Here is a 55,744-nt window from a genome sequence, read left to right as displayed (position 1 = left end):
CGGCCAGGCGAACGCCCGGTCCGTGCCGGGCTGCTCGGCCGCGTAGCGGGCCGCGCCGGTGACCTTCTCCCGCCCTTCCCGGCGCTCGGCGGGAGCACCCACGACGGTACGGATGCCGGACATACGGTCCTCCTTCGGGCGCCGGTTCAGGTCCTCGCGGACGCGGTGAGCCGGGTCAGGACGTCCAGGGCCAGAGCGCGCGCCAGGGGCACCTTGTAGGCGTTGTCGCGCAGCGGTTCGGCGGCGGCCAGTTCCAGGTCGACGGCGTGCTCGAAGGCGTCGTCGGTCGGTGCGGCGCCCACCAGGGCCCCCTCGGCCCGCCGGGCCCGCCAGGGCCGGTGGGCCAGCGCGCCGAAGGCGATCCCGGCCTGGGCGACCACCCCGGACTCCACCCGCACCACGGCCGCCACCGAGGCGAGGGCGAAGGCGTACGAGGCCCGGTCCCGGGCCTTGCGGTAGGCGGACGGCCGTCCCGCCGTGGACGCCGGGAGCACCACGCCGGTGACGATCTCACCGGGACGGATCTCGGTGTCCAGGTCCGGACGGTCGCCGGGCAGCCGGTGGAAGTCTGCCGCCGCGACCTCGCGGGTGCCCTCGACGCCGTACAGCTCCACGCGCGCGTCGAGGGCGGCCAGCGCGACCGCCATGTCCGAGGGGTGGGTGGCGACGCACTGCGCGGAGTGCCCGAGGACCGCGTGGTCGCGGTGCACGCCCTCCCGCGCGCCGCAACCGCTGCCCGGCTCGCGTTTGTTGCACGGCTTGGTGACGTCCTGGAAGTAGGGGCAGCGGGTGCGCTGCAGGAGGTTGCCGCCGGTGGTGGCGGCATTGCGCAGCTGCCCCGACGCGCCGGCCAGCACCGCCTGGGACAGCGCCGGCCAGCGGTCCCGGACGGCGGGCAGGGCCGCGAGGTCGCTGTTGCGGACCATGGCCCCGACCCGCAGCGAGCCGTCGGGCAGCTCCTCCACCGCGTCCAGGGGCAGCCGGGTGAGGTCGACCAGGGCGGCGGGCCGCTCCACACCGAGCTTCATCAGGTCGACGAGGTTGGTGCCGCCACCGAGATAGCGGGCGCCGGGCCGGGCTGCGTACGCCTCGGCGGCCTCCTCGACGCTCGCGGCGCGTACGTAGTCGAAGGTCTTCACCGGACCACGTCCTCGACCGCCTCGGCGATGCGGGGATAGGCCCCGCAGCGGCAGAGGTTGCCGCTCAGGCGCTCGCGGATCTCGTCCCGGCTCAGGGGCACGGGCCGGCCGGAGGGCACGGAGGGGTCCGTGACGTGGGAGGGGTGCCCCTCGGCGGCCTCGGAGATCGCGCCGAGCGCGGAACAGATCTGGCCGGGGGTGCAGTAGCCGCACTGGAAGGCGTCCCGGTCGAGGAAGGCCCGCTGCAGGGGATGCAGCTCCTCCCCGTCCGCGGTGAGGCCCTCGACGGTGGTGACCTCGCAGCCGTCCAGCGACACCGCGAGCAGCAGGCAGCTGTTGACGCGCCGCCCGTCCACCAGGACGGTGCAGGCGCCGCACTGACCGTGGTCGCAGCCCTTCTTGGCGCCGCACAGGTCGAGGTCCTCACGCAGGACGTCGAGCAGGACGCGGCGGTGGTCGAGGGTCAGGGTGTGCGGTTTGCCGTTGACCTGCAGGGTCGTCTCGGAGTGGTGGCGCCGCGACAGGCCGCCGTCCGCGTGGATGTCTGTGCCCATGTCGTGGATGCCCTTCCGGAGCGGGCTGGTGCCGTAGGGACCGCGTATCCACACCGGCCCACCTGACACACGAGTCACGACGACCGTGCGCCGTTGATCGGCCGCGTGAGCGTCCCTAAGCTGCCGCCATGACCGAGGCAACCGGAGATCCCACGACGCCGGTCCAGGCCCTGCGCGCCTCCTACGACGCCCTCGCGGCCGTGGTCCGCGCCCTCGGGGACGACGACTCCTGGCTGCCCACCGGGTGCACCGGGTGGGTGGTGCGTGACCTGGTCTTCCACCTCCTCGCGGACGCCCAGCGGGCCCTGGTCGCCCTCCACACGCCCGCCGCCGGGCCGGCCGACGTGGACGCCGTGACGTACTGGCGGGACTGGCGGCCCGACACCGCCGACGCGGCGGACGGACGGCGCCGGGTCCGGGTCTGCTCGAGCATGTTCCTCGACTGGCGCCACTTGCGCGGGCTGTACCTGGAGACCGCCGCGGCCACGGTGACGGCCGCCGCAGCGGCCCGGCCGACGGCTCTCGTCGGCACGCAGGGCCACCTCCTGACCGTCGACGACCTCGTCGGCACCCTCACCGTCGAGGCGAGCGTCCACCACCTCGACCTCGTCCACGGGCTCCCCTCCGCACCCGGGCCGTCGGCGGCGGGCCTGGCCTCGGTGCGCTCCGCGCTCGACGGCCTGCTCGGCCACCCCGTGCCGGTGAGCTGGAGCGACGAGCACTACGCGCGGGCGGCGACCGGGCGGCTGCCGCTCACCGAGGCCGAACGAGGTCTCCTCGGCCCGGACGCGGACCGCTTCCCGCTCTTCGGCTGACGTCGACGCCCCCCCGCGGGCGTCAGCGGCCGGCGTCGTCGTCCCGCGCAGGACCGCCGTCTGCGGCGGGCTGCGTGCCGGGACGCGGCCCCTTGGCCGAGCCCCTGAGACGCTCCAGGGTCCGGGTCAGCTGCTGGAGCGGGGAGCCGGCGGGCGCGCTCGGCGACGACGGGGGCACCGCCATGCCTTCCGCTGACTCGCGGTACGCGGTCAGCGCCTCGTTGGCGCGCTCGGCGGCCTCCCGGTACAGGTCCCGGGACTTCGTCATGGCGTCGAGCGCCTCGGCGTACATGGCGACGAGCCTGCGTTCGCGGGCGAGTTCCTCCTCCAGCGTCAGCAGCTGCCACCGCTCGCGCAGAGCGGTGACGGCCTCCTCGGCCCCGTCCGGCAGCGGGCGCGGCGACGCGACGAAACGGGTCAGGGTGTCGACGAGTTCGGCCGGCTCCGAGCCGTCCAGGAAGACGCTGCGCACCGAGAAGTCGTCCGACGCGGCGTCGGACGGGGCCGGCGGCAGCACCACGGCACCGCCCCGAGGCACCTGCACGTCGAACTCCCGCAGCGCCCAGTTCACGGCGCGCAGCTGGTGCGGGGCGGCGCGGTGCTCCACCACGCGGTGGCGCAGACCGGCCGGCAGCAAGCGCGACAGCGGCCGGCGGCCGCTGTCGTCCGGGGTCATCGCCTCGTGCACGACCACGTTGACCGCCCAGCTGCCGCGCACGGCGTCCCGGAGCAGGCGTCGCATCTCCTTGTCGTCCGCGGGCAGGCGGTTGACGTCCCTCAAGCGCAGGCCGGTGGCGGCGTCGACGTCCCAGGAAACGTCCGCAGCCTCGGGCCAGAACACGGTGGCGGGGGACGGCCACCGCTGCTGCCACGGGCCCTCCGCCTCGGCCGCCAGTACCCATTCCTGCCCGCCGTCCACGGAGACCGGAAGCGACAGACGAGCCCGCACCGTCACGTTCCCGTCGACCCGCCATCGAGCCTCGAACGCCGACTCCGCGGAGTCCTCGACGGTGAGCGGCCCGTCGTGGTCGTCGATGGTCCCGGCGTCCTTCAGCTGCTGCAGGCGCCGCAGGACGACGTCCTGGGCGTCGGGCCCGGGGTGGCGGCCGCGGGCCAGCCATACGGTCGGAGGAGTCGGGCGGGCGGTGCGGGAGATCGGCATGAGTCCATCTGGAGGTGGGGGCACGTGCGTGGCCAGTATCGCCGTTCGCCCCCGCCTGCGATCAAGTGGGGGGCGCGCGAGTCCGCCCGGCCTGCGCCGGCGTGCATCCTCCGCGATCGTGGGCAGGAGCACTGAGCGTGCCGACCCGACCGCACGACACGGAGTGACCCATGCACCTCGACCTCACCGGGCGCACCGCCCTGGTCACCGGCTCCTCCCAGGGCATCGGCGCGGCGATCGCCGCGGGTCTCGCCCGCGCCGGGGCCCGCGTCGGCGTCAACGGACGTGACGCCGACCGCCTGGAGAAGAGCGTCGACGAGCTGCGGTCGCAGGTGCCCGACGGCCGATTCGTGCCGGTCGCGGCGGACGTCGGCACCGAGGAGGGCGCGGCCCGCCGTCGAGGTGCTCCCAGAGGTGGACGTCCTGGTCAACAACCTCGGCGTCTTCGGGCCCAGGCCCGCGCTGGAGATCAGCGACGACGAATGGCGCCGCTACTTCGAGATCAACGTCCTGGCGGGTGTCCGCCTGACCCGCGCGTATCTCCCCCGGATGAGGGACCGCGGCTGGGGACGGATCCTCTACATCGCCAGTGACTCCGCCGTCGTCGTCCCGGCCGAGATGATCCACTACGGCATGTCGAAGACCGCGCTGCTCGCGGTGAGCCGCGGTTTCGCCAAGGAGGCCGCCGGCAGCGGCGTCACGGTCAACTCCGTGATCGCCGGGCCCACCCACACGGGGGGCGTCGAGGACTTCGTGTACGAGCTCGTCGACCGTGACCTGCCCTGGGACGAGGCCCAGCGGGTGTTCATGCGCGATCACCGCCCCCAGTCGTTGATCCAGCGACTCATCGAGCCCGAGGAGATCGCCAACCTCGTCGTCTACCTGAGCTCCGAGCAGGCCTCCGCCACGACCGGCGGGGCCGTGCGCGTGGACGGCGGGTACGTCGACTCGATCCTGCCGTAGGCGCGGCGGCGTTGCGGACACGGCAGGTGCGTGCCGCGCGCGGGGTGTGCGGGAACCACTCAGGATGACTACCCTTCACCCGTGCCCCCGGCGCGACCTGCCCGCGAGAATGACCCGTCGAGCAGGGCCCGCCCACCATCCGCATCGGGGCGAGCCCTGCTCGCCGTCCGTCGGCGGCCGTGCCTGCTCGTGGAGTGATGCCGAGATGCCTGAGGGATGGCAGTGGGACAGCACCCTGTTCCGGGGAAGCGCGGCCTACTACGAGCGTGGCCGACTGCCGTACGCTCCCGGTTTCGCCGAAACCCTGGCGAGGGCCCTCGGTCTTGACGGACGGGGCAGGCTCCTGGACGTCGGCTGCGGTCCGGGGATCGTGACGCTCGCGATGGCGCGGTTCTTCACCGAGGCGGTCGGCGTCGACCCGGACGAGGACATGCTGGCGGAGGCCGCGCGGCGGGCCGGGCGCGGTGGGGTGCCCCACGCACGGTGGGTGGCCGCCCGGGCCGAGGAACTACCGGCGGGGCTGGGTGAGTTCCGCGTCGTGGTGTTCGCCCAGTCCTTCCACTGGACCGACCGCGACCGTGTCGCGGCCACCGTGCTGGAGATGCTGGAGCCGGGCGGCGCCCTCGTCCACATGAGCGATCTCCAGGACCCGCCCCCTGAGACGACGCCGCTGCCGTCGCCCGCGCCCCCGTACGACCGGATCGGCGATCTGGTGCGCCGGTACCTGGGCCCGGTGCGCCGGGCGGGACAGGGGACGCTCGTCAACGGCACGCCGAACCGCGAGGACCTCGTCATCGCCCGGGCCGGGTTCGAGAGCTTCGAACGGCATGTGGTGCCGGCCGGGGGTGCCGTCGACCGCACCCCGGACGACATCGTCGCGTGGGTGTTCTCCCACTCCGGCTCCGCGCCCCATCTGTTCGGCGACAGACTGCACGACTTCGAGCGGGACCTGCGTGAGGTGTTGCGGCTCGCGTCACCCGAAGGCCGCTTCGCGGAGCGCCTTCCGGCGACCGAGATCATGACGTGGCGCAAGCCGGTGCGGTGACGCTCAGCCGCGGGTGAAGGTATCGAGGCCTTCCTGGTCGAAGGCCTCCACCGGCACTCTCGTCGCCTTCCCGTCCTCGACGTCTCGGAAGGTGACACCGGAGCGGCCGGTCCCGTTCTCGCCGACCGTCTCGAAGCGGAACGTGTCGCCGTCGTGGTGGGGGAGGCGGAACGTCCTGGGAACGGATCGCCGAAGGCCGCCGCGCATCCGGCACCGCCGCGGGACCGGGACTCGCGGGAGGCCTCGCATGACCACACTGCTCGAGACGCGCTACCGCGGCGTCCTGCGGCTGCTCCCCGCGTACTACCGCCGGGAGCGGGAGGAGGAGATGGTCGAGATCTACCTGTGGGACGTCGACCGCGACACCCAGGACCGGAGCCGTCCCACCCTCGGCGAGGTGGGCCTGCTGGTCGCGGCGCCGGCCGTGGTGGGCGGCCGCGACCTCGCCACCCGCTGAGAGGCGGCCGCGGACACCGCGCCCGGTGCGGCACGCGGGGGCGGCCCGAGCCTCTGAGGCTGCTCAAGTCGCTTGGCAGGCGCGGAACATGACGGCCACGATGATCCACATGACAGGAATCGCGGGACTGAACAAGAAGCACAACTTCGTGCTGCTCGTCCGGGAGACGGACGTGGTCGCGGAGGCCCTGCGGGAGGCGCTGGCCGACGCCTCGGCCGAGGAACGCCCGGGCCTGGAACGGGCCGTCGCGCTCGTCGAGTCCAGCGCCGCCACCAGCGAAACCCGGGTGCGTGCCCGCTGGGTCCGCTCCCGGCTGGCCGCCGTCGGCTTCACGGGAGACGTCGCCTCGGTCTCCGCGGTGAAGGCGCTGCGCGAGGCGGAGCCGAAGCTGAGCCTCCTGGCGGCGGTCCAACTCCAGAGGGAGGCCGTGGCCCACCCGGAGTGATGCCGAGGCGAGTGCACCGCGTCGAACTCGTACGGCTGACGACAAGGCAACGGCCTCGGCGGTCCCGGAGTGATCCGGGAACCGCCGAGGCCGTGGTCGTCGGACTACGCGCCGCTCGCCTTGAGCATGTCCTCACGCTCGACCAGCTTCACGCGCGCGCGGCCCTGCGGCTCGCCCAGCGCCTTCTCCGCGGCGTCCAGCTTGTACCAGCCCTCCCAGGTGGTGAAGCGGACGTCCCGCTCGGCGAGGAACGCGTCCACGGCCTCGGGCTCGGGCGAAGCGGGCGTCTGCAGACGGCCGCCCGCGAAGTCGTCGAGCAGGTTGGACACCGTCTCGTTCGCGTCGCCCTTGGTGTGGCCGATCAGGCCGACCGGGCCGCGCCGGATCCAGCCGGTGACGTACGTGGACTGCAGGGGCTCGCCGCTCTCCTGGAGGACCCGGCCGCCCGCGTCCGGCACCGTGCCCGAGTCGATGTCCCAGGGCAGCTTCGGCAGCTTGTCGGACAGGTAGCCGACCGCGCGGTAGACCGCGGTGACGTCCCAGTCCTTGAACTCGCCGGTGCCCTTGACGTTGCCGGTGCCGTCCAGCGCGGTGCGCTCGGTGCGCAGACCGACGACCTTGCCGTCCTCGCCGAGGATCTCCGTCGGCGACTCGAAGAAGTGCAGGAAGAGCTTGTGCGGACGGTCGCCGACGTCGCGGATCGCCCAGTTCTCCAGGGTCTTGGCGACCATGTCGGCCTGCTTGTTGCCGCGCCGGGTCTCGATCGAGCCCTTGTCGTAGTCGATGTCCTCGGGGTCGACGATGACCTCGATGTTGGGGGAGTGGTCCAGCTCCCGCAGCTCCATCGGGCTGAACTTCGCCTGCGCCGGGCCGCGGCGGCCGAACACGTGGACCTCCAGCGCCTTGTTGGCCTTCAGGCCGTCGTAGACGTTCGGCGGGATCTCCGTCGGCAGCAGCTCGTCCGCGGTCTTGGCGAGGATGCGCGCCACGTCCAGAGCGACGTTGCCGACGCCCAGGACGGCGACCTTCTCGGCCTCCAGCGGCCAGGTGCGCGGCACGTCCGGGTGGCCGTCGTACCAGGACACGAAGTCCGCCGCGCCGTAGGAGCCGTCGAGCTCGATGCCGGGGACGGACAGCTCGCGGTCGGCCGTCGCGCCGGTGGAGAAGATCACGGCGTCGTAGAACGCCCGCAGGTCGTCCAGGCTGATGTCGGACGGGTAGTCGACGTTGCCGAACAGCCGGATCTGCGGCTTGTCGAGCACCTGGTGGAGGGCCGTGATGATGCCCTTGATGCGGGGGTGGTCGGGGGCGACGCCGTAACGGATCAGGCCGAACGGGGCCGGCATCCGCTCGAAGAGGTCGATGGACACACCGGGCTCGGCGGCCACGTCGGACTTGAGCAGGGCGTCGGCGGCGTAGATCCCGGCGGGGCCGGCGCCGACGATTGCTACCCGCAGGGGGCGGGGCATGATCAGTTCCCTTCGAGCGATGACAGGCGTCTCGTCGGGAAGCCTAAACTGAGGCAAGCCTAAGTTGGTACGCGGGTCCACTCTATGAGCTCATAAGCGCACTTTATGAGCGGGCGTTCGCCCCGGCCGAGATGTCACGGCAGGGGCTGCTCGGCCCAGATCACCTTGCCCTCGGGCGTGTAGCGGGTGCCCCAGCGTTCGGAGAGCTGGGCGACCAGGAACAGGCCGCGCCCGCCCTCGTCGGTCATGGCCGCGTACCGCAGATGGGGTGAGGTGCTGCTGCTGTCGAAGACCTCGCAGATCAGGGTGCGGTCGTGCAGCACCCGGACATGGATGGGGTCGCCGCCGTAGCGGATCGCGTTGGTGACGAGCTCACTCAGGATCAGCTCGGTCGTGAACGTCAGCTCCTCCAGGTCCCATCGGGCGAGCTGACGGGTGACCGAGGCGCGCACCTCGCCGACGGCCGCCGGATCGCACGGCACCTGCCACTCGGCGACCCGGTGGCCGTCCAGGGCCCGGGTGCCCGCCACGATCAGGGCGATGTCGTCGCTGGCGCGGGTGGGCAGCCGGGAGTCGAGCACGATCCGGCAGGTGTCCTCGGGGGAAGGGCCGGCCTGCTCCAGGGTGCTGCGCAGCAGCTCCAGACCCACGTCGATGTCCCGGCTCCGGTCCTCCACGAGCCCGTCCGTGTAGAGCACGAGGCGGCTGCCCTCGGCCAGTTCGAGGTCGGCCGTCTCGAAGGGCAGGCCCCCCAGGCCGAGCGGGGGCCCGGCCGGCACCTCCGGGAACTCCACGGTGCCGTCGGGGTGGATCAGGGCGGGCGGCGGGTGGCCGGCCCGGGCGATCGTGCACAGCCGGGAGACGGGATCGTAGATGGCGTACAGACAGGTCGCGCCCGTCACCGGGGCGGTCTCGCCCTCCGCGGTCTCGTCCTGGTCGATACGCCCCACCAACTCGTCGAGCAGTGCGAGGAGTTCGTCGGGCGGGAGGTCGAGGGCGGAGAAGTTGTGCACCGCCGTCCGCAGGCGTCCCATGGTGGCCGCGGCGTGCAGTCCGTGTCCGACGACGTCACCCACCACCAGCGCGACCCGGGCGCCGGACAGCGGCAGTACGTCGAACCAGTCGCCGCCGACGCCCTCCTGGGCGGGCAGATACCGGTAGGCGATCTCCAGGGCGTCCTGCTCGGGCAGGGTGCGCGGCAGCAGACTGCGCTGCAGCGTCACCGCCATGTTGTGCTCCCGCGTGTAACGGCGCGCGTTGTCGATGGAGACCGCGGCCCGGGCGACCAGCTCCTCGGCGAGAGCCACCTCGTCCGAGTCGAACGGCTCGGGCTTCTCGGACCGCCAGAAGTTGACCACCCCGAGCAGCAGATTGCCCGCGCGCAGCGGCACCGCGATCAGCGAGTGGATGCCGTACGCCACCACCTGTGCCGAGCGCTCCAGGTCCTGCGCCTGCCAGCCGGCGGCCTCGCCCAGCCGTGGCTCCACGACGGCCTGCCCCGCGGCCAGACCGCGCGCCTGCGGGGCGGAGTCGACCAGCCGGATCCGCTGGCCGACCGGATACAGCGGGGCGTCCTTGCGGATCCCGGTCAGGGCCGTACGGCGCAGCGAGGCCGTCGTCTCCGGCTGGCCGCCGCTCAGTACGGCGTCGAACAGGTCCACGGTCACGAAGTCCGCGAACCGGGGCACGGCCAGCTCCGCCAGTTCCTCGGCGGTACGGGTCACGTCCAGACTCGTGCCGATGGCCACGCCGGCGTCGTACAGCATGTTCAGGCGCTCCCGCGCCGCCTCGGCCCGGCCGGACAGCGCGCGCAGCTCCGTGGAGTCGCGCAGTGTGGCGACCGCACCGGGCGGGCCGCCCTGGCTGTCGGTGGGCCGCTGGTTGATCACCAGCAGCCGGTCCTTCACCAGGTGCACCTCGTCGGTGGCGACCCGACCGGTGGCCAGCAGACCGGCGGTGTCGGGGGCGAGACCGAGGTCGAGCACGTGCCGTCCCTCGGCGTCGGCCGGCAGGTCCAGCAGCCGGCGCGCCTCGTCGTTGGCGAGTACCAGCGTGCCCTCGCCGCCGGCGATGAGCACGCCCTCCCGTACGGAGTGCAGAACGGCGTCGTGGTGTTCGTACATCCGGGTCATCTCGTGCGGGCCCAGGCCGTGCGTCTGGCGCAGCAGCCGACGGCTCACCAGTGCCGTGCCCCCGGTGGCCAGGGCGAGTGCGGCCGCGGCGGTGCCCAGCAGCAGCGGCAGCTGCTGGTCGGCGGCGCCGCCCACGCTCTCGGTCGTGATGCCGGCCGACACCAGACCGACGACCGAGCCGTCGTCGGCCTTGATGGGCACCACGGCCTGCACCAGCGGGCCGATCGTCCCGGTGATCTCCTCGATCACGGTCTTCCCGGCCAGCGCGGGGGCGATCGTCCCGACGAACTTCTTGCCGATGCGGTCCTCTTTGGGATGGCTGTAGCGCACGCCGTCGGTGTTCATGACGACGATGAAGTCCACCTTCGTCGCCTTGCGGGCCGCCTCCGCGCGCGGCTGGAGCACCGCCGACGGGTCGGGGGCGCCCAGTGCCTCCCGGGTGCCCGGCGCGTTGGCGAAGGCCTCGGCGACGGCGACCGAACGGTTGCGGGCCTCCTTCGTGCTGTCGTGCCGCACCTGGAGCACGAGGGCCACCACGGCGGCGACGACCAGCAGCAGCACGATCACCACCTGCAGGACGAACACCTGTCCCGCGACGCTGCGCCCGCCGAGCGCCGCCCGCGACCCCGACCGGCCCGCGCCGCGCGGCCGCTGAGCGAGCGACCGCCCCGGCCGCGGCCGGGGCGTCGGCTGTCCGTCGGGCGCCCCCGGAGCGCGGTCGGGCGCATACGAAGGGCGCGGACCGCTGGGACGACGGGTCGACCGGGCCCCGGATCGACCCAAGAGCCGGACCATGTGCCCATGTCTACACTGCCGGGCCGCAGGAGGCGAGAGGCGTCACGGGGTGTGACGATCCGGGCTTCGGCTGCCAAGGGGCGCGCGGGCGGTGGATGGTGGCCGCCGGGCGGTCGGTGTGCGGGGCCGTGCCGTTGGGGCGGGCGGGGGTGGGGGACGGGCGCGGTGGGGGCGCCGGTGAACCGTCCTGGCGTTCACGTCAGGGGCGGGAGGCGGGTGGCCAGGAGGAGCGCGATGTCGTCGGGGCGGTCCACCTCGTGGCGTGCTGTCGCGGTGAGCCGGTCGGCGATGACGGTCAGCGCGCGGGAGCCCGGGCGGGCGGCGGGAGAGCCCGCCCGGGCCAGGGCCACGCGCAGGGCGCTGATGCCGTCGTCGATGTCGCCGCCGGGCCGCTCGACCAGTCCGTCCGTGTAGAGCGCGAGGACGGCGCCCGGTTCGATCCGCAGCTCGGTCACCGGATAGCGGACGCGCGGGGCCACGCCGAGCACCACGCCGCCGGGCAGGTCCAGGACCTGGGTACGGCCGTCCGGGCTGCGCAGCAGCGGCGGCGGGTGCCCGGCGCGGGCCGCACGTGCCACCCCGGTGGCGGGGTCGAGCCGGATATAGCAGCAGCTCGCGAACAGCCCGGGGTCGAGGTCGATGAGGAGGTGGTTGATGCCGCTCATGACCTCCTCGGGCGGCCGGTCGCCCAGCGCGAACGCCCGTACGGCGCTGCGCAGTTGTCCCATGGTCGCCGCCGCCTGCACCCCGTGCCCCTGCACGTCCCCGATCACCAGGGCGAGGCCGTCGCCGGACTCCACGACGTCGTACCAGTCACCGCCCACGTCCATGCCCTGGGTGCCGGGCAGATAGCGCCCGGCGGTCTCCACCCGCGGATGCGCCGCCAGCCGCTGGGGGAGGAGGGCCTGCTGCAGCCCGCGGGCGAGCGCGGCCTCGGTCTCGTAGCGCTGGGCCTTCTCCATGGCGTGGGCGATGAGCCCGGCCAGCGCGGTGAGTACCGCGCGCTCCTCGCTGCTGAAGCTGCGCGGCCGGTCGAAGCCGAGGATGCAGGAGCCGACCGGGCGGCCGGAGGCGATCAGCGGCAGGAAGGCGCGGGCGCCCTCCTCGGCGTCCAGCTGGATGCCGGGGTAGGCGGTGGCCAGTTGCTGCATGGAGTCGAAGAAGAGCGGCCGGCCGGTGGTGAGCGTCTCCACGCCCGGCAGCCGCGTGTCCAGCCCGACCCCGTCGAACGGGGTGAGGAACCCGGTGGGAAAGCCGTTCTCCCAGGCCAGGTACAGATGCCGTTCCTGGAGCAGGTAGATGGCGAGCCGGCGGCCGCCGAACGCCGGCAGCAGCTCCCGCATCACCACGGCGGACACCTGGCGGGCGGTGACCGCCTCCGTGAGCGCGATCGCGAGGACGATCGGGCGGTACTCGGGTGCCGGCGGGGTGAGGCCGTCGGCGGTCGTGTGGTCGGCGGGGGCGGCGTCCGTCACCCGGCTCGCCGGGCGGACCGTGCAGGTCAGCCTGTCCGGTCCCGGATACGCGGAGAGGGCGATCCAGCCGCCCTCGGAGGGCTGGGACGCGGGCCCGGAACCGTCCGTGTCGGGCCGCTCGACGTGGAAGTGCACCGGGTCCGGTGACAGCAGCGCCCCGCGCAGATGGTCCTCGACGTCGGGCCGGCCCAGCCACGGCACGGCGTCCCACAGCGACCGGCCGAGCAGTTCGGCCCGCGGCCGGCGCAGGAGCTGGGCGGCGCGCGGGTTGGCGTAGACGATCAGGCCCTCCCGGTCGAGGCAGAACACCCCGTCCGGGAGAAGGTCGGCCGCCGCGTCGGCGGTCGCGCCGAGCCCCGGATCGAGGACGATGCCCCGCACGGGGCCCGCGTCGGCCGGTACGCCGGTCGTGGCGGGGCCGCCGGGGCTGTTCCAGCCGGCGTCCTCGGACGGACTCCACAGGTCCATCAGCCGTAGCTCGCCGTCCACCGCCCGGAGGTACACGGGCAGCGGCGGCGGTCTGCCGGTGGCGGTCTCCCGCAGCGCGACCAGGATGCGGTTCGCCTCGTACGGGGCCACGGCGTCCGCGAACGCCTCCACGCTCCCGTCGAACTCCGTCGGTGGCACGCCCATCAGGGCGTGCAGACCCTCGTCCCCGGTCACCAGGCCCGTCTTCGGAGTCCACACGAAGCGTCCGAGGCGCGCGAGCGGCGGACGGGCGGCCGGCGGGCGGACGCACAGGGGCTCGTGGTCCCACAGCGGCGGGCCGCCCCCCTCGTCGTCCAGGTCCCGCAGGGCCGCGCCCAGCTCCTGGGCCAGCCGGGCCAGCCGGTCGCGCTCGGAGACCACCTCGGCGGCGTCCGGGACGGCCGGGCGGAGCACGGTGAGGACGCCGTACGTGTCGGAACCGGCCACGACCGGCGCGTACAGGGAGCCGAACTGGAACGGCAGACCGGCGGCGAACTGGGGGTAGCGGCGCATCGTCTCCGTGGCGTTCGGCAGGACGACCTGGACGCCGAGCCGACAGGCGTCCGCGACGGGAAAGGGACTGTCCACGTGCAGGCGCCACCAGGGGCGGAACAGCGGGCCGGGCAGACCGGCGAGTACGGCCAGGCGGAGCAGTCCGGGCGTGCGGGATCGCAGATAGACCCCGGCCGCGTAGCCACCGGCTCTGCTGACGGCCTCCGTCGAGGCGTCGGTCAGCAGCGCCGACAGCCGCCCGGGCCTCGGGTGTGCGTCCTGGGCGCTCCCAGTCATCGGCCCTACCTCGTCCGTGCGCCGTCACGCGGGCGACACAGCAAGAATGCGCCACGACTGGCCCGGACCGCACCTGGGCGGAGGGAGAAACCCTGTGCTTCCTGTTCGGGCGAGCGGTGTCAGCGGGCGCCGGTCCAGTTGTGCGCGACGTCCACCACCACCCGGTCGGTGAGCGTGAGGACCCGGAACGGCAGCCGGGCACGGACACCCAGTCCGACCTGCGTCTCACCTTCGAAGCTGCCCGCGAACCGGGTGTCCCTGAAGGTGCGGTAGCCGGAGATGTCCACGCCTGGCAGGGGGCGGGCCACCTTCCCCGGGTACGTCGCCTTGCCGGTCTCCGGGTCGTAGGCGGGTGCGGCCACCCGAATCTCGAGGACGGCGCCGCCGGCGACGGGGACGAGACGGCCGGATCCGTCCTGATGGAGGCGGTCGACGTACCGCACCCAGTAGCCGAGGCCGGTGCCACCGCCGGGGACCTCGATGACCATCCGGTCGTAACAGGCGTGGCTTCCGGTCCGGATGTTCTTGAGGGACGCCGTCGTGCTGGTGGTCCGGGTCTCCGGGGCGCTGCCCCAGCCGGTGGGACAGGCCGTGGCCGCCACCGGGGCGGCGTCGGCAGGGATCGCGGTGACGGTCAGCGCGGCGCCCATGAGGACCGCCGCCGCCCATGCTGTTCTGCTTCGTCTCATGATGTCCCCCAGCGGTGGATGTGGCTGATATCTGGTGAGACATCTGCCTGGCTGAAATGGTTGCACCTTTTCCCGCGGGAATGTGGTAACGGTTCCGCTTCTCAAAACATTCGAAATACTCCACGAATGTTTTGCTCTCCTGCGGTCACTTTGCGTCCTCGGTGGGCTTTCCCGGTCAACTGCAGCTCCCTTTGCCGGGTCCGTTGAAGCCGTCAATTGCCGCTCGTATGGTCTGCGACGCCATTCCGGAATCAAACCGAAACTTCAGGAAGATCACGAACGGCAACACCGCGGGCCCGGGACTGGGAGGCTGCACGGCGTCCTGACCGCCGACCACCCCGAACCGACTCAGCCCGGACCTCCCGGCCGGTGTGGCCGAAGCCACGTCGGCGGGGAGGCCCGGGCCATGTCGTGCGGCACGAGCCGCGGGCTACCGTTTCGAACAGTCCCCTGACACCTCACAGCAACGGGCGGCCCGGCAGTGCAAGCAGATCTCTCACCGCTCATCGCGGCGACCGCCCAGTGGCTGACCTGCGCCTACCCGTCGGGCGGCGGCGCGCTGGCCTCCGCCCTGTGTGAGGTGCAGGCCCGCCAGGCCGTGACGGTCGCCGCCTGGCTCAGGTATCCGACCCGGATGGACGCCGCGCTGGTCGGCATGGCCGGGCCCGGCGGTTCGGGGCGGCTCGACTGGATCACGGGCGCGGACGGCGCCGACGCCCGGGACGCGGACGAGCACGCCTGGCGCTCCTGGGTCGACGAGGTCGTGGCGAGCTGGGCGGCCTGTCTGCTCACCGACGCCGAACTGGCCGGCCGGGCGGTGGCCGCGCTCGCCGGGAACAGTCACACCGGCGGTACACCGGCCGGGTTCCGTCGTCTGCTGACCCCCGACGAGGCGGACCGCCGTGCGGCGGCCCTGCTCCGGCACCCCGACCTGACGGCCCCCGTGGCCGAACTCCACCACTCCCAGCTCATGGACCGTCTGCAGCCGGGACAGGCGCTCATCGCCTGAGGCGCCGTCCGCCAACCGCCCCCGGCTGGGAGGGCGGGTCAGTCCTGCTTGCCCCGGCCGGTCAGGGCGTCCCGCAGCCGGTCGATCAGCCCGGCGCCCGGCGCCAGCAGCTTGTTCATGGGAGGCGTGTCCGGCGCGGACGGGTGCGGCCTGGTCGGCGCCGTCTTCTTGGCCGTACGGACCTTGTCACCGAGTTCGTCGAGCGTCTTTGCCGAACACGCCACGCGCAGCTGCGGGAAGAGGGTCTCCTCCTCGTCGGCGATGTGGGCGCGGACCTCGCGCATCAGCAGCTCGACGAGCCGGTCGAACTCGGGGTCGTCCGCCTCGCAGCTCTCCAGGACCTTCATGATCCGCTCGGCCTCGGCGTGGTCCTCGATCTCCCGGTCCGCCATGGTGTTCCCGTTGACCAGGTGCTCCCGTACGGCCGGGTAGAGGTACTCCTCCTCGGCCACCGAGTGCCGTATCAGCTCCATGACGGCCTGGTCGGCGTGCACCTTGCGGTCCTTGTGACCCGACGGCAGGGCCTCGATCCTGCCGAAGAACTCCTCGACCTCCCGGTGGTCGGCCACCAGTTCGTCGACGACGTCTCCTCCGTGTCCCATGATCTCCACCTCCAGCCAGGGGCGACGGCTCCAGGGTGGACCCGCCAGCGCCACGAGTGCCCCGGGAGAGGCGCCCTACGCGCGGTCACCGTCCTGTCGCGGCAGCGTGGCGCGAGTCCTCGGCACCCCGCGATCAGGAGGGTTCGACGGGCACGATCGTTGGAACCCGCCCCTGGACACAGGCGTACGACGCCCCGGGAGGCCGACGTGACCGACGCTCTGGACGAGGTGCTCACCCGAGTGCGCGGGGCGGTGGCCGCCAGGGCGGAGCGGCTGTGGGACGTCGCCCTGACCCTGCACACCGAGCCCGAGTACGCCTTCGAGGAGCACCGGGCGGCGGCCCTGCTCTGCGGCGAACTCGCCTGGGAGGGCTTCACCGTCGAGCGGGGCGTCGCAGGGCTCCCCACCGCCTTCGTGGCCCGCTCCGGCGCGCGCCGACGGCCCGCGGTGGCTCTGCTCCTGGAGTACGACGCCCTCCCCGGCCTCGGACACGCCTGCGGCCACAACCTCATCGCCGCCGCCGGACTGGGCGCCGCCCTCGCCGTCCGGTCCGTCCTGCCCGCGGACGCGGGAAGCGTGTGGGCCGTGGGCACGCCCGCCGAGGAGGGCGGCGGCGGCAAGGTCACCGAGGTCGAGGCCGGGCTGTTCGACGACGTCGACGCCGCGCTGATGTTCCATCCCGGCGTGTACAGCTGGCGGTGGGCGCCGCTGACCGCGCAGGCCCAGTACCGGGTCGGCTTCCACGGACGCGCCGCGCACCCGACCGGCAACCCCACCGAGGGCGTCGACGCCCTCGCGGCCCTGATCCAGCTGTTCAACACCCTCGCCGTGGTCGGCCGACGACTGCCCGAGGGCTCGCACGTCCAGGGCATCGTCACCGACGGCGGCCGGGCGACGAACATCGTCCCCGAGTACGCGGAGGGCCTCTTCGGCCTGCGCGCCGCGACCACCTCCGCACTGGAGGACCTGGCGGGCGAACTGCTGACCTGCGCACAGGGCGTGGCCCGGGCGACCGGAACGACGGTCACCGTCGAACGCGCCACACCGCGCTACGAGCACTCCCGGGACAGCGCGGTGCTGTCCGAACGGTTCGCGGGCCACCTGGCCCGCACGGGCATCGGGATCACGCCCCCGCAACCGGGTGTCTACCTGGGCTCCTCCGACATCGGCAACGTCAGCGGTCGGGTCCCCGCCATCCATCCCTTCGTGGCGATCATGGATCCGGAGGGCTCCGACCACACCGCCGAGTTCGCCGAGGCGGCGGCGTCCGAGCGGGGCCGACGGGCGATGGTGGCGGCGGCGGAGGCGCTGGCGTGCACGGCGGCCGAGGTGTTGCTGCGCCCGGACGTACGGGACCGGGCGTGGCAGGATCACACGTCGGCCACGCTGTGACCGTCCGCCGGTGGGCGGACGCCGCCCGGGTGCCGGTCGGCGTCCGGCCGGCACCCGTGGCCGGAGCCGGCCGCCTCAGCCGGCGTGCAGCTGGTACACGTTGAAGGCCCGCCGGATGACCGGCTGGGCCACGTTCCGCACCCGCACGCCGCCCGCCGTCATCCCGTGCTCGGTGCCCATGTGGGCGTGGCCGTGCACGGAGAGATCGGCGCCGGCGGTGTCGATCGCCTCCGCCAGCAGGTAGCTGCCGAGGAACGGGAAGATCTCCGGTGGCTCACCCGCGAGCGTGTCGGCGACGGGGGAGAAGTGGGTGAGGGCGACCCGCACCTCACAGCCCTCCTCGTCCAGTTCCCGCAGCGCGCTGTGCAGGGAGTCCGCGCTGCGCCGCGTGTAGCGCACGAACTCCTTCATCAGCGGCTCGCCGAACTCGCCCGCGCTGCGTCCGACGAACCCGCCGCCGAAGCCTTTCGTGCCGGCGATGCCGACGCGGGTGTCGCCGCACCGCACGACGGTCTGCTCGCCCTCCAGGACCGTCACGCCCGCCTCCTGGAGGATGGCGGTGACCTTCTCGGGCTGCTCGTCGTGGTGGTCGTGGTTGCCGAGGACCGCGACGACCGGGACCGGCAGCCCCCGTACCTCCTGGGCCACCACCCGGGCCTCCTCCGGGGTGCCGTGCCGGGTCAGGTCGCCGGCCAGCAGCAGCAGGTCGGCGCACTCGGGCAGGGTGTCGAAGGCGGGCCGCAGCAGGCCCTGGCTGTCCAGGCCCATGTGGATGTCACCCACGGCGGCGACACGGATCATGGCAGGTCCTCCGCATGGTCGGGGGAGGCGGTCTCGGCCACCACGACGTCGGTGTGCACGGCGAGCCCGTCCAGTTCCTCGCGCACCGTCCGCAGCAGGGTCTCCCGGCACTGGGCGGAGGGCACCGTGCCCGTCACCACGACGGATCCGGCCCGCATCTCGGCCCGTACGCCCAGCTCACCGAGTTCCTCCGCGGCGAGCCGGTCGCGCAGGTGGGCCACGCGGTACTCGACGTTCTCCGTGCTCCGGCCGGTTTCGCGCTCGGGTCCCGTGCCCGGTCCGCTCATGACCGTCCCTCCTTCGGCCTCGGGGGAATGACCTCGAGCCGTTCCAGGAAGTAGAAGAACGCGTCCGGCATCGGATCGTCGCCGCAGGCGCGACGCACCGACTCCCAGTCGACCCGCTCCCGCAGTGTGCGGGCGATCGGCAGGACCGCCCCGAAGTCGCAGTGGTGCTCGGAGAAGGCGGCCAGCAGACTGTGCACCAGGTCGGTCGGCGACAGCACCGGCATGAACACCGAGTCGACCGACAGTTCCTGCGCCCGCTCCAGCAGCTCCGAGGTGACGGGCTGGTGCGCGAGCTCGAAGATCAGGTCGACCTGCTGGCCCAGACAGCTGGCCTTCAGCAGCCAGTCCTCCGGTGGCGCGTGTACCGGCAGCCCGGCCTCGCGCAGGGTCTCGGCCACGGCCTTCGCGTCTTCAGGACGGAAGCAGAAGTCCACGTCGTGCTGGAGGTTCTGGGTGCCTCCGTGCGCGTACACGGCGACGCTGCCCGCGAGGGCGAACGCGTGCCCCTTCCGCTTCAGGATCGAGCCGACCTGCTTGGCGGCCTGCAGGATCGCCTGATTGCGGTCCAGGGGCAGGTCCTCCCCGAGCACACCCTTCGGCTGGAGGAGTTCGGAATCTCCCGTCGCCAGACGCAGCTCCGCCACGCCGGCGGGCTGATCGAAGGTGTTGTCGTCCGCGTGCGGCGTCATCGCTGCCCCCTTGTGTGCGGTTCGCCGGGGCACCCGGGTACCCGGCGCGTCGTCATCGACACGAACGCCGTCAGGGACCGCCGCGGCATCGTTCACCGGCCCGTTTCCGGGCACTCGGCTCGTATGACCGGCAAGGACGAGCAGCGTCACGCCTCGTACGAGGACCGCCGCGTCGTCGAGCGGCTCGTACCGGCGTGGCTGGAGGAGACCGAGCGGCACGACGGTGCCGCGGCCCGCGAGGCCCGTAGCGGCTGGGGACGGGTTTCCCTGTCGGACCGGTCCGCCCAGGACCTGGCCCACTGGGTCACGGCAAGGGTCACCGACACAGCCTTCAACGAGGACGAGGGGCCGTATGTCGAGGGCTCCGTCCGCATCACCCCGGCGGACAAGGAAGCCGTCCACCGCTGGCTGACGGCGCAGGGCCACCGGATCTGAGGCACGGCTTCCGTTCCGTGCGGCATGCGTCGAAGGCTGCGAACCTGTGACCATGGGCAAGACCGCACTGATCGTCATCGACATGATCAACACCTATGACCACGACGACGCCGAACTGCTGTTGCCGTCGGTGCGAACCGTCGTACCGAACATCGCGGGGCTACTCGACCGTGCGAGGAAGAACGACGTGCCCGTCGTGTACGTCAACGACAACTTCGGCGAGTGGCGTTCGCACCACGGAGAGGTCCTCGACCGAGCCCTCGCGGGGCCCCATGCCGACCTCGTGGAGCCGCTCAAGCCGGACGACACGTCCCTGTTCGTCCTCAAGGCACGCCACTCGGTCTTCTTCGAGACCCCGCTGAGCTATCTGCTCGGACAGCTGGACATCGACCGTCTGGTGCTGTGCGGCCAGGTCACGGAGCAGTGCGTCCTCTACTCGGCCCTGGACGCCCACATCCGTCACCTCGAGGTGACCGTCCCCCGGGACGCGGTCGCCCCCATCCACGAGGACCTCGCGGACGCGGCGCTGCGCATGATGGAGCGCAACATGAACGCACACCTGTGCGACAGCCGCGAACTGTGGCAGGCAGCCCGGTAGTGGGAGCTCGGTAGTGGGAGACCGGTAGTGGGAGACCGGTAGTGGGAGACCGGTAGTGGGAGACCGGTAGCGGGAGACCGGTAGCGGGCACGCCGCCTGGACCCCGGACCAGGTGCCCGAGTGCCGGCAATCGCGAACCAAAGCTCGCACGTGACCCGGTAGTCGTCGAGGAGGTCCAGCAGCCCGAAGGCCAACCACACATGGTCGGCTGCATCCAGGTCTTCGGCGAACACATCACCAGCCCAGGAGTGCGCCACCTGGTTGGCGGTGAGCAACGCATCCGGCTTCTGGTGCCTCACCCACCCGTCGCGCACCTGGCTGACGCCCTGACCAGCCAGCCAACGCCGCGCTGCCTCCTCGGCTCGCATCTCCACTCCGGATAGTCGAGCACCGCAGTTTGCGCGGCAGCCGCCAGGACTTGAGGGTGGCGACGGCCCGTTCGGCGAGGGCGCGGATCTTCGCGTGGGACCGGTTCACCGCCTTCTGGCCGGTGGAGAGGGTCTCCCACCGGCCTCGGTACGGGGTGCGGATCGTGCCGCTGGCGCCCCGGTAGGCCTTGTCCGCCCAGCACGGGATGCCGACGCCGGCGAGGGTGTCGAGGATGCCGTGTTCGCGGGCCGCGCGGATGTCGTGGACGGCGCCGGACAGGGCAGGTGAGGCCGACAGCAGTCGGCCCCGTCAGCTCAACCGATGACCGGGGTGCAGCGTTCGACGGAACCCGGTCCTTCGCCGGACGAGTCGGCCGGGATTGCGTCCAACAGAGACGTCGCCGTTCCACTACTCGGTGATACCGTATAGCGGTACCTGGTACCACATAGTACTGGCAGGGGGTTGAGGAGCACCCGCGATGGACGACCTGACGGAGATGTTGAAGGGCACGCTCGAAGGGTGCGTGCTCGAAATCATCGGCAGCGAGGAAACCTACGGGTACGCCATCACTCGCCGGCTGAACGAGCTCGGCTTCGCCGACGTCATCGAGGGGACGGTGTACACGATTTTGCTGCGGCTGGAGAGGAACGGGCTCGTCCAGGTGACGAAACGTCCATCCGGGGTCGGTCCGCCGCGCAAGTTCTACGCGCTGAACGACGCCGGCCGCGAGGAACTCGCAAAGTTCTGGGCGAAATGGCAGTACCTCTCATCACGCATCGACATGCTCAAGGAGGGCGGGAGATGAACTTCTGGGAGAAGGCCACGGGCAGCGATCTCACCAGGGATTGGAAGGCGTTCGGAGCCCGGGCCGAGGCCCTTCCGGACGACTACCGGGACGCGTGGTGCCAGATCGTCGCCCACCTCTTCCCTTACGGGGACTTCACCGGCCGCAACCTGACACCGATCCTCGACTCCGCCCTGGGGCTGCTCGAAATGTCGGCAGCGGACGGGCAGATCGTCCACGAGGTGCTCGGTGACGACATCCGGGGCTTCTGCACGGCGCTGGCCGGCGGAGCAGGGGCCCGGACTCATCGCGACCGGTGGCGCGAGCAGTTGAACAGGAACGTCGCAAGGAAATTGAGCCGACTGGGAGGCTGACGTGAGCATCCAAGACATCATCGAAGGCAAGAAACAGTGGCGGGCCCACGTTGCCCGGGTCAAGGCACTCCCGCCGGACTACCAGATCGTCTACAAGGAGATGCAGAAGTACCTGTTCAAGGTCGGACCGGTCAGCCTGTCCGACGGGCCCCTCCTGCCTGGAATCGTCGACTTCTTCGAGGAGGGCGTCGCCGCGGGCAAGGGAGTTTTGGAACTCATCGGCACCGACGTCGCCGCGTTCTGCGACGACCTGATCAAGGACTGTCCCACCTACGCCGATGCCTACCAGGCATCCATCAGCGGGGAACCCGGCGGGGCCAGGAAGTGACAGCCGCCGGGCCGTTTCGCGACGTTAGCCGGTGACCACCTCGGGCACCGCAGGCGGAAAGACCGTCTACACATACGACAACCGCGACCGCGTGATCGACCTCACCTACAGCTACAAGAACACCGCGGGCAAGGACACCACCAAAGCGGCGTCGACACCCAACTGCGGACCGCGGTCTTAGTCACCTCCTAGCCTTCCTCGGCCTCGCCGCCGCCCTGACCTGCTACGAGAAACGTGCCGAACTCACCACCTGAGATATCGCCTCATTCCTGATGGACCCGTTTCAGGCAGAGGTGCCCGTGACCGCGGTGCCGGACCTGGTCAGCGTGTACGTCAAGATCGCCCCGCTCCAGAAGTGGAAGGTGAGGGTCACGGTGGTGTTGTCGGTGACACTGTCGAAGAACGCGGTCGGCAAGGTGATCGTGCCTGCGGTGTAGTCCGGCGTGAAGGCCACATTGAACTGCTTGTACGTCGTCCAGGACTGCGGACCGGCGGCGGTGCCGTCGGCATAGACGGCTTCCATGGTCGCCAACTTGTCGCCGTTGAACGCGGTGGGTATCACCAGCGAGGCTGTCGTACCCATCGCACCTGTCAGCACCGGCTTGTCATAGGTGATGACGTTGACGGCCCAAGGAATTCCTTCCGTGAACCGGAGGGACAGGACGGCATTCGTGCCGTACTCCTGCGACGCGGTCAGCCGGCTGAGCGTCGCCGCTGCGACCGTCAGCGTGTTGCCGCTGACGGTGTAGTCCACGCCCCGGATCAGGGGGCGGGTGCCGACATCGATCCTCAGCAGCCTGGTGCCGTTGAGGTTCAGCGTGATCGTCGCGTCCGTCGGGGTCCTGCCCTTGGGCACGAAGAGCTGATCGGTGGACGCGGTGCCGGAGCGCCCGGTCCAGCTGGAACGTATCTGCGCATAGAGGCTCGGGTCGTTCCATTGCAGGGTGCGGCGGTTGAAGCGACTGCCGTTGTCCCACAGCATCGTGGTCAAGCCCCGGTAGCGCGCGTAGTAGCCGAGATACTCGAGGTACTTGAGCGTCTCGCCCTGTTCGACCGTGCCGGGGCCGGAGTCCCAGCCGAGCAGCCCGTACTCACCGACGACGACCGGGATCCCCTTGGCCACGAAGGCCCTGTGCAGCAGGTCGAAGGTGTCGGTCAGGTCCTGCTGGGTGGCCGCGTTGAAGGTCGTGTAGCCGGCGAGGTTCACGCTGAAGGGCCAGAAGCTGTAGTAGTGGATCGAGGCCACGAGGTTGGGGTCGTCGAGCGCGGAGAAGGTGGCGAGCAGGGTGTCGATCTTGGGCTGATCCGGGGTGTCCCCGAGGGTCGGCATGACGAGCAGGCGGTCGGCATTGCCTCCGCCGGTCGCGCGCACGACGGAGTGGAATGTCGTGTTGAGCTCGTTCATCAGAACGGCGTTCTGCTGATCGCCGGAGCTGCCGGTGAAGAAGGGCTCGTTGATGCTCTCGAAAAGCAGTCGGCGCGGCTCGTCCCGGAAGGTGGCCGCGATCTGCTGCCAGGTGGCCGTGTACTGGGCCAGGACCGCGTCATGCTGGGTCGGCATGTTCGGTACCCACTGCCACGCGTCGCCGTGCATGTTGATCAGAACGTAAAAACCATCGGCCAAGGCCCAGTCGACCACCTGCTTGATCCTGGCCAGGAACACCGGGTCGAGGGTATAGGTCGGCGCCGGGCCCTCGTGCTGGCCCCAGGTCACCGGGATCCGGATGCTTTTGAAGCCCTGCGCCTTCAGCCTGCGGAAAAACGCCTGGGTCACCCGCGGGTTGCCCCACGCGGTCTCGTCGGCGCCGATCGCCTCGAAGCTGTTGCCCAGATTCCAGCCGGGCTGCATGTTTGCGACTACGTCCAGCGCGGACGCCGATGCGGCGGAACCAGTGGACCGGGCGGCGGCCTGAGCGGCCGTCGGGATGGACAACGCCGTGACGGCGAGGGCCGCGGAGGTTGTCATGACCTGGCGGCGAGTGAATCCGGTTGAACTCGGCATAGAACTCTCCATTGAGTCGAAGTCCGTCCCCCATGCCGAAGGCGTCATCGTCGAAGCGCTTCGACACGTTGCGGGAGCCTAGCGCAACCTGACGACGGAGAGAATGGGCTAATCCGCATGGAACCTCAATCGAGTTCGAAAGGCTGTGCGTCGAAGCGCTTCTCCTAATCGCTCGAGGACGGTGCGGGTCGGCGTGGCGGCGGTGTCCGTCAGGCGTCACCGCCGTTCACGCGCTCGTGGAGCTCGATCAGCGTGCTGATGGGCTCGGGCTCACAGGGCCCCCGGTCGGTGTGACTGACGCGCCGGGCCGGGTACTCGGGCGGTCGCACGGCCGTGACCGACCCGTGCCGACTGCCACGCGGCCGGATCTCGCGTCACGGCAGCCACGAGTCGAAGGAGCCCACGAACATGACGGACGTGTCGAGCATGGGGCCCGCTCCGGACGACGACCGGAAGGTGCTCACCAACCGACAGGGCCACCCGGTCTACGACAACCAGAACCAGCGCACGGTCGGCGCCCGCGGACCCGCGACCCTGGAGAACTACCAGTTCCTGGAGAAGATCAGCCACTTCGATCGGGAGCGGATCCCGGAGCGGGTCGTCCACGCCCGGGGTGTGACCGCGTACGGCCACTTCGAGGCGTACGGAACCTGGGGTGACGAGCCGATCAGTCGCTTCACCCGGGCGAAGCTCTTCCAGGAGCGGGGCAAACGCACCGACCTGGCCGTCCGCTTCTCCACCGTGATCGGCGGCCGTGACTCCTCCGAGGCGGCCCGTGACCCGCGCGGCTTCGCGGTGAAGTTCTACACGGAGGACGGAAACTGGGACCTGGTCGGCAACAACCTGGGCGTGTTCTTCATCCGGGACGCGATCAAGTTCCCGGACGTCATCCACGCCCTCAAGCCCGACCCGGTGACCTTCGAGCAGCAGCCCCGGCGCATCTTCGACTTCATGTCGCAGACGCCCGAGTCCATGCACATGCTGGTCAACCTGTTCAGCCCGCGCGGCATCCCGGCGGACTACCGCCACATGCAGGGCTTCGGCGTCAACACCTACAAGTGGGTCAACGAGGAGGGCCGGACCGTACTGGTCAAGTACCACTGGATGCCCAAGCTGGGCGTGCGCAGCATGACCGAGGAGGACGCCGCGAACGTGCAGGCGCAGGGCCTCGGCCACGCCACCAAGGACCTGTACGAGGCGGTGGCGCGCGGCGACCACCCGGAGTGGGAACTCCTCGTCCAGATGATGGACGACCACGACCATCCGGAGCTCGACTTCGATCCGCTGGACGACACCAAGACCTGGCCCGAGCAGGACTTCCCGCCCAGGCCGGTCGGGAAGATGGTGCTCGACCGGATGCCGGAGAACTTCTTCGCGGAGAACGAGCAGATCTCCTTCGGTACCGGCGTCCTCGTCGACGGCCTGGACTTCTCCGACGACAAGATGCTCATCGGGCGCACGTTCTCCTACAGCGACACTCAGCGCTACCGCGTCGGCCCCAACTACCTCCAAGTGCCCGTGAACCAGGCGAAGCAGGCGGAGGTGCGCACCAACCAGCGCGACGGCCTGATGACGTATCACGTCGACGGCGGGGGCGAGGCGGCCGACGTGAACTACGAGCCCTCGATCAGGGGCGGGCTGCGCGAGGGCCGGTACCCCGCGCACGACGAGCAGGGCCCGGAGATCCGGGGGCGGCTCACCCGCAAGCGCATCCCGCGCACCAACGACTACCAGCAGGCGGGCCAGCGCTACCTGCTGCTGGAGGAGTGGGAACGCGACGACCTGGTCAAGAACTTCAGCGACCTGCTCGCCGAGTGCGACCGGGCGGTGCAGGAGCGCATGGTCTGGCACTTCCTGCTGGTCGAGAACGACCTCGGTCTGCGGGTCGGTGACGCCTTGGGCATCAGCCCCGACGACGTCTCGCACCTGGAGCCGCTGGCCTCCCAGGACCTGACCGACGAGGACCGCGAACGGCTGGCCAACCTCGGCAAGAACCCCCCGCGTGACGTCGAGGGCCTCACCATGACCCACTGCGTCCCCGACGAGCGGCACGTCGTGACCCGGTGACCGGCAGGGTGCCGGGCGCGGTCGTCAGGACGACCCGCCCGGCACCGCTCGGCCACGGAACCGCCTCACAGCGCCGCCGGTCACCCGGCGAGTTCCCCGGTCCCCTCGGCCTGCCCGGCCGCTCCGGCCTTCCCGGCCTGGCCGAGGTGCCCGACCCCTTCGACCCCGGATTCGAGTCCGGACTCGACCCCGGAACGGACCGTCACGGCGTAGGCGTCGGTGTCCAGATCCCGGTGCCCGCCCCGCAGTTCGTACCGTGTACGCAGCACGGCGGCCGCCTGCTCCGGCGCCACCGAGGTGAGGCCGAAGTGCTGGCGGGCGTACTCCAGCACGTCCTGGACGCTCACCCGCCCGCGCAGCAGCCGCCGCTCACCGCCCATCTCGTGACCGGCGGCCTCCAGACGGGCCGCGAGCGCCTTGCGTTGCGCGGTGATGGCGATGTCCGCCGCCACGCCCAACTGCGCGCGCCGGTGACGTGCGCGCCGCGCGGCCATCTCCCGTGACGAACGGCCGCGCCAATGCGCCAGACGCCTCATCCCAACCCCCTGACGGATCGGCGCCGCCCGGGAGGTCCCGGGCGGCGCGTGCGAAAAAACGTGTCCCGTCCGACTACCCGAAGACTCGGCATCCAGACGGCCGATCCAGCGGCGGCACGAGCCGACCGCGGGACGGTCAGGCGGGCAGCTTGGCGCGCAGCCGGCCGGCCGCCCGCGCGGGGCCGGCGGTCGCCCGTACCGAACGGCCCACGAGGCGGGTCTCGCGCCGCAGGTCATGGGCCGTGTGACGGCCCCGCCGCCACCAGGCGGCGTGCCCGGCGGTGTCGTCCGCCGCGATGAGCAGCCCACCGAGCATGGAGAGGTTCTTCAGGAACTGGATGCGCTGCTGGGCGCGCTCCGAGGGGTCCTCGGCCTCCCAGAAGCGGTGCGCGGCCAGCGTCGTCGGCACGAGGGTGCCGGCGATGGCCAGGGCGGCGACCCGCGGGACCCGCCCCATGCCGAGCAGGACGCCCGCCGCCACCTGCACGGCTCCGCTGAGACGTACGACCTGCTCGGTACGGTCCGGCAGTGCCGCGACGCGTTCGGTGACCGGCTGGACCACGGGCTCGGCCGTGGGGGCCACCGCCTCGGGATCCTTGAGTGAATTCAGGCCGCCGGCGACGAACATGGAGGCGAGCAGCGGGCGGCCGGTCAGACGCAGAAGACTCATGAGTGCTCCCAGGGATGTGGATGCGTGCCGTGCTCCGAGTGCCCGACGCGACCGGGCTCATTCGACGGCCCGCGGGGCGGGTGCCTCCCGCGGGGCCAGAGCCTCCCGCATCCGGTGCAGGCGACGGATCTGGACCCTGCCGTAACCGAAGATCCACGCCAGGAAGGCCAGGGAGAACACGGCCAGGCCCGCACTCGCGCGGGGACCCGACGTCAGTGCGGTGAGAACGACGATGCCGCCGGACATCACCCCCAGGAAGGCGAGCGCGGCCCGTCGGTGCCGGGTGCGGTGCAGCCGCTGCTCGACCAGCGCACGCATCGCCTCCCGCTCCTCGGGAGCCTCCGGTACGTCGCCCTCGCGCAGCCTGGTGTCCAGGGACACGACGTCGCCGGACGAACCTCCGGTCGCGCGCTTCTCCCGGGAGCGCACCACGATCAGGACGACCAACGCGCCCAGCGACGTGACCGCCGTGCGCGCCACCACCGACAGTGCCGAGTCGCCAGGGAAGAGCACCATGATGACCGCGGCGGCCACCAGGACCGACAGGACGTACTGCAGCCATAAGTGTCTGGCGAGAAAGGAGCCGCGACCTTCTCCACGGTCACAGCCCTCGCCGGATCCGGGTCCTGCGCCGGACCGCGACGACGCGCAGGCCCAGTGCCACGGCCAACAGCACCCAGGCCACCGCGCAGTACGCCCACGCCGTCGCGCCTCGCGCCAGGCCCACGGCGCTCCAGATCGCCCAGAGGGCGAGCACGGCGCACAGGGCGGTCCAGGCGATGTCCCCGATACGGGTGCGCAGTTGCGCGCGCTGCGTGGTGCCGGGTTCGAGATCGCCGAGGCCGGTGTTCGCTGATTCCTCTCGCAGGGGCACGGCTCGCTTCCCTTCGCTCGCAGGAGTGTGGGCTTCACGAGTACCCCCGAAGACGCCCACCGTGCCGTTACGTCCTGGTCTTCCTACGAGGTTGCTGTCAATTTCCGGGTGGATTGAACACCCCGTGTGCCGCGTCCGTATAGGGCCGGGGGATTTCCATGCCCGGACGCCCAGAAGACGCGCAGGAGTACTTCCGTGGGACACAACAGGCGCAGACGCCCGACAGGCGCACGACGTGCGACCTCCGCCGCAGTGGCACTGATGCTGGGCGGTGGGGGACTGATGGCGGTCAATGTGTACGCCTCGGCGACCGAAGGCGGTGAGCCGGATGCGGGGTCCGGCGGCGCCCGGGTCCTGGGCGCCGCGACGATCGACTGCCCGGACGTCGGTGCCCAGTTGACCACCGTCCCGGAGCAGGCACGACCTGACGTCGACAGGGAACTCGCCCTCCTCGACCAGCAGATCGCGGAGGCGTACCAGCAACTGCAGGACCCGGCCGGGAGCGGGCAGGCTCAGAACGACATCGTCAACCCGCTCCAGGAGGACCGGGCCGAGACGATCGAGCGCATCGCCGCCGCGATCGACAGCGTGGGGGACCGTCCGGAGGGACTCGACACGCTGGCCGCCTGCGTGCTGCGCGTGCCGGAGAGGCAGACCGCCGAGCAGAACGGCGAACAGACCGGTGAGCAGACCGGTGAGCAGGACCAGCAGCAGGGTGACGGCCAGGACCAGGGCGACGGCCAGGATCAGGGCGAGGACGCCCAGCAACAGGGCAACGGCGGCCAGGCAGGCAACGGCCCGGTCGCCGCCGACTACATCGACATCACCTCCGTGCAGCCCGACGCGGGTGCGGCGGCCCCGCAGCAGGGCGCCTCCACCGGCACCTTCGCCACCAGCTGCGGGGTGAACGAGAACGGCCTGTTCAACTCGGACAACGTGATCGTCGCGCCGGGCGTCTCCAACGGAGCGCACCACTTCCACGACTACATCGGCAACCAGGCCAACGACGCCTTCGCCAGCGACGACGACCTCGCCAACGCCGACACGAGCTGCGAGGACCAGGGCGACAAGTCGACGTACTACTGGCCGGTGCTGCGCCTGCAGAACGGCACGCAGGAGCAGGACGCCAACTCCCCGGGCGGTGGCATCGAGGGCAACGCCGGTGAGATCGTCACGCCGCAGGAGGTCACCCTCACCTTCGAGGGCAGTCCGCGTGGCGAGGTCACTGCCATGCCGCGGCTGCTGCGCATCATCACCGGCGACGCCAAGGCGTTCGTCAACGGCACCGCCAACGCCAACGCGTCCTGGAGCTGCACCGGGTTCGAGGACCGGCAGCTGAAGGACCGGTACCCGCTGTGCCCGCAGGGCAGTGACGTGGTGCGCACCTTCAAGTTCCAGAGCTGCTGGGACGGACGCAACATCGACAGCGCCAACCACCGTACCCACGTGGCGTTCGCGCAGGCGGACGGCGCCTGCCCGGCCGGATTCAAGGCCATTCCGCAGCTGGTGCAGCGCATCGTCTACGACGTCGACGCGCCGAGCCTCCAGGACGGCGGCCGGACGACCCCGCTCTTCGCGGTGGACTCCTTCCCCGAGCAGTTGCACAAGCCCGTCACCGACCACGGCGACTTCATCAACGTCTTCGACGAGGACCTGATGGGGGAGATGGTCGACTGCATCAACGACGGTCGCCAGTGCGGCGTCGGCGCGCAGGATCCCGGCAACGGTGAGGACCCGCAGGAGGACCCGCAGGAGGAGCCGACCGAGGAGCCGACCGACGAGCCGACCGAGCAGCCCTCCGACGAGCCGACCGAGCAGCCGACGGCGACCCCCGCCCCCTCGGACGGAGGCAACGGCGGGAACAACGACACCGGCAACGGCGGCAACGACAACGGCGGCAACAACGACGACAACGGCAACGACAACGGCAACGACAACGGCAACGACAACGGCGAGGCGAAGCCCGAGGAGGAGCCGACCACCGCACCCGCCGAGGACAAGCCTGACAAGCCCGACGAGCCCAAGGTCTACGCCACGCCCACGCCCGCACAGAGCGACTCCGCCCCCCTCCCCGAGGCATGGTCGAACGACCTGGAGAGCCAGGCGGACGCCGGTGCCTCCGACAGCCCGACCACGGGAGCCGTGGCGCAGCCCCCGGCCGGCGCCGGGACCGAGCCGCAGACGGCCGGTGGATCACTGGCCGACACCGGCGCCCAGCTGTGGCCAGCGGCCGCCGGCGCGATGCTCCTGATCTCCGGCTTCGTACTGCTGCGGCGCGCCAGGCGCAGTGCCGTGTAGGCCCGTCCGGCTCGACGCGCGGAAAGGCGGTCCCGTGCCTACGATCACTTCACGTGGGACACGCATTCGAAGAGCTCGTGGAGAAGCAGCGCGCGGCGGACCAGGCGCACCATCGGGTCGATGACCTGCGCCACGCATACGGGCCGCCCGCCGAGCACAAGTGGTCCAAGAAGCAGACCACCACGTACGAGACCGCCTGGCGTGCCTGGCGTGACCTCGATCGCGACATTCGTTCCGCGATGGCCGAATACGCGAAGGAGCAGCATCGGCCGCGCCAGGAGGTGGAGACGGACGTGAAGACGGCCGTGGGCCGCACCGCGGCCGAGTAAGGGGCCGGCGGCCCGGAGCAGGGACTCCGGGACGCCGGACCGGAAGTCGGCGGCGCCGGAGTGACAGCCGGTACGGCGAACCTGATTTTGCCGTACCGGCAACTCCCTTTGCCTGTCGCTTCGGCCGGGCGCAGGCTGGGCGGCATGACTCACACCCACCCGCCCCACCCCACGACCCAGCCGACCGAGGCCGCGGACTTCTGGGAGGCCCGCTACCGGGACAGCGACCGCGTCTGGAGCGGACGCCCCAATCCGCTCCTGGTACGGGAGGCGAGCGACCTGACACCGGGTGCCGCCCTGGACCTCGGCTGTGGCGAGGGAGCCGACGCTGTGTGGCTGGCCGCGCGCGGCTGGCAGGTCACCGGCGTCGACATCTCACCCACGGCTCTGGAACGCGCCGCCGCCCACGCCGCCGAGGCCGGGGTGGGCGACCGCACGACATGGGAGCGGCACGAGCTGGGCGCGACGTTCCCCCAGGGCTCCTTCGACCTGGTCAACGCCCAGTTCCTGCAGTCCCCGGTGCCCCTGGCCCGGGAGCGGGTCCTGCGGCAGGCCGCCGACGCGGTCGTCGCAGGCGGCACGCTGCTGATCGTCATGCACGGTGGCTGGCCGTCGTGGCAGAGCGAACCGCCCTTCGAGGCCGACTTCCCCACGTTGGAGGGCACGCTCGCCGAGCTCGCGCTGCCGGAGGCGGACTGGAGTGTGGAGACCATGGCGGCGGTGCGCAAGGAGTGCGTCTCCCCCCAGGGGGCCGTGGGCTTCCGCGAGGACAACGTGTGGCGGCTGCGGCGCCACCGGGGCCGGGACCAGGTCCGCGTTTGAGAATCGGGAGGGCGGCTACCCGCAGTCGTGTCAGGCGCAGTCACACGCGGCTTGGAGTGGTGGAACGTGTCCGGGAACCAGAAGTCCAAGGGCAAGATGGAGCAGGCCAAGGGCAAGGCCAAGGAAACGGTCGGTCGCGTGCTCGGGAACGAGCGGATGACCGCCGAGGGCCGGACCGAGCAGTCGAAGGGTGACGCCCGGCAGGCCAAGGAGAAGATGAAGGACGTTTTCAAGCGCTGAGAAGCGCCTACGGGTCTGAGGCGTCGAAAGCCGAACATAGCCAGACCCCCAGCGGGACCCCCGTTCTGTGCACGGGGGTCCCGCTGGCTGCTGTTCCCCCATGACAAAGCCATCGCGAGCTGCTGCGTTCCCGTGAGCACCACCTGAGCGCGGAGCGTTCACGGCCCTACCGTCCGGCTATGAATCTGAGTCGCAGCAGAGAGAAAACGTGGCGCACCGCCGCGGCGGCGGTGCTGCTGTCCGCGGCAGCACTCACCGCCGTCACACCGGGCGAGGCACGGGCGGGCACCGAGCGGACCGAGACGCCTGTCGCGTCGACGTCCCCCGTGGCCGGGGTGACCGAGTCGCTGGTGCGGGTCAAGGTGCCGCTGCCCGCGTCCGCCGGGGCGCGTCCGGCGGCGTGCGACTGGCTGTCGTACCTGCGCTACCGCGCCTCCGACGGACCCGCGGCCTCGGCCGACGCCGACCGGATCCTGGTCGCCCAGCCGGGCATCCTGGAGGGCGCCGGGGCATTCGACAGCGTCGCCCGCAACACCGTGGCGCGCGCCGCCGAACAGGGCAGCCACATCGAGTTCTGGGCCCTCGACAGACGGTCCAACTGCCTGGAGGACCGCACCGGCATCGCCTCCGGCGACCAGCACGCGGCCGTCGACTACTACTACCGGGGCAAGCAGGTCCAGGGCCGGACCTTCGCCGGGTACGTCACCAACGACCGCCTCGGCTGGATGGCCAGGCTCGGCATCGAGCAGACCGTCCGTGACCAGTACGACCTGCTCGCCGCCGAACTGCCCGACCAGAGGCTGCGCAAGCAGAAGGTGCTGTGCGGCGGTCACTCGCTGGGCGGCGTGATCACCGGTTACTTCGCGGCCGCCGACTTCGACGGCGACCGCACCACGAAGGCGGACGCCGGTTTCAACCAGTGCGCCGGCTACTTCGCCCTGGACACCACCGTCTCCACCTCGCTGGCCGACCTCAGCGGCAGCATCCCGGACGACACCAACCTGCCCGACCTCGGCCTCGGCTACCTGGGGACACAGGCCGGCCTCGACACGGGGGTGCTGCCCCGCTCGCTGTCCGCCCCGGTGCTGCTCAACCCGGAGACGATGACCCTGCTCGCCATCGCCGGGATGGGCGCGGTCGCCGATCCCGACCGCGAGGCCGACCTGCCGGACTACCTGCCCGCCGGCGTCAACATCGACGCCACCAACCGCTTCCTGTTCTCCAAGGACACCGCCACCTTCCTCTCCGGCTCACCCTCGGTGAAGGACTTCCGGCTCACCAACGCGGCGGTGCTGGGAGCGCTGATGGACGACCAGTCCGTACCGCTCGCGTTCCTGCAGAGCAGCGTCGGCTTCTTCGACGGCGGGCCGGTCGTCGACAAGAACTTCCCCGCCGCCAACGGCAGTGAGGAGCAGCCGGGGCTCTTCGGCACCGAGTACAAGGCCATCCCGGACCGCCCCGACGGGCCGCTGTACACCTGGCGCAACTACGACCGTGTCGGCGACGCCGACGACCCCGGATACCGGTCCGCGGACGGCACGCCGTTCACCGGTGCCGGCAAGGAGGTCACCGACATCCGGGAGCTCGCCCGCAGCCTGGCGCAGCAGCCGCTGGACTTCACGGAGCAGTACTTCCCGACCAAGCTGGTCTCCGACATCCAGTTCGCCACGTCACCGCAGGTGAAGCGGCTCGTCGTACACCCGGAGGGGCTCACCGCCAACCCGACGCTGACGGTCCTCGCGGGTGACGGGCTGCTGGCGGGCCGGGTCCCGCCCGAGCTGAACGCCGTGATCGCCGACGGCTACCAGCATCTCGACGTGCTGACCGCGGCGCCCGAGCAGAACGACGGCCGCCCCGAGCCCGTCTCCACCCACCTGGGTCGTTTCGCCCGCAACCCCGTCTAGGACCACCCGCACAGCCGTGGGCCCGGGAGGAATCCTCCCGGGCCCACGGTCATTCGGCTCCGGCTTCGCGTCTCAGGTTCGTGCGGCTCCGACTCCCCGGTCAGACCTTGCCGGCGGCGAAGGTGGCTGCCGCGTCGGCGTTGGCGGTGTAGCCGAGGTGCGCGCCCACGTCGCCCCCGCCGTTCTCGCAGACCGGGTCGCCCTTCGCGCAGAAGTCGATGGTGCGGCTCTGGTAGGTGCCGGTGACGCTCTTGCCGATGGCCCGGATCGGGTTGCCGAACAGGAGCACGGCGGCGACCCTCGGTTCGAGGGCGGCCGGGATGGTGGCCACGATGGGGCTGCCGACCACCGCGCCCGCGCTGCTGATGCCGATGGAGTTGTCGACGACGTTCGCGCCCTGGGAATACCCCACCAGAATGAAGCGCTGGTTCGGGCAGGCGGCGGCCTGGCTCTTGACGTGGTTCACCAGATCCGTGTTTCCCTGGGCGGCGGAGGTCAGGGAAAGGTCCGCGGGATAGTTCACCTTGTAGCTGGACAGGGTTTTGCCCGTGATTTTCTTCTGCAGTGCGGAATACACCGGGTCGCCGACGATGAAGCCGAGCGTGCCCGGCTCGAAGGTGCCGCGGGCCGCCACGACGTCGAGGTCGGTGCAGGCGGCGGCAGTTGCCGTGGGTGCGGTGAGGGTGGCCAGTGAGGCCCCGCCGACGAGTGAGAGCGCGGCGAGGCACAAGCGGATACGCATGGGGGAATCCTCTGTGTGCGGGGCGCGGGGAGCGCCTGCGAAAAGGAACGGTCCCGAACGTATTCGCTTTTCCTGCCGAGTGTTATGCAGAGGATTATGGAATTGCCTCGGATTTTTGCGCCCGTATGAGCATCCCTTTCGAAGATGATTTTATCGATCGTCGGCCGACTGCTCCCGCAGTGCCTCCGCGCGCAACGCGAGCACGAGGTCGAGCCTGGTGTCCGGATCGTGCAGGGCGTCCCCGAAGAGCTTCTCCAGCTGCCTGAGGCGGTAGCGGACCGTCTGGGGGTGGATGTGGAGCCGGGCGGCGACGTCGGGGACGTTGCTGCCGCTGAGCAGCCACGCCAGCAGGGTCTCGGCGAGCCGGGGGCGCTGCCCCGCCGAGACCGTGTCGAGCGGCGCCAGGGCCCGCGCCTGCAACTGGGCGAGCAGCGGCTCGTCGCCGTACAGCAGCAGCGTCGACAGGTGGTCGGCGCAGCGCACCACACCCTGCCTGGGCAGGATCCCGCGGCCCATCAGGCCCAGGGCCCGGGTGGCCCAGCGCAGCGAGCGCCCCGCCTCGGTGACCGCCACGGTCGGGCCGACCGCGGCCGGGCGGCCGCGCAACGCGAGCGCGAAGGCCCGGCCGCCGAAACGACCGGACCCGTCCGGATCGGGCACCAGCATGCGCGGTGGTCGCGACTCCATGTCCACCAGCGCGCCCGCGGCGGCCAGTGGCCGCTCCTCGGCCCGCTGGTCGGGGCCGGCCGCCAGGGCCACGACCGCGACCTGCCGAGGCACCGGCCACCGGGCCCCGTGTGCGAGATCCTGTACGGCCTCCAGGGGCACCGGCCCCTCGCCCAGCAGCAGGTCGAGCAGGCGTCTGCGACGCCGTTCCAGCTCGTCGCCGCTGTGCGAGCGGGCCTCCGCGTAACCGGCCGCCGCCGCCTCCGCGACCTCGTGCACGGTCTGGAAGGCGAGTTCGCCCAGGGCCGCGACGACCGCCGAGTCCAGCCCGACCTCTTCCGCCGTACGCCCCAGCTGCCGCCAGGCGTACAGCCCTCCGATGCGCAGCGCCGACTGGAGAGCGTCCAGGCTGCGCCCCTCCAGGGCCTCGCCGCGCCCGAGTTCGTAGTACGTCGCGGCGATCGCGTCGCCCCGGCCGCGTGGGTCGGCGATGTGGTCGACGAACAGCGTCAACGCCTGCACCACCCCGGCCCTGAGATGGCGTCCGTAGTCCCCGTCGCCCGGGCGGGCGTACTCGGGAACCTGTCTGCGGACCTGCTCCTCCACCTCGTCGGCGACGGTTTCGAGGTCGGCGCGCAGCAGATCGGCCAGATCCGGTGGTACCGGCGGGGCTCCGGGGCCGGCCGGCACACCGCGCGGGGCGGGGAAGGCCATCGCGGACACTCCTTTCACCCGGAAGCGGCTCGCCCGTGGGCTGATGCCCGTGGGGCGAGTGGGACGTCCTATGTTGGACGAACGGTCCCTGCGCTCCGTTCCGTGCCCGGCCGGCTCCGACATCACTCGGGCAGACCCAGTGCACGGGCGAGCATCGGCCACGACGCGGCGAACTCCCCCTTCCAGTAGGCCCAGTCGTGGCCCCCTCCCGAGTAGAAGTGCGTGGTGACCGGCACGCCCAGGCGGGCGAGCGTGTTCGTGAAGCTGTGCGCGGAGGGCCACAGAGCGCTCTCCAGCGCCCCGGGCAGCGGGTCACCGCTCCCGCCGCCCAGTCCACTGCCGTTGGAGACGTACAGGGCGCTGCCGCGCAACCCCTCCGCGCGGGCCCGCGGGTTGAAGTCGCGCCAGGTGAGGAGTTGGAGGATCGGGTTCCCCCAGAGGGAGTGGAAGGACAGGTTCTCGCGGGCCACGATCGCGTCCATGATGGTCGGCACGCCGGGCGCGGTGGTGTCGAGGATGCCGCTGTAGGAGGCCGCGGCGGCGAACGCCCTCGGGTGCCGGGCGGCGTGCGCCATGGCCCCGTACCCGCCGGTGGAGACCCCGGCGACGGCCCGCACGCCGGACGCCCGGTACCTGCCGCGCAGCAGCGCCGGCACCTCCGTCACCTGGAAGGTCTCGTAGTCCGGCCCGTCGCGCCAGGCGGTGGGAATGCCGGTGGGACCCGCCTCCGGCATCGCCACGATCAGGTCCCGGCCCTCGGTGAAGGCCTCGATGTCGGTCTCCCGGGTCCAGGACGTGTAGTCGTCGTGGGCACCGTGCAGCAGGTACAGCACGGGATACGTCCGCGTCGGCTGCGTGTCGAACCCCGACGGCAGGATGAGCCGCACCACCCCGCTGCGGCCCAGCGCGGCGGAGTTCACGGACACGTCCAGGGTGCGCGGCCCGATCCGGGTCGCGGCCCCGGCCCGGCCGGTGGCGGCCCCGGTGCCGAACAGGACGGCCAAACCGGCGACGGCGGCCGCCTTGGCGACGGTACGCCGGGGCAGTTCGGTGGGGCGGTCGGACATGGCGGCTCCTCGGGTCTCGGTTCAGTGGGTCCGCTCGGCCGCTTCGGCGGCGTGCGCCGGCCCGCCGAGCAGCCGCCGCAGATGGGCGGCGATCTCGTCGACGTGCGGCGGATCGAGCAGCGACAGATGGTGTCCGCGCACCGGCACGACCTCCAGGCGCGGGCACACCTCGTCCCAGCCCAGCGCCTCGTCGTCCCGCTCGTACGCCGGGTCGCGCACGGTGTGCGGCGCGGGCTCGGTCGCCCGGTACAGGACCACCCGCCCGTCGTGGGTGCCCGGGCGGTGGGCCTCGCCGGCCCGCAGGTCCAGGTAGGAGGCCCGCTGATGCTCCAGCGCCGCCGCCGGCACGTCGACGGCCTCGCGCACCGCCCGCAGCACGGCGTCGATCCGGTCGCCGTCGTCGTCCGTCGCCACGAGCTCGTCGTAGGGCAGCTCCAGCCGGGCACCGTAGGTGTCGGCGACGTGCTGGGCGAAGCCCGTGAGGTGGGCGCGGATCCGCTCGGCGTCGGTGTGACCGGGCCGGGGGAGGGGCCGTACGGAGTCGATGAGCACCACCAGCTCCACGACCCGCCCGGCAGCGGTCAACTGCCGCGCGGTCTCCTGCGCGACGAACCCGCCGAAGGACCAGCCGCCCAGCAGACACGGTCCGTCGGGATGGGCGGCGGCGACGGCCTGCGCGTACCGGCGTGCCTTCTCCGTGACCGTTCGCGCTTCCTCCACCCGCTCCAGCCCGTACACCGGCCGGTCGTCGCCCAGCCGTTCGGCCAGGGTCCGGTAGACGTCGCCGGACCCGCCGGCGGCATGCACGAGGAAGAGCGGGGGCCCGGAACCGGCGTCGCGCAGGAGCCGCAAGGGGGATGCCCCGTCCACCGCCTGCCGGATCCGCTCGGCCGCCTCCCCGACGGTGGCGGTACCGAGCAGGTCACGCAGTGGCAGCTCGATCCCGAACTCGCGCTCCACGGCCGTACGGATGCGCACGGCCATCAGGGAGTCCAGCCCGAGGTCCGCCCAGGCCGCGTGCGGTGTGATCCGGGCCGCGGGGTGCCCGGTGACGGCGGCGATCTGCCGGCGGAGCCGGTCGAGCGCGGAGAGGGGACCGTCCTCAGCGGCGGGCACGGGAACGTCCGCCGGGGGAGCACCGACGGCCGCCGCGTCCCTCGGCACGGACCTGTCGCCCCGCACGCCGTCCGTCCACCAGTGCCGTGTGTGCCGCCAGCGTGGCGTGGGGACGTCGACGACACGGCCCGGCGGCGGTGGCAGGGGCAGCCCGGCCGCGTACAGGGCGCCGAGCTGCCGTACGAACCCGGCCGAACCGTCGGCGTCCCGGCGCAGGGTGGGGACGGTGCGGGCGTCGGGCACGGTGTCGACGACGGCCCGCGTCAGGACCGGATGCGGTGAGATCTCCACGAAGGTGGTGTGACCGTCGGCGGCGGCCGCCGCGAGTGCCCGGTCCAGCCGGACGGGCCGCCGCAGGTTGGCCGCCCAGTGCGCGGCGTCGAACGCGCGGTCCCCGCGGGGGTCGTCCAGCACCGTGGAGTACACCGGCACCCGGGGCGGCCGTGGCGCGAGCCCGGTCAACGCCTCGGTGAGCTCCGGCAACAGCGCGTCCACCTGCGGCGAGTGTCCGGCGCCGACCACCCGCATGGCCCGCGCGGCCCGGCCCTGTTCCTCGAGCCGGCGCACGAGCCGCGCCACCTCCGTCTCGTCGCCGGTCACCACCTTCTGCCGCGGCGAGGAGTGCACGGCGACGTGCACGCCCGGCAACTCGCCGCGCAACGCGTCCAGTTCACCGTCGTCCAGGTCGACGACCGCCATCGCCCCGCCGTTCAGCCGGCTCAGCAGCCGGGCCCGTACGGCGATCACGCGGGCGGCGTCCGGAACGTCCAGGGCGCCCGCGCACACGGCGGCGGCCACCTCACCCATGGAGTGCCCGATCACCGCGGCGGGTTCGACACCGTGGGAACGCCACAGCTCGGCCAGCGCCACCTGGAGCCCGAACAGGACGGGCTGGGCGACCTCCAGAAGGTCCAAGCCCTCACCGGACGCCAGTTGCTCGTACAGGGACAGACCGCACTCCGCCGCCAACTGGGGATCGAGCTTCTCGACGGCGGCCGCGAACGCCGGCTCCTCCGCGAGCAGCCGCCGGCCCATGCCGGCCCACTGGCTGCCGTACCCGGAGAACACCCACACCGGCCCGCGCCGGACGGCACCGCCCTCGCCCGTCACGACCCGCGCATCGGGGCGGCCCGTCGCCAACGCGCCCAGGGCGTCGGCGAGTTCGGACCGGTCACCGGCCGCGACGGCGGCGCGTACCGGCCCGCGACGGGTGCGACCGGCGAGTGTGCGCGCCACGTCCGCGAGGCGCGCGGTGCCGCCCTCGCCGGTGCGCAGCCAGTCGGCGAGCCGTCCCGCGGTGTCACGGAGGCGTTCGGAGTCGGTGTCGGAGAGCGGGTAGAGGCGGGCGGCGGGCTCCTCGCCCGCGCCCGGCGGCAGCGTCGCGGGCTGCCATTCCTCCAGTACGGCATGGGCGTTGGTGCCGCCGAACCCGAAGCCGGAGACTCCGGCGGTGGCCGTGCCGCCGTAGCGCGGCCACGGCTCGGGCTCGGTCACCACCCGCAGGCGTGCCTCGCCCAGGGAACCGCCGTCCGCGCAGTGCAGGGAGGACGGTATGCGGTCGTGGTGCAGGGCGAGGACCGTCTTGACCAGACCGGCGATGCCGGCCGCGGACTCCAGGTGGCCGAGGTTGCCCTTGACCGAGCCCAGCAGTAGCGGCTGGTCGGGGTCGCGTCCCGCACCGAGCACGGCATCGAGCGCGCCCGCCTCGATCGGGTCGCCGAGCGGGGTGCCGGTGCCGTGCGCCTCGACGTAGTCGACGTCCGCGGGGTCGAGCCCCGCCCGGGCGTACGCGCTTTTCAGCACGGCCTGCTGGGCGGCGGGGTTGGGTGCCATCAGACCGCCCGAGCGGCCGTCCGAGTTGACGGCGGTGGCCCGGATGACCGCCAGCACCCGGTCGCCGTCCCGCTCGGCGTCCGACAGCCGCTTCAGCAGCACCGCCGCGCAGCCCTCGCCGCGGCCGATGCCGTCGGCCGCCGCCGAGAACGGCTTGCACCGCCCGTCCGGCGCCAGCGCCCCCGCCCGTCCGAACGCGACACCGACGGTGGGGGACAGGAGCAGGTTGACCCCGGCGGCGATCGCCGTGTCGCTCTCGCCCGTCCGCAGGCTGACGCAGGCCTGGTGCACGGCCACCAGCGAGGACGAACAGGCCGTGTCCACGGCCACACTCGGCCCGTGGGTGTCCAGGACGTACGACAACCTCCCCGCCGCGACACTCAGTGCCGCACCGGCAGGCGCCCATGGATCGACGGCGGCCGGGTCGGCCCCGGTGAGCTGCCCGTACTCCGGCACGGAGATGCCGACGAAGACACCGGTGGCGGTGCCCGCCAGGGACGCGGCGGGGACGGCGGCGTGGTCCAGCGCCTCGTGGACGACCTCCAGGAGGATCCGCTGCTGCGGGTCCATCACCGCCGCCTCCCGCGGGGTGACGTGGAAGAAGTCGGCGTCGAACCCGGCGATGTCGTCGAGGTAGCCGCCGTACGGGGGCGCGTCGGCGGGCGGGAACGCCGTGAAGTCACGCCACCGGTCCTCCGGAACCCGCCGGATCGCGTCGACGCCCTCGCTCAGCAGCCGCCAGTACCCGTCCGGCCCGTGCACCCCGCCGGGCAGCCGGCAGCCGACCCCGATGACGGCGACCGGCTCACTGTGCGACGTCACCACGGGCACGGGGAGGGAGGCGACCTCCTCCGTGTCGCCGCACAGCCGGGCCACCAGCGCGTCGCCGGTCGGCGTCTCCCACACCAGCGTGGCGGGCAGTTCGCGGCCCAGGGCGTACGAGAGCTCCCCGGCCAGCGCGACCGCGTCCCGTGAGGACATGCCGAGGTCCGCGAGCGGCCGGTCCATCGGGACGTCCTGGGGCGCCATGTCGTTCCAGGCGGCCACCCGCTCGGTGATCAGCCGCCGCAGCGCCGCCTCGCCGACGGCCGTCATCCCGCGGCCCTCGACGACGTGACGGGGGGTGCGTAGGCGCCCTCCAGGTAGCGGGCCCGGGTGAGGGCACGCGACACCTTGCCGCTGGACGTGCGGGGCACGGTCCCCGGTGCCACGACCACGACGTCGGCCACCCGCAGCCCGTGCCGCACGGAGACGGCCGTCCGCACCGTCCGCACCAGCTCCGGTACGTCGATCTCGCCGAGGCTGGTGCCGCGCGCGTGCTCGGCCACCACCACGACCCGTTCGACCGACGTACCGGGAACCGCGAACGCGGCGAGCCGGTCGCGGCGCACCGCCGGATGCGCGTCCTGGGCCGTGGCCTCCACGTCCTGCGGGTAGTGGTTGCGGCCGTCGACGACGATGAGGTCCTTCAGCCGGCCGGTGACCACCAGCTGTCCCTCCAGCACGGTCCCGAGGTCACCGGTGCGCAGCCAGCCGCCCGTGCCGTCCGCCGGATCACCGAAGACGTCCCGGGTCTCCGCCTCCCGGTTCCGGTATCCGCGGCCCACGTTGGGCCCCTGCACGCGGATCTCACCGACCTCCCCTTCGGACAGGACGACACCCGTGACGGGGTCGGCGATCCGCACGTGCTGGCCCGCCGGCGTGCCGCAGCCGGCCAGCAGCACGGCCCGGGGGTCGTCGGGCCGCGCGGGCAGCGCCTTCCCGGCGGCCAGGGCGTCCCGGTCCAGGGCGAACCGCCGCAACGGCTCGCCGGGCCGGGCGGCACTGACGAAGACCGTCGCCTCGGCGAGTCCGTACGAGGGGCAGTGGCTCTCCGCCTTCAGGCCCTGGTCCGCGAAGGCGGCGTGGAACCGGTCGACGGTGCCGGGGCGTACCGGCTCGCTGCCGTTGATCAGAGCGGCGACGTCGTCCAGCCGCAGCTGCGCCTTCTGCTCGGCCGTGACGGCGGAGGCGCAGTAGTCGTAGGCGAAGTTGGGCGCGGCGGTGAGCGCCCGCGGGTGCGCGGCGAGCAGCCGCAGCCAGCGGACCGGCTGGTGCAGGAACGCCGTCGGGTCCATGAGCACCGACAGCAGCCCCCGCGCGACGGGGGCGGCCACGCTCAGCACCAGCCCCATGTCGTGGTAGAGCGGCAGCCAACCCACGCAGGTCACCGGATGCGTGTCGGCGCCGTAGGCGGACAACGCCTGCCAGGCGTTGGCGACGACGTTGCCGTGCGTGATCTCCACGCCGGCCGGCGCCCGGGTGGACCCGGAGGTGTACTGCAGATAGGCGACCGCCCCGGGGTCGACGGCGACCGGCCGCCACAGCTCGGCGGCGGCGTCGGGTACCTCGTCGGCGCAGACCAGGCGCACGGACCGGCCCGCACAGAACTCCCGTACGCTGTCCAGTTCGCGACCGGTCGTCACGACGACAGTGGGGGAGGCGTCGGTCAGGACACCCGCGAGCCGGTCGGCATGCCCCGGCAGTCCCGGCGGGTAGAGCGGCACGGCGACCATTCCGGCCGTGAGCGCGGCTAGGAATCCGGTGACGTACTCGATGCCCTGCGGGCACAGCAGCGCGACCCGTGACCCCGGCGTGGTCTCCTCGGAGAGCCGGGCGGCCAGTGCCCTGACCCGCAGGTCCAGACGTCGCCAGGTGAGGGTCCGGTGGACGCCCCTGGAGTGCGGGGCGGGGTGATCGACGAAGGTGAACGCCCGTCGGTCGGGGGCGACTTGGGCCCAGTGCCGCAGGTACTCCGGCAGGGTCCGGCACGCGGGCGCGAGCGGGGGGCGGCGGTCCATCAGGGGTGGCTCCTCACGTCGCGGAGTTCGGCTTTGCGGGGCGGAGGCGTCGCGGGCTCGGGCGGGTTCTGCCCCGGCCGTCCGCTCAGACCGCCGGGACGGCACAGGTCGGGTGGGTCGGCGGTCGGTCGCGCGGGACGAGTCGGGTGTTCGTCGGCCGGACGCGCCCGGCCCGTTCAGAGCGGGATGTTGCCGTGCCGCCGCTGTGGCATCGGCGCCCGCTTGCCGCGGAGCGCCCGCAGGGCACGGCAGACCTGGACGCGGGTCTCGCGCGGGGCGATGACCGCGTCGACGTATCCGCGTTCGGCGGCGGCGTACGGCGTGCCGTGCGTGCTCTCGTACGCGGCGACGAGCCGGGCCCGCAGCGCCTCGGGGTCGTCCGAGGCGGCGAGTTCCCGCCGGTGCAGCACCCCCACCGCCCCCTCGGCGCCCATGACGGCGATCCGGGCGGTGGGCCAGGCGAGGTTGACGTCGGCGCCCAGGTGCTTGGAGCCCATCACGGCGTACCCGCCCCCGTACGCCTTGCGCACCACCACGGTGACCTTGGGGACGGTCGCCTCGGCATAGGCGTACAACAGCTTGGCGCCGCGCCGGATGATGCCTGCCTGCTCCTGGCGCACACCGGACAGATAGCCCGGCACGTCGGCGAACGTCAGCAGCGGGACGCCGAACGCGTCGCAGAACCGTACGAACCGTGCGGCCTTCTCGGAGGCGTCGATGTCGAGCACCCCGGCCGCGTGCATCGGCTGGTTGGCGACGATCCCCACCGAGCGGCCCTCGACCCGGGCCAGCGCGCAGATGATGTTCGGCGCGAACAGCTCCTGCACGTCCAGGAGTTCACCGTCGTCCACGACCTCCCGCAGGATGTCCCGCATGTCGTAGGCCTGCCCGAGGCGGTCCGGGACCACCTCGTCGAGCCGGTCCCCGGCGGGCGCGGCCCCCGGGGCGTACTCGGGGGGCCGCTCGAGGTTGTTGGCGGGCAGGTACGACAGCAGGTCGCGTACGACGTCCAGGGCGTCGCCCTCGTCGGCGGCGAGGAAATGCGCGTTGCCGTTGACGGTGTTGCTGGCCCGCGCGCCGCCGAGGTCCTCGGCGGTGGTGCGCTCGCCGGTCACGGCCTCGATGACGTCGGGCCCGGTGACGAACATGTGGGAGGCGCCGTCCACCATCACGGTGAAGTCGGTGATGGCCGGCGAGTAGGCGGCCCCTCCGGCGCACGGTCCCAGGACGACGGAGATCTGGGGGATCACCCCGGACGCCTGCACGTTGCGGCGCACCAGCTCGGCGTAGAGGGCGAGCGAGGCGACGCCCTCCTGGATGCGGGCGCCACCGGAGTCGTTGAGCCCGACGACCGGGCAACCGGTCTTCAGGGCGAGGTCCATCAGGGCGACGGTCTTCTCGCCGAAGGCCTCGCCCATGCTGCCGCCGAAGACGGTGGAGTCCTGCGCGAACACGCACACCGGACGGCCGTCGACCGTGCCGTGCCCGGTGACGACACCGTCGCCGTAGGGCCGGTGTCCCGCGCCCTCGGTGCGGCGGGCCCGGACGAACTGCCCGGTCTCGGTGAAGGAGCCCGCGTCCAGCAGGCGCTCGATGCGCTCCCTCGCCCCGAACTCGCCGCGTCTTCTCGGCCCGCCCGGCGCCACCGCCGTCGCCCGGCGCCGTTCCAGCTCGGCGACGCGGTCGACGGTGCGGTCAGCTGCTCGGTCAGCTGCTCGGTCAGGGGCGCGGTCGGCCGTGCGGCCGGGTGAGCGCGGCCGTTCGGCCGCCTCGGGTGTCGTCACCTCTGTCGTCACAACCACCTCCGAAGTCGCCTTCGAATATGGCAGCGACCAGCGGGAGGACCGGCCGGATCGGCGGTGCGTTTGCCTGAGGTGAGTGCGACGCCCCGCGGGTTAGTCCCGACGTGACAAGCGTTCGGTGGCGTGCGTCACACGGAGAGCCGGAGAGCGGGAAAGTCGGAAGGCGGGAAAGCCGACCGGGCCGTCATCCGGCACACGAGTGGCGGCCACGGAGCGGCTGTCGCGTCGGTCAGGGGTCAGGCCGGGCTGCCGGCGGACCTGTTGCGGCGCGCCGCGTACAGACCGGTGCCGAGGACGCCCAGAGCGGCCAGCCCGCCCGCGGTCACACCCGGCGAGGCGAGTGCGCCGCCTCCGGTGTGCATGCCGCCGCGGGGCTTGTCGTGGCCGCCCTTGCCACCCTTGTCGTGGCCACCCTTGGAGTAACCGCCGCCGGAGGAGTCCTTGTAGGTCTCCGGGTCGTACTTGGGCTCGCGCGCAGTGGCCCACCCCTCGTCGTCCGCGACGGTCAGCGCGCCGCCACCGGTGTGCATGCCACCACGCGGCGAGTCGTGGCTGCCGCCCTTGTCGCGGTCCTTGGTGTAGGAAGAGCTTTCATGACCGGATGAGGACTTCCCGTGGTCCCAGTCGTCCTCGGCCGAGTAGGCCCCGGGCGCGGCCAGCCCGACGACGGCAGCGGCTCCCGCCGCGGCCAGGAGCATGCGTGTAGAGCGCATCTGCATTCCTTCCGTCCCGGTCGGGGCAGCTGCCACGTCGTCAGCTGATGTGACCCGACCTTGACGTGATCCACCGTCAGTCAGCCCCCGGGATCCCACCACTCCAGAGGCTCACTCGGGCGAACGGCGCGGGCATCCGCGGCACCCCGCACCCGCCGCCCCTCCGTCCCGCCGGAGGGCATCGGCGGACGCCCCCACCGATGCCCTGGCCGGACGCAGCCGCCGCTTGCTGTGGTTCGGGGAGCGGACGATCCCGGGGCGGCCGGCGCCGAGACGGCTCGCCACGCCCTCTCAGCCGAGGACGGTCTCCCAGGTGTCGACGGCGTAGTGGACGCCCAGCCCGTTGCGCGCGTACAACTCGGGCGCCCCCGTGCCGTTGGCGGTGTCCACTCCCAGCCCCACGGCATCCCGCCCCCGTGCCGCGAACGCGGCGAACGCGTGTCGCAGCAGGAACCCGCCCAGCCCCCGCCCCCGGGCCTGTCGCAACACGCCGATGCTGCGGATCCACCCCATGGCGTCGCGGTCGTCGCGGGCGAGCAGGAACCCCACGTCCCCGAGGTCGTCGGTGCTCACGATCCACACCAGCGACCAGTCGAGCCGCTCGGCGTCGACGTCGTGCAGCCACGGGCCGTACGCGCGCGGCTGGAAGTCGAAGTGTTCGGCGAACCCGGCCTGGTACAGCTCGTGCACGCGCACCCGGTCCGCCTCGGCCTCGCAGGACCGCACCCGCACGCCGGCGGGCACCGCGGGCGGCAGGTCCTCGGCGGGATCCAGGGGCCGCCGCAGCACGTGATAGCGCCGTACGACGCTCCAGCCCCGTGCCTGGATCAGCGCCGTGTCCAGGGTGGGCGCGACGTTCAGGTGCAGATGCACCACGGCCCGCTCGGCACCGTTCTCCCGTGCCTTCTCCAGGGCGCGGGCCTCGATCGCGTCCAGGATCCGCTGCCCGGCCGGCTGGTGCTCGGGCAGCACGTAGTGGTCCACGTCGATGCGCTCGCCCTCGGACTCGTCCCACAGGAGCCCGTACGCCACCAGCCGGTCCCCGTCGAAGGCCAGCCAGGAGTCGCGTTCGAGATCGGCCTCGGGATGCTTGAGATCCGCCTCGACGGAGTGCAGATCGGTCTCGCCCCGGCCGATCTCGATCACGTCGACGGCGTTGAGCAGTTCCGTGATGACCGGTGCGTCGGCGAGCGAGGCGGGGCGCAGCAGAGAGGACATGCGATCAGGGTCCGGGGGAGCGAAGCCGGCCGCAACGGGTTTTCGTGCCCGGAGGCCGCCTCCGGGTGTCGACGGCGCGCGGACCGTACGGTCCGCGCGCCGTGAGGTGGTCAGGCGAGGCGGTGGACGAGCTGGTTGGACAGCTCGTAGCGGGCGCCGACCACGGAGAGCTGACCGGCGGTCACCTTCGCGGCGAGGTCCGGCTCGGCCGCGAGCCGTGCGCGGACGGCCCGGACGTTGGCGTCGATGGTCGAGTCGACGCGGGAGTCGCCGTCCTTCGTGCGGTCGATGTTCGGCGCTATCTGGTCGGCCAGGTACTGGATGTGGGCGGGCAGCTTCCCACCGGAGGTGTCCGCATCGACGGCGGCGCGCACGGCACCGCACGACTGGTGGCCGAGCACCACGACCAGCGGTATGCCCAGTTCGAGGACACCGTAGGCGACGCTGCCGAGTACCGCCTCGTCCAGGACCTCACCGGCGGAGCGGACGGTGAGCAGGTCGCCCAGGCCCTGGTCGAAGACGAGCTCGGGCGGTACCCGGGAGTCGACACAGCCGAGGATGACGGCGAAGGGGTGCTGACCGGACGTCAGGGTCTGCCGCACGGTGGGTGTCTCGTCCGGGTGCCTCTCCCGGAAGGTGCGCCAGCGCAGGTTACCCGCGGCCAGCTCCCGGAGCGCTTCCCCGGGGGTGCTGGGGCGGCGGCTCGCGGAGGCCGGAGCGGAGGGGGAGGCGGGGGCCGCGGACGCCGGGGGCGCGGCCAGGGTGACGCCGGCGCCGACGGCGGCGACGCCGGTCAGCCCGGCGCGCAGGAAGCCGCGGCGGGCGGGTCGGGCGGCGGCGAACCGTGCACGGGCGGAGGTGGCCGGCACGGGACCCGCAGGTCTGAGGGGGGTGTCTTCAGAGTTCACGGACAGGAACGTATGTCCGACGCCGAAGCCGGACGCCCGCGTTACCGAACCATGGGTCGGCGAGGGGAAGTCATCAGTGGATGTTGGTCACTCCTTGGTATTAGCGAGCGCTTTCCTTGACCTTCCGGCGATTCGGCACGACCGCCGTCCCGCGTCTCATGCCCGTCCCGATGAAGTCGCCGGCCATCGGGACGGGCTTTTCCCGTGTGACGCGTGCGAACTCGGGCAGCAGCTGTGACGTGCGCCGGATCGGCGTGACGCAGATGATGTCGGGAGAAAGGCGGCAGTGTGTCCGAGGCGAGGCCCGAGGGGCAGTCCCAGTCGCCTGTCAGGGGAAGCACTCCGAAGTCCGTCACCGGCCTGCCACGGCAGGTCCGGGAGGAACTCACCCGGCGGCTCCGCCGGAAGAAGGGCGCCTTCCGCGAGGAGGACGTCCAGGTCGTCGAACGCCCCCTGCTGCGCCGGGCGGTCGGTGCCTCCGCGCTCGGCAACTGCATGGAGTGGTTCGACTTCGGCGTCTACAGCTACCTCGCCGCCACCCTCGGAAAGGTGTTCTTCCCGGGCGCCTCACCGGCCGCCCAGGTGATCTCCTCCTTCGCCACCTTCGCGGCCGCGTTCGTCGTCAGGCCCCTCGGCGGCCTGGTCTTCGGCCCCCTGGGGGACCGGCTCGGCAGGCAGAAGGTGCTCGCCACCACCATGATCATGATGGCGGCCGGAACCTTCGCCATCGGCCTGATCCCCAGTTACGACACGATCGGCATCGCGGCCCCCGTCCTCCTGCTGCTCGCCCGCATGGTCCAGGGCTTCTCCACCGGCGGCGAGTACGGCGGCGCCACCACCTTCGTCGCCGAGTACTCCCCGGACCGCCGGCGCGGCTTCCTCTCCAGCTGGCTCGACTTCGGCACCTTCACCGGCTATGCCCTCGGCTCCGCCCTGGTCACCCTGCTGAACGTGCTGCTGACCGACGCCGAGATGCTCTCCTGGGGCTGGCGCCTGCCCTTCCTGATCGCCGGGCCGCTCGGCGTCATCGGCCTCTACATGCGGCTCAAGCTGGAGGAGTCCCCGGCGTTCCAGCAGCAGTTGGACGAACACGAGAAGAGCCTCGCCCAGGAGTCGTCGGGCGGCGAGCTGCGCACCGTCGTCAGGGACCACTGGCGGCCGCTGCTGATCTGCATGGGCCTCGTGCTGCTCTACAACGTGCCCAACTACATGGTCACCGGCTTCCTGCCCACCTATCAGACGGAGACGCTGGACCGCTCAAGCGGCTTCGCCGACATCCTGGTGCTGACCGGCATGGTGTGGATCGTGCTGCTCATCACCTTCATCGGCCGCTTCAGCGACCGCGTCGGCCGCCGTCCCGTCTACGGCGTCGCGGCCGCCGCGATGATCGTCCTCGCGGTCCCGTCCTTCCTCCTCATCAAGGCGGACGGAACCTGGGCGCCGATCAGCGGTGTACTCATCCTCTCCACCCTGCTGGCCTGCTTCGCCGCTCCCAGTGCCGCCACCCTGCCCGCCCTGTTCCCGACCGCGGTCCGCTACGCGGCCATGGGCATCGGCTTCAACATCGCCGTCGCCGTCTTCGGCGGCACCACCCCGCTGCTGACCGAGGCGCTGGTGAGTGTCACCGGCGACGACCTGGTGCCCGCGTACTACCTGATGGTGGCGGGCGTCATCGGCCTGGTGACGGTGCGCTTCCTGCCGGAGAGCGCCCAGGTTCCCCTCAACGGCTCGCAGCCGATGGTCGGTTCGCAGAAGGAGCAGCGGGAACTGATCAGCACCTCCACGGACCTGTACCGCGTCGAGCGGCAGCACAGCGGTGTCAGCTGACGTTCCGTCTGGGGTATGCTTGATCCAGAACGCGGCGCCGAACTGCCGGTGCCCGTGCGTGCGTTGGTGGTCCAAGGAAAGACGCCCCGCTTCCTGCGGGGAAATGCAGGTGCAAGGCCTGCCCGGCGCTCCGCTCATGAACCCCATCCCGGGACACCCGGGGTGGGGTTCTTGCTTCGCCCGGCCGTAACCCCGGTGGCCCCGGCTGTGCACTGCATTTGAGACAACCTGACCGGTGAGATGGTGCAGACCTGTTCCGCGCGGTGTTCTTTTCGCAGGCCCGTGTCGTGCCGAGGACGGCTCCAAGCGCACGAATGAGTCAGCCCCGGAATTCGAATGACCTCACCGGTTGATAGTTCAATGTGCGCGCTGCAACAATCCCCACTCCCGGCCCCGTCGTCACCCACCGACGTATCGCCGGTCGCCGAACAAGGCCCCACTGCGCCACAACCCGGAAATTCGAATCAAGCGAATTTCGGATTCACGAACCCCCCACACAGCCCGCACAGAGCATGGCTCCGGTGTGCCTCCCCATGCCCGCGAGCCGAATGGCCGACCGCGCGAAAGGGTCGGGTGCGCGGCGTCAAGCAGCAAAGAAGGTGCACAGTGTCACGGCACTCCACCCGGCTCGGCGGGCCGCCGCCCTCCTTCGAAACGCCTCCCGCGCCCGCGGAGCGACGATCCGTTTCCCAGGACCCCGCATACCGGTCGCTCCGCCGCGCCCACCGTCGGTTCGGAGCGAGGGCGACGGCGGCCGCGGTCGGCGGATTCCTGCTGTACGTCCTGCTGTCCAGTTTCGTGCCGGGCCTGATGAACCGCACGGTGGGCGGACACCTGACCGTCGGACTGGCTCTGGGTCTCGGGCAGTTCGTGCTGATGGCCGTGATCGTGTGGCGCTACCTCGTGCACATGCGCACCCGGATCACTCCGGCCGCCCGTGGTCTGCGCGGCCTGGTCCGCCAGCAGGAGGAGGCCGCGGCCCGGGAGCGAGCGGCCACCGCACCGCGCGTGGCCCCCCGGGCGGCGGAGTTCCGCCCGTGGTGACGACCGGCGCCGCGGTCGTGGACCGCTTCAGTCTCCAACTGACCCTCGTGCTCTTCCTGTCCGTGGTCGTGGTCACCCTGTTCACCGCGCTGCTGACGGCGCCGCAGCGTGACGAGATCAGCGAGTTCTACCTCGGCAACCGCACCATGTCTCCGCTGCGCAACGGGCTGGCGATGTGCGGGGACTACCTGTCGGCCGCGACCCTGCTGGGCAGCACGGGCCTGGTCGCCCTGACCGGTTACGACGGACTGCTCTACCTGTGCGGCACCGCGGTCGCCTGGATGATGGTCCTGCTGCTGATCGCCGAACCCCTGCGCAACGCCGGCAGGTTCACCCTGGGCGACACCCTGACGCTGCGCCTGACCCGCATGCGGCGGCCGGTGCGACTGGCCCTCGCACTGTGCACACTGGTCATCACCACCCTCTACCTGGTCGCCCAACTCGTGGGCAGCGTAGCTCTGTTGACCCAGTTCACCGGCGAACCCAGCGCGGCCACCCGCACCCTGTGCGTGGTGGTCATCGGCACCATCGTCATCGTGTACGCCGCCATCGGAGGCATGCCCGGAGCCACCTTCATCCAGATCGTCAAGGCCGTGATGCTGATCGCGGGTGTCACCGTGACCGCGGTGATGGTGCTGCACCGCTTCGACTGGAACGTCGACGACCTGCTCGCCGCCGCCGCGGGCAACAGCGGATCGGGAACACGGTTCCTGGAGCCCGGGCTCCGCTACGGCGCCAGCGTGACCAGCAAACTCGACTTCCTCAGCCTGCAGTTGGCGATCGTCCTGGGCCTCGCCGCGCTGCCGCACGTGATGATGCGGCTGCTCGCCCCGAAGTCCGGCAGTGTGCTGCGCTCATCAGTGGTGTGGGCCATGGGCCTGGTCAGCCTCGTCTGCCTGGCCGCGGGCGTACTCGGCCTGGGCGCCACCGCCATCGTCGGCCGGGACACCATCGCGCAGACCGACCGCAAGGGAGACGCCGCCGTCCTGCTGCTGGCACACGACCTGGGCGGCGGAGTCCTCACCGCCCTCCTGTCCTGCCTGGCCTTCGTCACGCTCCTCGCGGTCGCGGCGGGGCTCACCCTGGCCGCGGCCTCCTCCCTCGCCCACGACCTCTACGGCGAGGTGATCCGCAAGGGCCGGGCCAAGGAGACGGAGGAACTGGCCGTCGCCCGCCTCGCGGCGGCCGTCATCGGTGTTCTCGGCATCCTGCTCGCCCTGGTCTCCTGGGGAACCAACACCGCGACGCTGGCCTTCCTCGCCTTCGCCATCGCCGCCTCCGCCATCCTGCCGACCCTGGTCTACACCCTGTTCTGGCGGCGCTTCACCGCGCAGGGCGCCCTGCTCAGCCTCTGCGGCGGACTGCTGTGCTCCGTACTGCTCGTCGTCTTCTCGCCCGTCGTCTCCTCCACGCCCGCCTCGTTCTACCCGTCCGCCGATTTCGCCTGGTTCCCGCTCCAGAATCCCGGTCTCGTCTCCATCCCGGCCGGCTTCTTCCTCGGCTGGCTCGGTTCGGTACTGAGCCGACCCGAAGCGCCCGAGAACTACGACGACTTCGAGGTCCGCACCCTCGTCGGAGTCGACTAGGGCTGTTCGGGAGGTTTGGCCCGACAAGTCGTAGAAGAGTGGGCCGAGTTCCAGACGGCCCATTCTTCTGTTTCCTTGGAGTCAGGTGGCGAACGTGTGGAGTTTTGGTTATCCGGCCATGCCGGGAAGGTGCGCGGACTGTGCCCTACGGCCGCGCAAAACCCCCAAGTTCGATGCGGGGTTGCGACAACTCCCCTTGTGGAGTACTTAGGTGAATCATGAATTTGTTCAGCCGCGGTAACTCGTTCCGCCGCTCGGAGTCCGTTGCCGCCCCCAAGTCCGCCGCCGGATCCGGGGCGACCGCCTCCGCGGTGCTCCCGGACCCCGGGCTGGCGTCTCTGACCGGGGAATGGGTGATCGACCCCGCGCACAGCCGGATCGGCTTCTCGGTGCGGCACGCCATGGTGACCACGGTGCGCGGAGCCTTCCAGGAGTACCAGAGCCGCCTGTACTTCGACGGACGCGAACCCGCTCGCTCGCAGGCGGAGATCGTCGTCTCCACCGCCAGCGTCGACACGGGTGTGGAGCAGCGGGACGCCCACCTGGTGGGGCGGGACTTCCTGGACGCCAGGACCTACCCGCGTATGCGTTTCAACAGCACCGCCGTACAGCTCTCGGGCACCGACGTGTACCGCATGGCCGGCGACCTCACCATCAAGGACACCACCCGTCCCGTCGTGCTGGAGCTCACCTACATAGGGCACGTCACGGACCCCTTCGGTTACGAACGGGTCGGCTTCGACGGCACCACCACCATCAACCGCTCCGAATGGGGCCTGACCTACAGCACGAAACTCGCCGAGGGCGGCGCCATGGTGAGCGAGAAGGTGCGCCTCCAGTTCGACATCGCCGCAATCCGCTCCATTCCGTGAGCCGACCCGGCAGCCACGCGGAGGCGGAGGGAAAGCGTCGACCGGATGTGCCCGGCCCGGTCACCGATCGGCCGGTGGTGCGCGACGGGAGCTGCCGGCCGACCGGTGTCGCACGCCGGGCCTCGCCGGCTACCAGCGCAGCGGAAGCGTGGCGAGGTGGTCGTCGAGCAGGCCGGAGATGATCCGGTGGTCGTTGAGTGAGGGGTGCCAGTCGCAGCCGAGGCGGTCGAGGCCGGGGTCGTCGTAGAACCAGTGGCCGACCCGGTCGTCGCCCCGCCGGTTGCGCTCCCGCACGATACGGGACGCGGTGTCGGTGAACGCCGTCGTGTTGTGGAGACGGGTGGTGCTGACCACGATGAAGGTCCTGGCGCCGTACCGGCCGCGCAGTGTGTCGAGGAAGCCGTGATACGCGCTCGCGTAGGCGGCGACCAGGTCGTCCTGCGTGGCCCAGCGCTCGCCCGGATTGAGGGGCGTGGAGAAGTCGTTGATGCCCAGACCGACCACGACGACCTGCGGCCGCCAACTGCCGGGATTTCGCCAGACATCGCCCTCGACGTTCAGCAGGGCGCGGTCGTAGTAGGTGCGGAAGTCGGACTCGGGGCTGCCGCCGTTGTAGTTGCGGACCATGCCCCGGCCGGAGAAGGCGTTGATCTGGTAGTCGGCGTCGAGACCTCGGGCTGTCAGGGCGCCGAAGGCGAGGTCGGCGTTGCTGTTCCGGTTCACCCCTCCGTTGCCGGAGCAGTCGCGCGTGCCCGAGACGTTGCCGTAGCCGGCGGTGTACGAGTCGCCGATGAACTCGATCTGTCTGCGCCGCGCCACGGGTGCGGGCAGGACCGCGCCCCCCGCGGCGGCGACGAAGCCGCCGAACCGGCCTGCCGCCCAAGGGCTTTCGGTGCGTTTCACCAGCCGCACGCTGTGGGCGGTGTCGGAGAGGCCGTCGATCCAGGACGTCGTCCGGCCCGGGGTGACCAGGGTGGCGACGGTCGTTCCGTCGATCTGGACGTCGTAGTCGTTGTCGGCGTCGTCGAGGACCACGCCCACACCGGTACCTCGGAACCGCCCTTCGAAGTAGACGCCGGGCCACGTGTACTGCGCGGACCCGTCGGCGCCGGCCTTGACCCGGCCCGCCGTGCGGTACCCGCCCCGTCTGGCGGCCGCTTGCGACGGCGGGGCGAGCGCGGCGACGACGCCCGCGGCGGCAGCGGTGACCAGCGTTCTCCTGGATAAGCGACCAGGGGTGTGCATATGACCCTCCTCAGAGGTATGGGAGCGCTCCCATTCGTGACTCTCCTGACGGTGGACGTCACTCCCGTCTACGTCAACCCCTTGCGAACGCCTCTTCGCGGCCCCATGAGATCGTTGGCCCACCGATCGACGAGGCGCCGCTCCGTCGGAAAGCACGGCAGCGGTGGTACGAAGGTCGGGACGCCGAGCCGGCCGGCTGTGACGACCACGGAGGAGAGGCAGGGCAGCACCCCCGAGTACGTGGGAGACCGATGGCATCGTGCACGCGGTACACGGCACCCGGGGATCGCCCGACGCATCATGAACGCGAGCCGTACGACAAGCGCGGGGCCCGAAGGCCCCGACAGAGACCTGAGATCGGCCCGGGGCCTGGCCCGGCTGGCCCTGCTGTGCGTCGCCGGTGCCGTGGTGGCGGTGGTGGCCGGCGCCGGCTTCGGGCAGTGGTTCGTCCTGCTGCTCGGTCTGGCCGGACTGGCCCTGGCCGGTGCGGGCATCTGGTGGGCCCTGGCGCACCGCGGGGCGGCACGCCTGCTGGGCGCCCTGCTGGCGCTGGGCGCGCCCGTCGGCGTCCTGGTGCTGTACGCCGTGTCGGGGCTGTGGGTCGTGGCGGTGGCGGCGCTCGCCGCGTGGGTGGCGGCGTTGGGCTGTGCCAGGAGCGCGCTGCGACGCCTGCGGAAACCGCACGGCATGCACTCCCGGTCGGTCAGGCCGCCCCGACGACCGGTACTGATCATGAACCCGAGGTCCGGAGACGGCAAGGTCGGCCGGCACGGACTGGTAAAGCGGGCCGAGGCACTGGGCGCCCGGGTGATTCTGCTCGATCTCGACGCCGACCCGGACCCGGTGGCCCTGGCCCGCCAGGCCGTGGCCGAGGGCGCCGACCTGCTCGGCGTGGCGAGCGGTGACGGCACACAGGCTCTGGTGGCGGGAGTGGCGGCCGAACACGGGGTGCCGTTCATGGTCGTGGCCGCGGGGACCCGCAACCACTTCGCCATGGACCTGGGCCTGGACCGGGAGGATCCCGCGAGCGGCCTTGACGCCCTCTCAGACGGGGTGGAGGTCCGTGTCGACCTGGGCGACGTGGCCGGGCGGCCGTTCGTCAACACGGTCTCGTTCGGCACGTACGCCGAGATAGTGCAGAGCCCCGAATACCGGGACGCCAAGGCGGCCACCGCCCTGGAGCAGCTGCCGGACCTGCTGGTCGGAGACGCCGGGACGCCGCTGGAGGTCCAGACCGACGAGACCCGTCTGCACGCCCCGCAGACGCTGCTGGTGAGCAACAACTCCTACGTGCGCGCCGACCCCTTGGGCGGCGGCCGAAGACCTCGGCTCGACGGGGGCACGCTCGGTGTGATCGCGGTCCGGGTGGAGGGCGTGGCTCAGGCCGCCGAGCTGGCGCTGCGCGGCGAACGGGCCAGCAGCATCACCGCGTTGACGTCGCGTCGGGTGGTCGTCGAGGCCGACGAGGAGCTCATCCCGGTGGCCGTCGACGGCGAGGCGCTCACCCTGCCCCCGCCCGTGGTGTGCTCCGTGCGTCCCCGCGCGCTGCGGGTGCGGGTGCCCCGCCAGCGCCCCGGTGCCCCGTACGTCGCGCCGTCCGTCGACTGGCGGCGCGTGGTCGACCTGGCGCTCGGCCGCACCCCCCTGCCGATCCACAAGAACCAGGAGCAGAGCGATGCTTGACCGTCCGCAGCCTCAGTACCGGGTCCAGCGGGGCCTGATGCGTGACCTCGCCGCCCTCGAC

General features: G+C 71.9%; 52 protein-coding genes and 2 pseudogenes (2 of these 54 running past the window's edge). 25 read left to right on the top strand and 29 right to left on the bottom strand.

Going from position 1 to position 55,744, the window contains the following annotated elements; genetic code table 11:
- The 3 genes in view from AQJ84_RS32435 to AQJ84_RS32425 are tightly spaced (at most 23 nt apart) and all read right to left on the bottom strand, a layout consistent with a single transcriptional unit that may run on beyond the window.
- Positions 1-123, bottom strand: partial view of a xanthine dehydrogenase family protein molybdopterin-binding subunit gene (locus AQJ84_RS32435; RefSeq protein ID WP_053190385.1) — the 5' end (the start) only. Its footprint begins 1,980 nt before the window's first position; only the first 123 of its 2,103 coding nucleotides appear in the window; its start codon is at positions 121-123; its stop codon lies off the left edge, out of view.
- Positions 124-146: 23 nt separating this feature from the next.
- Positions 147-1,139, bottom strand: a complete 993-nt coding sequence (locus tag AQJ84_RS32430) for an FAD binding domain-containing protein (protein WP_053190384.1) — start codon at positions 1,137-1,139, stop codon at positions 147-149.
- The gene (locus AQJ84_RS32425; protein ID WP_078632193.1) at positions 1,136-1,693 is read right to left on the bottom strand and encodes a (2Fe-2S)-binding protein; all 558 of its coding nucleotides are present in this window, start codon (positions 1,691-1,693) and stop codon (positions 1,136-1,138) included. Before AQJ84_RS32425 ends, AQJ84_RS32430 begins: the two co-directional genes overlap by 4 nt.
- A gap of 128 nt (positions 1,694-1,821) precedes the next feature.
- Between AQJ84_RS32425 and AQJ84_RS32420 the strand changes: the two genes are divergently transcribed.
- Positions 1,822-2,508, top strand: coding sequence for a maleylpyruvate isomerase N-terminal domain-containing protein (locus tag AQJ84_RS32420; RefSeq protein ID WP_053190383.1), 687 nt, complete (start codon positions 1,822-1,824; stop codon positions 2,506-2,508).
- Between the two features lie 22 nt (positions 2,509-2,530).
- On the opposite strand, the gene AQJ84_RS32415 is transcribed toward AQJ84_RS32420, so the two are convergent.
- Positions 2,531-3,670: a hypothetical protein gene (locus AQJ84_RS32415; protein ID WP_107082631.1), complete on the bottom strand. Its 1,140-nt coding sequence runs from the start codon at positions 3,668-3,670 to the stop codon at positions 2,531-2,533.
- A 170-nt stretch (positions 3,671-3,840) separates the two neighbouring features.
- Between AQJ84_RS32415 and AQJ84_RS32410 the strand changes: the two are divergent.
- Both AQJ84_RS32410 and AQJ84_RS32405 read left to right on the top strand, forming a co-directional pair.
- Positions 3,841-4,633: pseudogene (locus AQJ84_RS32410) on the top strand (SDR family NAD(P)-dependent oxidoreductase).
- A 205-nt stretch (positions 4,634-4,838) separates the two neighbouring features.
- Positions 4,839-5,678: a class I SAM-dependent methyltransferase gene (locus AQJ84_RS32405; protein WP_030042722.1), complete on the top strand. Its 840-nt coding sequence runs from the start codon at positions 4,839-4,841 to the stop codon at positions 5,676-5,678.
- Positions 5,679-5,681: 3 nt separating this feature from the next.
- On the opposite strand, the gene AQJ84_RS32400 is transcribed toward AQJ84_RS32405, so the two are convergent.
- Positions 5,682-5,885 carry a hypothetical protein gene (locus AQJ84_RS32400; RefSeq protein ID WP_030042721.1) on the bottom strand — a complete coding sequence of 68 codons (204 nt, stop codon included), beginning with the start codon at positions 5,883-5,885 and terminating at the stop codon, positions 5,682-5,684.
- A gap of 40 nt (positions 5,886-5,925) precedes the next feature.
- Here AQJ84_RS32400 and AQJ84_RS32395 point away from each other — a divergent pair, with 40 nt between their 5' ends.
- Both AQJ84_RS32395 and AQJ84_RS32390 read left to right on the top strand, forming a co-directional pair.
- Positions 5,926-6,135: a hypothetical protein gene (locus AQJ84_RS32395; RefSeq protein WP_053190381.1), complete on the top strand. Its 210-nt coding sequence runs from the start codon at positions 5,926-5,928 to the stop codon at positions 6,133-6,135.
- A 109-nt stretch (positions 6,136-6,244) separates the two neighbouring features.
- Entirely contained in the window at positions 6,245-6,580 is a 336-nt protein-coding gene (locus AQJ84_RS32390; RefSeq protein WP_053190408.1) for a hypothetical protein, read from the top strand.
- A gap of 104 nt (positions 6,581-6,684) precedes the next feature.
- Here the strand turns inward: AQJ84_RS32390 and AQJ84_RS32385 are convergent, their stop codons facing one another.
- From AQJ84_RS32385 to AQJ84_RS32370, 4 genes are all read right to left on the bottom strand, one after another.
- On the bottom strand, positions 6,685-8,049 hold the full coding sequence (locus AQJ84_RS32385) for an FAD-dependent oxidoreductase (protein WP_053190380.1): 1,365 nt from the start codon (positions 8,047-8,049) through the stop codon (positions 6,685-6,687).
- Positions 8,050-8,183: 134 nt separating this feature from the next.
- Positions 8,184-10,976, bottom strand: coding sequence for a SpoIIE family protein phosphatase/ATP-binding protein (locus tag AQJ84_RS32380; RefSeq protein WP_167344870.1), 2,793 nt, complete (start codon positions 10,974-10,976; stop codon positions 8,184-8,186).
- A 194-nt stretch (positions 10,977-11,170) separates the two neighbouring features.
- On the bottom strand, positions 11,171-13,708 hold the full coding sequence (locus AQJ84_RS32375) for a SpoIIE family protein phosphatase (RefSeq protein WP_053190379.1): 2,538 nt from the start codon (positions 13,706-13,708) through the stop codon (positions 11,171-11,173).
- Positions 13,709-13,827: 119 nt separating this feature from the next.
- The gene (locus tag AQJ84_RS32370; RefSeq protein ID WP_030042716.1) at positions 13,828-14,397 is read right to left on the bottom strand and encodes an AMIN-like domain-containing (lipo)protein; all 570 of its coding nucleotides are present in this window, start codon (positions 14,395-14,397) and stop codon (positions 13,828-13,830) included.
- A gap of 481 nt (positions 14,398-14,878) precedes the next feature.
- On the opposite strand from AQJ84_RS32370, the gene AQJ84_RS32365 reads away from it, so the two are divergent.
- Positions 14,879-15,406 carry a hypothetical protein gene (locus AQJ84_RS32365; RefSeq protein WP_030042715.1) on the top strand — a complete coding sequence of 176 codons (528 nt, stop codon included), beginning with the start codon at positions 14,879-14,881 and terminating at the stop codon, positions 15,404-15,406.
- A gap of 38 nt (positions 15,407-15,444) precedes the next feature.
- Here the strand turns inward: AQJ84_RS32365 and AQJ84_RS32360 are convergent, their stop codons facing one another.
- Complete coding sequence (locus tag AQJ84_RS32360) at positions 15,445-16,008, bottom strand: hemerythrin domain-containing protein (protein WP_030042714.1); 564 nt, start codon at positions 16,006-16,008, stop codon at positions 15,445-15,447.
- Positions 16,009-16,215: 207 nt separating this feature from the next.
- On the opposite strand from AQJ84_RS32360, the gene AQJ84_RS32355 reads away from it, so the two are divergent.
- On the top strand, positions 16,216-17,400 hold the full coding sequence (locus AQJ84_RS32355) for an amidohydrolase (RefSeq protein ID WP_030042713.1): 1,185 nt from the start codon (positions 16,216-16,218) through the stop codon (positions 17,398-17,400).
- A 75-nt stretch (positions 17,401-17,475) separates the two neighbouring features.
- Here AQJ84_RS32355 and AQJ84_RS32350 read toward each other — a convergent pair whose 3' ends face one another.
- Genes AQJ84_RS32350 through AQJ84_RS32340 form a run of 3 tightly spaced genes read right to left on the bottom strand, consistent with a single transcriptional unit; the run spans position 17,476 to position 19,177 of the window.
- The gene (locus AQJ84_RS32350; protein WP_053190378.1) at positions 17,476-18,201 is read right to left on the bottom strand and encodes a metallophosphoesterase family protein; all 726 of its coding nucleotides are present in this window, start codon (positions 18,199-18,201) and stop codon (positions 17,476-17,478) included.
- On the bottom strand, positions 18,198-18,488 hold the full coding sequence (locus AQJ84_RS32345; RefSeq protein ID WP_030042710.1) for a BON domain-containing protein: 291 nt from the start codon (positions 18,486-18,488) through the stop codon (positions 18,198-18,200). The genes AQJ84_RS32350 and AQJ84_RS32345 overlap by 4 nt, the downstream gene beginning before the upstream one ends.
- Positions 18,485-19,177: a nucleotidyltransferase domain-containing protein gene (locus tag AQJ84_RS32340; protein WP_030042709.1), complete on the bottom strand. Its 693-nt coding sequence runs from the start codon at positions 19,175-19,177 to the stop codon at positions 18,485-18,487. The genes AQJ84_RS32345 and AQJ84_RS32340 overlap by 4 nt, the downstream gene beginning before the upstream one ends.
- A gap of 123 nt (positions 19,178-19,300) precedes the next feature.
- Between AQJ84_RS32340 and AQJ84_RS32335 the strand changes: the two genes are divergently transcribed.
- Complete coding sequence (locus tag AQJ84_RS32335) at positions 19,301-19,612, top strand: hypothetical protein (protein ID WP_030042708.1); 312 nt, start codon at positions 19,301-19,303, stop codon at positions 19,610-19,612.
- Positions 19,613-19,664: 52 nt separating this feature from the next.
- Positions 19,665-20,210, top strand: a complete 546-nt coding sequence (locus AQJ84_RS32330) for a cysteine hydrolase family protein (protein WP_030042707.1) — start codon at positions 19,665-19,667, stop codon at positions 20,208-20,210.
- Positions 20,211-20,585: 375 nt separating this feature from the next.
- On the opposite strand, the pseudogene AQJ84_RS41580 reads toward AQJ84_RS32330, so the two are convergent.
- Positions 20,586-20,885 (bottom strand): annotated as a pseudogene (locus AQJ84_RS41580) (transposase family protein); the annotation flags it as partial.
- Between the two features lie 172 nt (positions 20,886-21,057).
- On the opposite strand from AQJ84_RS41580, the gene AQJ84_RS32325 reads away from it, so the two are divergent.
- Genes AQJ84_RS32325 through AQJ84_RS43255 form a run of 4 tightly spaced genes read left to right on the top strand, consistent with a single transcriptional unit; the run spans position 21,058 to position 22,246 of the window.
- Positions 21,058-21,384 (top strand): PadR family transcriptional regulator, encoded by a 327-nt coding sequence (locus AQJ84_RS32325; protein WP_030042706.1) that lies wholly within the window; start codon positions 21,058-21,060, stop codon positions 21,382-21,384.
- Positions 21,381-21,737: a DUF1048 domain-containing protein gene (locus AQJ84_RS32320; RefSeq protein ID WP_030042705.1), complete on the top strand. Its 357-nt coding sequence runs from the start codon at positions 21,381-21,383 to the stop codon at positions 21,735-21,737. Before AQJ84_RS32325 ends, AQJ84_RS32320 begins: the two co-directional genes overlap by 4 nt.
- A 1-nt stretch (position 21,738) precedes the next feature.
- On the top strand, positions 21,739-22,065 hold the full coding sequence (locus AQJ84_RS32315; protein ID WP_030042704.1) for a DUF1048 domain-containing protein: 327 nt from the start codon (positions 21,739-21,741) through the stop codon (positions 22,063-22,065).
- 31 nt (positions 22,066-22,096) lie between these two features.
- Entirely contained in the window at positions 22,097-22,246 is a 150-nt protein-coding gene (locus AQJ84_RS43255) for a hypothetical protein (protein ID WP_157874924.1), read from the top strand.
- 102 nt (positions 22,247-22,348) lie between these two features.
- Here AQJ84_RS43255 and AQJ84_RS32310 read toward each other — a convergent pair whose 3' ends face one another.
- Positions 22,349-24,031 (bottom strand): cellulase family glycosylhydrolase, encoded by a 1,683-nt coding sequence (locus AQJ84_RS32310; RefSeq protein WP_225877346.1) that lies wholly within the window; start codon positions 24,029-24,031, stop codon positions 22,349-22,351.
- 444 nt (positions 24,032-24,475) lie between these two features.
- On the opposite strand from AQJ84_RS32310, the gene AQJ84_RS32305 reads away from it, so the two are divergent.
- Positions 24,476-26,134: a catalase gene (locus AQJ84_RS32305; RefSeq protein WP_030042702.1), complete on the top strand. Its 1,659-nt coding sequence runs from the start codon at positions 24,476-24,478 to the stop codon at positions 26,132-26,134.
- Positions 26,135-26,214: 80 nt separating this feature from the next.
- On the opposite strand, the gene AQJ84_RS32300 is transcribed toward AQJ84_RS32305, so the two are convergent.
- The 4 genes from AQJ84_RS32300 to AQJ84_RS32285 form a co-directional block, all read right to left on the bottom strand.
- Complete coding sequence (locus AQJ84_RS32300; protein WP_051870109.1) at positions 26,215-26,628, bottom strand: hypothetical protein; 414 nt, start codon at positions 26,626-26,628, stop codon at positions 26,215-26,217.
- 178 nt (positions 26,629-26,806) lie between these two features.
- On the bottom strand, positions 26,807-27,340 hold the full coding sequence (locus tag AQJ84_RS32295) for a DoxX family protein (protein ID WP_030042700.1): 534 nt from the start codon (positions 27,338-27,340) through the stop codon (positions 26,807-26,809).
- A gap of 57 nt (positions 27,341-27,397) precedes the next feature.
- On the bottom strand, positions 27,398-27,874 hold the full coding sequence (locus AQJ84_RS32290; protein ID WP_225877345.1) for a hypothetical protein: 477 nt from the start codon (positions 27,872-27,874) through the stop codon (positions 27,398-27,400).
- 67 nt (positions 27,875-27,941) lie between these two features.
- Entirely contained in the window at positions 27,942-28,214 is a 273-nt protein-coding gene (locus tag AQJ84_RS32285) for a hypothetical protein (protein ID WP_030042699.1), read from the bottom strand.
- Between the two features lie 282 nt (positions 28,215-28,496).
- Between AQJ84_RS32285 and AQJ84_RS32280 the strand changes: the two genes are divergently transcribed.
- From AQJ84_RS32280 to AQJ84_RS32265, 5 genes are all read left to right on the top strand, one after another.
- On the top strand, positions 28,497-30,512 hold the full coding sequence (locus AQJ84_RS32280; protein WP_053190407.1) for a DUF1996 domain-containing protein: 2,016 nt from the start codon (positions 28,497-28,499) through the stop codon (positions 30,510-30,512).
- Positions 30,513-30,565: 53 nt separating this feature from the next.
- Positions 30,566-30,841 carry a hypothetical protein gene (locus AQJ84_RS32275; RefSeq protein WP_030042697.1) on the top strand — a complete coding sequence of 92 codons (276 nt, stop codon included), beginning with the start codon at positions 30,566-30,568 and terminating at the stop codon, positions 30,839-30,841.
- Positions 30,842-30,985: 144 nt separating this feature from the next.
- Complete coding sequence (locus AQJ84_RS32270) at positions 30,986-31,663, top strand: class I SAM-dependent methyltransferase (RefSeq protein ID WP_030042696.1); 678 nt, start codon at positions 30,986-30,988, stop codon at positions 31,661-31,663.
- Positions 31,664-31,729: 66 nt separating this feature from the next.
- A complete protein-coding gene (locus tag AQJ84_RS41575) occupies positions 31,730-31,903 on the top strand; it encodes a CsbD family protein (RefSeq protein ID WP_078632179.1) in 174 nt (57 codons plus the stop codon).
- 179 nt (positions 31,904-32,082) lie between these two features.
- Positions 32,083-33,807 (top strand): hypothetical protein, encoded by a 1,725-nt coding sequence (locus tag AQJ84_RS32265; protein WP_051870108.1) that lies wholly within the window; start codon positions 32,083-32,085, stop codon positions 33,805-33,807.
- Positions 33,808-33,907: 100 nt separating this feature from the next.
- Here AQJ84_RS32265 and AQJ84_RS32260 read toward each other — a convergent pair whose 3' ends face one another.
- From AQJ84_RS32260 to AQJ84_RS32220, 9 genes are all read right to left on the bottom strand, one after another.
- Positions 33,908-34,549: a cutinase family protein gene (locus AQJ84_RS32260; protein WP_053190377.1), complete on the bottom strand. Its 642-nt coding sequence runs from the start codon at positions 34,547-34,549 to the stop codon at positions 33,908-33,910.
- A 150-nt stretch (positions 34,550-34,699) separates the two neighbouring features.
- Positions 34,700-35,929, bottom strand: a complete 1,230-nt coding sequence (locus tag AQJ84_RS32255; RefSeq protein WP_053190376.1) for a PucR family transcriptional regulator — start codon at positions 35,927-35,929, stop codon at positions 34,700-34,702.
- Between the two features lie 122 nt (positions 35,930-36,051).
- Complete coding sequence (locus tag AQJ84_RS32250; protein ID WP_030042694.1) at positions 36,052-36,996, bottom strand: alpha/beta hydrolase; 945 nt, start codon at positions 36,994-36,996, stop codon at positions 36,052-36,054.
- A 21-nt stretch (positions 36,997-37,017) separates the two neighbouring features.
- The gene (locus tag AQJ84_RS32245; RefSeq protein ID WP_053190375.1) at positions 37,018-41,040 is read right to left on the bottom strand and encodes a type I polyketide synthase; all 4,023 of its coding nucleotides are present in this window, start codon (positions 41,038-41,040) and stop codon (positions 37,018-37,020) included.
- A complete protein-coding gene (locus tag AQJ84_RS32240; RefSeq protein ID WP_053190374.1) occupies positions 41,037-42,785 on the bottom strand; it encodes a fatty acyl-AMP ligase in 1,749 nt (582 codons plus the stop codon). Before AQJ84_RS32240 ends, AQJ84_RS32245 begins: the two co-directional genes overlap by 4 nt.
- 176 nt (positions 42,786-42,961) lie before the next feature.
- Positions 42,962-44,455 (bottom strand): acyl-CoA carboxylase subunit beta, encoded by a 1,494-nt coding sequence (locus tag AQJ84_RS32235; RefSeq protein ID WP_051870322.1) that lies wholly within the window; start codon positions 44,453-44,455, stop codon positions 42,962-42,964.
- A 368-nt stretch (positions 44,456-44,823) separates the two neighbouring features.
- On the bottom strand, positions 44,824-45,300 hold the full coding sequence (locus AQJ84_RS32230; protein ID WP_053190406.1) for a hypothetical protein: 477 nt from the start codon (positions 45,298-45,300) through the stop codon (positions 44,824-44,826).
- A gap of 291 nt (positions 45,301-45,591) precedes the next feature.
- Positions 45,592-46,518 carry a GNAT family N-acetyltransferase gene (locus AQJ84_RS32225; RefSeq protein ID WP_030037596.1) on the bottom strand — a complete coding sequence of 309 codons (927 nt, stop codon included), beginning with the start codon at positions 46,516-46,518 and terminating at the stop codon, positions 45,592-45,594.
- A gap of 110 nt (positions 46,519-46,628) precedes the next feature.
- Entirely contained in the window at positions 46,629-47,387 is a 759-nt protein-coding gene (locus tag AQJ84_RS32220) for a carbonic anhydrase (protein ID WP_053190373.1), read from the bottom strand.
- Positions 47,388-47,714: 327 nt separating this feature from the next.
- Between AQJ84_RS32220 and AQJ84_RS32215 the strand changes: the two genes are divergently transcribed.
- The 4 genes from AQJ84_RS32215 to AQJ84_RS32200 all read left to right on the top strand — a co-directional run bounded on the left by AQJ84_RS32215 (position 47,715) and on the right by AQJ84_RS32200 (position 52,755).
- Positions 47,715-49,253, top strand: a complete 1,539-nt coding sequence (locus AQJ84_RS32215) for an MFS transporter (RefSeq protein ID WP_053190372.1) — start codon at positions 47,715-47,717, stop codon at positions 49,251-49,253.
- A 606-nt stretch (positions 49,254-49,859) separates the two neighbouring features.
- Positions 49,860-50,297 (top strand): DUF485 domain-containing protein, encoded by a 438-nt coding sequence (locus AQJ84_RS44470; protein WP_030037592.1) that lies wholly within the window; start codon positions 49,860-49,862, stop codon positions 50,295-50,297.
- Positions 50,291-51,883, top strand: coding sequence for a solute symporter family protein (locus AQJ84_RS32205; protein ID WP_030037591.1), 1,593 nt, complete (start codon positions 50,291-50,293; stop codon positions 51,881-51,883). Before AQJ84_RS44470 ends, AQJ84_RS32205 begins: the two co-directional genes overlap by 7 nt.
- 218 nt (positions 51,884-52,101) lie before the next feature.
- The gene (locus AQJ84_RS32200; RefSeq protein ID WP_030037590.1) at positions 52,102-52,755 is read left to right on the top strand and encodes a YceI family protein; all 654 of its coding nucleotides are present in this window, start codon (positions 52,102-52,104) and stop codon (positions 52,753-52,755) included.
- A gap of 129 nt (positions 52,756-52,884) precedes the next feature.
- Here the strand turns inward: AQJ84_RS32200 and AQJ84_RS32195 are convergent, their stop codons facing one another.
- Positions 52,885-54,000, bottom strand: coding sequence for an SGNH/GDSL hydrolase family protein (locus AQJ84_RS32195; protein WP_030037589.1), 1,116 nt, complete (start codon positions 53,998-54,000; stop codon positions 52,885-52,887).
- A 300-nt stretch (positions 54,001-54,300) separates the two neighbouring features.
- On the opposite strand from AQJ84_RS32195, the gene AQJ84_RS32190 reads away from it, so the two are divergent.
- Both AQJ84_RS32190 and AQJ84_RS32185 read left to right on the top strand, forming a co-directional pair.
- Complete coding sequence (locus AQJ84_RS32190; RefSeq protein ID WP_051869417.1) at positions 54,301-55,683, top strand: diacylglycerol/lipid kinase family protein; 1,383 nt, start codon at positions 54,301-54,303, stop codon at positions 55,681-55,683.
- Positions 55,676-55,744, top strand: the start of a protein-coding gene (locus AQJ84_RS32185) for a phosphatase PAP2 family protein (protein ID WP_030037587.1). 507 nt of this gene lie beyond the right edge of the window; 69 of the gene's 576 nt are visible here — the first part of the coding sequence; its start codon is at positions 55,676-55,678; the stop codon falls past the right edge of the window. The genes AQJ84_RS32190 and AQJ84_RS32185 overlap by 8 nt, the downstream gene beginning before the upstream one ends.

Origin of the sequence: Streptomyces resistomycificus, assembly GCF_001514265.1 — a bacterium.
In the GTDB taxonomy this organism is placed as follows: domain Bacteria; phylum Actinomycetota; class Actinomycetes; order Streptomycetales; family Streptomycetaceae; genus Streptomyces; species Streptomyces resistomycificus.
Note: the sequence above shows the minus strand (reverse complement) of the source record. Positions and strands in the feature narration are given on the sequence as shown.

Bases quoted from the DNA above. Each gene is read 5' to 3' on its own strand.
- AQJ84_RS32425 (WP_078632193.1), bottom strand. From the start codon at position 1,693: ATGGGCACAGACATCCACGCGGACGGCGGCCTGTCGCGGCGCCACCAC.
- AQJ84_RS32420 (WP_053190383.1), top strand. From the start codon at position 1,822: ATGACCGAGGCAACCGGAGATCCCACGACGCCGGTCCAGGCCCTGCGC.
- AQJ84_RS32415 (WP_107082631.1), bottom strand. From the start codon at position 3,670: ATGCCGATCTCCCGCACCGCCCGCCCGACTCCTCCGACCGTATGGCTG.
- AQJ84_RS32405 (WP_030042722.1), top strand. From the start codon at position 4,839: ATGCCTGAGGGATGGCAGTGGGACAGCACCCTGTTCCGGGGAAGCGCG.
- AQJ84_RS32400 (WP_030042721.1), bottom strand. From the start codon at position 5,885: ATGCGCGGCGGCCTTCGGCGATCCGTTCCCAGGACGTTCCGCCTCCCC.
- AQJ84_RS32395 (WP_053190381.1), top strand. From the start codon at position 5,926: ATGACCACACTGCTCGAGACGCGCTACCGCGGCGTCCTGCGGCTGCTC.
- AQJ84_RS32390 (WP_053190408.1), top strand. From the start codon at position 6,245: ATGACAGGAATCGCGGGACTGAACAAGAAGCACAACTTCGTGCTGCTC.
- AQJ84_RS32385 (WP_053190380.1), bottom strand. From the start codon at position 8,049: ATGCCCCGCCCCCTGCGGGTAGCAATCGTCGGCGCCGGCCCCGCCGGG.
- AQJ84_RS32380 (WP_167344870.1), bottom strand. From the start codon at position 10,976: ATGGTCCGGCTCTTGGGTCGATCCGGGGCCCGGTCGACCCGTCGTCCC.
- AQJ84_RS32375 (WP_053190379.1), bottom strand. From the start codon at position 13,708: ATGACTGGGAGCGCCCAGGACGCACACCCGAGGCCCGGGCGGCTGTCG.
- AQJ84_RS32370 (WP_030042716.1), bottom strand. From the start codon at position 14,397: ATGAGACGAAGCAGAACAGCATGGGCGGCGGCGGTCCTCATGGGCGCC.
- AQJ84_RS32360 (WP_030042714.1), bottom strand. From the start codon at position 16,008: ATGGGACACGGAGGAGACGTCGTCGACGAACTGGTGGCCGACCACCGG.
- AQJ84_RS32350 (WP_053190378.1), bottom strand. From the start codon at position 18,201: ATGATCCGTGTCGCCGCCGTGGGTGACATCCACATGGGCCTGGACAGC.
- AQJ84_RS32345 (WP_030042710.1), bottom strand. From the start codon at position 18,488: ATGAGCGGACCGGGCACGGGACCCGAGCGCGAAACCGGCCGGAGCACG.
- AQJ84_RS32340 (WP_030042709.1), bottom strand. From the start codon at position 19,177: ATGACGCCGCACGCGGACGACAACACCTTCGATCAGCCCGCCGGCGTG.
- AQJ84_RS32335 (WP_030042708.1), top strand. From the start codon at position 19,301: ATGACCGGCAAGGACGAGCAGCGTCACGCCTCGTACGAGGACCGCCGC.
- AQJ84_RS32330 (WP_030042707.1), top strand. From the start codon at position 19,665: ATGGGCAAGACCGCACTGATCGTCATCGACATGATCAACACCTATGAC.
- AQJ84_RS32325 (WP_030042706.1), top strand. From the start codon at position 21,058: ATGGACGACCTGACGGAGATGTTGAAGGGCACGCTCGAAGGGTGCGTG.
- AQJ84_RS32320 (WP_030042705.1), top strand. From the start codon at position 21,381: ATGAACTTCTGGGAGAAGGCCACGGGCAGCGATCTCACCAGGGATTGG.
- AQJ84_RS32310 (WP_225877346.1), bottom strand. From the start codon at position 24,031: ATGACAACCTCCGCGGCCCTCGCCGTCACGGCGTTGTCCATCCCGACG.
- AQJ84_RS32305 (WP_030042702.1), top strand. From the start codon at position 24,476: ATGACGGACGTGTCGAGCATGGGGCCCGCTCCGGACGACGACCGGAAG.
- AQJ84_RS32300 (WP_051870109.1), bottom strand. From the start codon at position 26,628: ATGGCCGCGCGGCGCGCACGTCACCGGCGCGCGCAGTTGGGCGTGGCG.
- AQJ84_RS32295 (WP_030042700.1), bottom strand. From the start codon at position 27,340: ATGAGTCTTCTGCGTCTGACCGGCCGCCCGCTGCTCGCCTCCATGTTC.
- AQJ84_RS32280 (WP_053190407.1), top strand. From the start codon at position 28,497: ATGGCGGTCAATGTGTACGCCTCGGCGACCGAAGGCGGTGAGCCGGAT.
- AQJ84_RS32270 (WP_030042696.1), top strand. From the start codon at position 30,986: ATGACTCACACCCACCCGCCCCACCCCACGACCCAGCCGACCGAGGCC.
- AQJ84_RS32265 (WP_051870108.1), top strand. From the start codon at position 32,083: ATGAATCTGAGTCGCAGCAGAGAGAAAACGTGGCGCACCGCCGCGGCG.
- AQJ84_RS32260 (WP_053190377.1), bottom strand. From the start codon at position 34,549: ATGCGTATCCGCTTGTGCCTCGCCGCGCTCTCACTCGTCGGCGGGGCC.
- AQJ84_RS32255 (WP_053190376.1), bottom strand. From the start codon at position 35,929: ATGGCCTTCCCCGCCCCGCGCGGTGTGCCGGCCGGCCCCGGAGCCCCG.
- AQJ84_RS32250 (WP_030042694.1), bottom strand. From the start codon at position 36,996: ATGTCCGACCGCCCCACCGAACTGCCCCGGCGTACCGTCGCCAAGGCG.
- AQJ84_RS32245 (WP_053190375.1), bottom strand. From the start codon at position 41,040: ATGACGGCCGTCGGCGAGGCGGCGCTGCGGCGGCTGATCACCGAGCGG.
- AQJ84_RS32240 (WP_053190374.1), bottom strand. From the start codon at position 42,785: ATGGACCGCCGCCCCCCGCTCGCGCCCGCGTGCCGGACCCTGCCGGAG.
- AQJ84_RS32230 (WP_053190406.1), bottom strand. From the start codon at position 45,300: ATGCGCTCTACACGCATGCTCCTGGCCGCGGCGGGAGCCGCTGCCGTC.
- AQJ84_RS32225 (WP_030037596.1), bottom strand. From the start codon at position 46,518: ATGTCCTCTCTGCTGCGCCCCGCCTCGCTCGCCGACGCACCGGTCATC.
- AQJ84_RS32200 (WP_030037590.1), top strand. From the start codon at position 52,102: ATGAATTTGTTCAGCCGCGGTAACTCGTTCCGCCGCTCGGAGTCCGTT.
- AQJ84_RS32195 (WP_030037589.1), bottom strand. From the start codon at position 54,000: ATGCACACCCCTGGTCGCTTATCCAGGAGAACGCTGGTCACCGCTGCC.
- AQJ84_RS32190 (WP_051869417.1), top strand. From the start codon at position 54,301: ATGAACGCGAGCCGTACGACAAGCGCGGGGCCCGAAGGCCCCGACAGA.